Genomic DNA, 57,400 nt, shown 5'->3' with positions numbered 1-57,400 from the left:
GTTCGCCGCGGCCCAACGTGCCGAGATCGCTCAACTCGGCCTGCAATTGCGCATGCGCGGCGAGCACGTCCTGACCGCGCTGATAGACGATGCGCCCGGCATCGGTCAGCACCATCTGGCGGCCGTCGCGCAACAGCAGCGGCGAGCCGATTTCATCTTCCAGCGACTTCACCATCTTGCTGATGGTCGGCTGGGTCACGAACATCTGCTCGGCAGCCGCGGTGAAGCTCTGCTGGCGAACCACTTCGACGAAGTATCGCAGCGCACGCAGTTCCACGATGGGAGCTCCAGAATTCCAAATCGGAATGATTTCGATGATTGTAAGTCATTATATTTATGCGGGGTCAGTCCATATACTGGGTTGCTGTAAAAATCACCCAGGGAATGCCATGACGTCGCCTCGCTTTGCTTCACCTCTTCGCGGCAGCGGCGCGTGGCGCCTCCTGAGCATTGCCGTGCAGAGCGCCGCGATTGCCGGTGTCTGGCTTCTGGCCGATTTCATTGTGCGGCGGTTTCAGCTGCCGGTGCCCGGCGGCGTGGTCGGGTTGCTGGCCTTGCTCCTCCTCCTGTTCTGCGGCGGCATTGCGCCGCGCTGGATCAAGGCCGGCGCCGACTGGCTGTTGTCGGACATGCTTCTGTTCTTCATTCCGGCGGCGGTCGCCGCGGTGCAGTACGGCGGGCTGTTTCGCGAAGACGGCTGGCGGCTCGCGCTCGTCGTGGCGGCGGGAACACTCATGGTGATGGTGGCCGTGGCCTTTGCCGTCGAGCAGGCCGTGCGACTGGAGCGGCGTCTCGCGCTGCGCCGGGTGAGGATCGCGCGGCAGACCGCGCGCCTGTGATGTTGCCCGCTGATTCGATGAACACGCTCTCCACCTCGCTCTACACCGCGCTTTTCGCCGACGCCGCCGCCCGTCTGATCGCGGCCGGCTGCCTCCTGCTGACCGTGGTGCTGTATTTCGCGTCGAAAGCGCTATACGCGCGTTGCAAGTCGCTGTGGCTCACGCCGCTGGTGGCCGTGCCGGTGGTGTTGTGCGCGGTGATCCTGCTCGCGCATATTCCCTATCCGCTCTACTTTCGGGACACCCGCTGGCTGATGTGGTTGCTTGGGCCGGCGACGGTCGCGTTCGCGGTGCCGATCTACGAATACCGCGACTTGCTGAAGCGCCACTGGATTTCGCTGACCGTGGGCGTGGCGGTCGGCATTCTGGTCGGCGTGGGCGGCTCGTTGCTGCTGGCGCGGCTGCTGCATCTGTCGCCCGAGTTGCAGCGCAGTCTGATGACGCGTTCGGTATCGACGCCGTTCGCGCTCGCGGTTTCCGACAGAATTCATGCGCCGAAGGACCTGACCGCGCTGTTCGTCATCGCGACGGGCGTATGCGGCATGTTGTTCGGCGAACTGGTGCTGGGTCTCGTGCCGCTGCGCACGCGTCTCGCGCGCGGCGCGCTGTTCGGCGCGGCCGCGCATGGCATCGGCACCGCGAAGGCGCGCGAACTCGGCAGCGAGGAGGGCGTGGTCGCCAGCCTGACGATGATGATCGCCGGCGTCGTGATGGTGCTGCTCGCGCCGATGCTCGGCCTGCTGCCGATCTGATCCGACGCCGCTCGCGGACTGCGCCGCCGCTCGCTCTGTAATTCGAGATGGAGCTGTGCCGAGGCGGGATAAACTCGCCGCAATTTCTTATCGGCACGGCCCGCCCGGTTCACGTCATGACGCCCATCTCGATCATCATTCCCTGCTACAACAGCGCGGCGACCTTGGCGCGCGCCCTGCAAAGCTGCCGTTTGCAGCCGGAAGCCGCGCAGATCATCGTGGTGGACGACGGCTCCACCGACACGTCGGCCGAGATCGTCGGCTATTACGGCAGCCGCGATCCGCGCATCGGTTTGCTGACCATGCCGGTCAACGGCGGCGCGGCGCGGGCGCGCAACTGGGGCGCGCTGCATGCCACCCACGAGTTGCTGGCTTTTATCGATGCCGACGACGAATATCTGTCCGGCGCACTCGCCGCCGCCAGTTCGTTTCTCACTCGACATCCACGCGAAGTGTCCGTGCGGCTCGATGTCGACTACTGCGATTTTCCTGCCGAACTCACCGGCCACGCCGACTTCGCCGCGCATGCGGCCACGCTCAGCAATACCGTGCCGAGCAGTCTGATCATCCGCCGCGCCGCGTATAACGCGCTCGGCGGTTTTCCGATGGACGACGCGTTCCGGCGTATCGGCGGCGAAGACGGCGCGTTTTCCTGGGCGCTGCGCGCGATTTTCGGCAACCCGCGTCTGGACGATGCCAAACGCGTACGCATGCACTATCACGCCGGCATTCACGCCGAACGCTACTTCCGCATCGCGCTCGGTTTGCAGGCGCCCGACGCCGCCGACATGGCCGACGCGTTCCGCTACTCCCGGCAGTTTCTCGATTCCGCGCGCGCGGGCATCGAACAATTGCGCTCGGCCAACCTGTTCGCCGGCGCTGCCGCAGACGAGGCATCCGCCGCCTCATAAGCCTTCCACGCGCTTCCCCGCGGCCACGCCACGAAGCCATCTCGATTTGCTACAATCGCCGTTCGTCTTCGAGGAGCGTTGCGACGGGATCTGCGAATCGGCTTGTTTTCAAGCCCGATGCGCCCGCCAGGCTCGAAGGCTTCAATCGGTGGACCTGCATTGCCTGACCCGCAGAAGTCCGCCGCATCGAACCGCGCTCACGTCAAATTTCTAGTCAATTTCTTAGAAAGGAGGGCGTGATGAACGCCGCAGTTATCGATTCCCAGGCTTCCCAGGACTATCTCGTTGCCGACCTGTCGCTCGCCGACTGGGGCCGCAAGGAGCTCAACATCGCCGAGACCGAAATGCCCGGTCTCATGCAAACGCGCGAAGAGTACAAGACGTCGCAGCCGTTAAAGGGTGCACGTATCGCAGGTTCCCTGCACATGACCATCCAGACCGGCGTGTTGATCGAGACGCTCACCGCGCTCGGCGCCGACGTACGTTGGGCATCGTGCAACATCTTCTCGACGCAGGATCATGCCGCGGCGGCCATCGCCAAGGCCGGCACGCCGGTGTTCGCGTTCAAGGGCGAATCGCTCGACGAATACTGGGAGTTCTCGCACCGCATTTTCGAATGGCCGAACGGCGAATTCGCCAACATGATCCTCGACGACGGCGGCGACGCCACGTTGCTGCTGATCCTCGGCTCGAAGGCCGAAAAAGACCGCTCGGTGATCGCCAAGCCGACCAATGAAGAAGAAGTCGCGCTGTACAAGTCGATCGCCTCGCACCTCGATGCCGACCCGACGTGGTACTCCACGCGCCTGTCGCACATTCAGGGCGTGACGGAAGAAACCACCACTGGCGTGCACCGTCTGTATCAGATGGAAAAAGAAGGCCGCCTGCCGTTCCCGGCCATCAACGTCAACGACTCGGTGACCAAGTCGAAATTCGACAATCTGTATGGCTGCCGCGAGTCGCTGGTCGACGGTATCAAGCGCGCGACCGACGTGATGATCGCCGGCAAGATCGCAGTGGTCGCAGGCTACGGCGACGTGGGCAAGGGCTGCGCGCAATCGCTGCGCGGCCTGGGCGCTACGGTGTGGGTCACGGAAATCGATCCGATCTGCGCACTGCAGGCAGCGATGGAAGGCTACCGTGTCGTGACGATGGAATACGCAGCCGACAAGGCCGACATCTTCGTGACGGCAACCGGCAACTTCCACGTGATCGGCCACGATCACATGGCGGCGATGCGCAACAACGCGATTGTCTGCAACATCGGCCACTTCGATTCGGAAATCGACGTCGCGTCGACCCGTCAGTACACGTGGGAAAACATCAAGCCGCAAGTCGACCACATCATTTTCCCGGACGGCAAGCGCGTCATTCTGCTGGCCGAAGGGCGTCTGGTGAACCTCGGTTGCGCAACGGGTCACCCGTCGTTCGTCATGTCCGCATCGTTCACGAACCAGACGATCGCGCAGATCGAACTGTTCGTGCACGGCGACAAGTACGAAAACAAGGTCTACGTGCTGCCGAAGCACCTCGACGAAAAAGTGGCGCGTCTGCATCTGGGCCGCATCGGTGCCGAACTGACCGTGCTGTCCGACTATCAGGCAAGCTACATCAGCGTCGACAAGAACGGTCCGTTCAAGCCGAACCACTACCGCTACTAAGCCGCTACCAGGCAAGCAGGCGGTCCGACCCAATAACGAAGCGGCGCAACAGGCGCCGCTTTGTTCGCCGACCGCTTCCTTTCGTTCAATGAATATCCTGCCTGCAAGGAGCTCTACATGACCGTGCTGCTGACCTGGCTGATCAACGCACTCGCGCTGCTCATCATCACGTATCTCGTTCCGTCGATTCATCTACGCAGTTTCGGCACCGCCCTGATCGTCGCGGTGGTGCTCGGGTTGATCAACACCGTGTTGCGCCCGGTGCTGATCCTGCTGACGTTGCCCGTCACCATTCTCACGCTCGGGCTCTTCATTCTGGTGGTGAACGCGTTGTGTTTCTGGTTGTGCGCGTCGCTGCTGAAGGGATTCGAGGTATCGGGGTTCTGGTCGGCGTTCATCGGCTCGATCCTCTACAGCATCGTCTCGTGGATCCTGTCCGCGGTTATTTTCGGCAACCGCAGTTTAGGTTGACCCGGCTGACTACTGAATCATGAATCCGATCGAACTTTCATTCGAATTCTTCCCGCCGAAAACGCAGGAAGGCGTCGACAAGCTGCGCGCCACCCGTGCGCAACTCGCTCCGCTCAAACCCAAGTTCGTGTCCGTCACGTTCGGCGCGGGCGGCTCGACGCAACAGGGCACGCTCGACACCGTCGTCGATATGGCGAAGGAAGGCATCGAGGCTGCGCCGCACGTGTCGTGCATCGGCTCGTCCAGGGAGAGCCTGCGGGCGATTCTCAACGAGTACCGCTCGCATGGCATCCGCCATATCGTCGCGCTGCGCGGCGACCTGCCCTCGGGCATGGGCGAAGTTGGCGAATTGCGTTACGCGTCGGAACTGGTGAGCTTCATTCGCGCCGAGTTCGGCGACTGGTTCTGGATCGAGGTGGCGGGCTACCCCGAATACCATCCGCAATCGCGCTCGCCGCGTCAGGACCTGGAAAACTTTGCCCGCAAGGTGAAGGCCGGCGCCAATTCGGCGATCACGCAGTACTTCTTCAACGCCGACGCGTATTTCCGTTTCGTCGACGACGCGAAGGACCTGGGCGTGGACGTGCCGATCGTGCCGGGCATCATGCCGATCACGAACTTCTCGCAACTGATGCGCTTCTCGGAAATGTGCGGCGCGGAAGTGCCGCGTTGGGTCGCACGCCGTCTGGAAAGTTTTGGCGACGACCGCGAGTCGATTCGCGCATTCGGGCTGGATGTGGTCACCGACCTGTGCCAGCGGCTGATCGACGCGAAAGCGCCGGGCCTGCATTTCTACACGCTCAACGGCGCGGCTGCGACCAAGGCCATTTGCGAGCGTCTGGGCGCCTGAATTTGTAGCCACGAGTTCAGCGAGTCCCGAGCTCGCGAACGAATCACCGCACGGTCTTCACGGGCCATGCGGTTTTTTTTCGTCGCTGGGCCGCTATTTTGCTACCGGAAAGGCCTGTGAAAGAACGGTGCGATCAGACGTCGTTGCGCGCGCCGTGCGGGGCGCCATCCTGCGACGGTAAGACGCCCAGGATAGTTTCCGATCGGCAACACGGGTATTTTCCTCCGCTTGGTGGTGCGCCCCAAGCTCAAGTAAGATCGCGCTACACCGGCGGGAGCCGGTTCCGAACCTGGAGGAAACATGAAGCAAAACAATCTGTTGCGCGCCGTGCGTGTTACGACGCTCGTCGCCGCCGCAGCGGCATCGACGGTGGGCGCAGGCGTTGCGCGCGCCGAGATTCCGAACAAAACCCTGGTCTATTGCTCAGAAGGCAGCCCTGCGGGTTTTGATCCTGCCCAGTACACCACGGGCACCGACTTCACGGCCAACACGTTCACGGTCTACAACCGTCTGGTCGAATTCGAACGTGGCGGCACCAAGGTCGAACCAGGCCTCGCAGAAAAGTGGGAAGTCTCGCCGGACGGCAAGACCTACACGTTCCATCTGCGTCATGGCGTGAAGTTCCAGACCACCTCGTTCTTCAAGCCCACGCGCGAATTCAATGCGGACGACGTGATCTTCACGTTCGAGCGCATGCTCGACCCGGACCAGCCGTTCCATAAGGCCTACCCGGTGCAGTTCCCGTACTTCACCGACATGGGTCTCGACAAGCTCATCACCAAGGTCGAGAAGGTCGATCCGTACACCGTCAGGTTCACGCTGAAGGAAGTCAACGCGCCGTTCATCCAGAATCTGGCGATGGAGTATGCGTCGGTCCTGTCGAGCGAATACGGCGACCAGTTGCTGAAGGCCGGCAAAGCCGCCGACATCAACCAGTATCCGGTCGGCACGGGCCCGTTCATCTTCCGCAGCTACACGAAAGACGCGACCATCCGCTTCGACGGCAATCCGGATTACTGGAAGCCGAACGCCGTGAAAATCTCCAAGCTGATTTTCTCGATCACACCGGACGCCGGCGTGCGCGTGCAGAAGATCAAGCGCGACGAATGTCAGGTGATGAGCTATCCGCGTCCGGCCGACATCGCGCCGCTGAAGTCGGAAGCGAATCTCGCGATGCCGTCGCAACCGGGTTTCAACCTCGGCTACCTCGCTTACAACGTCACGCATAAACCGGTCGACAAGCTCGAAGTGCGTCAGGCGCTGGACATGGCGATCAACAAGAAGGCGATCATCGAGTCGGTGTATCAGGGCGCCGGTCAGGCCGCGACCAATCCGCTGCCTCCGACGCAATGGTCCTATGACAAGAACCTGAAGGGCGCGTCCTACGATCCGGAGAAGGCCAAGGCTCTGCTCGCCAAGGCGGGCTTCCCGAACGGCTTCGACCTCACGCTGTGGGCGATGCCGGTGCAACGCGCGTACAACCCGAACGCCCGTCTGATGGCGGAAATGATCCAGGCCGACTGGGCCAAGATCGGCGTGAAGGCGAAGATCGTCACCTACGAATGGGGTGAGTACATCAAGCGCGCGCACGCGGGCGAAGACGACGCCATGCTGATCGGCTGGACCGGCGATAACGGCGATCCGGACAACTGGCTCGGCACGCTGCTCGGCTGCGAAGCGGTGAACGGCAACAACTTCTCGAAGTGGTGCTACAAGCCGTTCGACGATCTGATCCAGAAGGGCCGGGTGACGTCCGATCAGGCCGCGCGCACGACGGCTTATATGCAGGCGCAACAGATCTTCGCGCAGCAACTGCCGTTCTCGCCGATCGCTCACTCGACCGTGTATCAGCCTGTCAGCAAGAAGGTGGTCGACATGCGTATCGAGCCGCTCGGCTATGCGCGCTTCGACGGCGTGAGCGTCAAGTAAGACGATGCACCCGCTATCGAGCGAGTCGTAAAATTTGCGCAGTACGCTTTTCGCACGGTTAGAAAACTGGTCGAAATGGTCCGGCGACCGGGGTCACGAGCCCTCGTCGCCGGTTGCGTTTTTTCTTCATCAAGACCACAGGACGAACCATGTTCCGCTTCGTTTTGCGTCGCATCGGCATGGTGATACCGACGTTCATCGGCATCACGATTCTCGCGTTCGCACTGATTCACCTGATACCGGGCGACCCCATCGAAGTGATGATGGGCGAGCGCGGCGTCGACCCGGCCATGCATGCGGCCGCGATGCACCGCCTCGGACTCGACGAGTCCCTGCCGATGCAATATATCCACTACATCGGACGCGCGCTGCACGGTAATCTCGGCACGTCGATCATCACCAACACCAGCGTGATGGGCGAGTTTCTCGCGCGCTTTCCCGCCACCATCGAACTGTCCATCTGCGCGATGCTGTTCGCGCTGATCGTCGGCTTGCCCGCGGGCGTGTTCGCCGCGTTGAAGCGCGGCACGGTAGTCGATCACGGTGTGATGGGCACGGCGCTGACGGGCTATTCGATGCCGATCTTCTGGTGGGGCTTGATCCTCATCATGGTGTTCTCCGTCAACCTGGGCTGGACGCCGGTGTCGGGCCGCATCGCGGTGGAATACGACATTCCGCACGTCACCGGCTTCATGCTGATCGACTCGCTGATGCCCGGCACCGACGAAGGCTCGTTCAAATCCGCGCTGAGTCACTTGATCCTGCCGGCCATCGTGCTCGGCACGATTCCGCTGGCGGTGATCGCGCGCATGACGCGCTCGTCGATGCTCGAAGTGCTGCGCGAGGACTACATTCGCACCGCGCGCGCGAAGGGTCTGTCGCCGGCGCGGGTGATCGTCGTGCACGCGTTGCGCAATGCGCTGATTCCGGTGGTGACCGTGATCGGCCTGCAGGTCGGCACGCTGCTCGCGGGCGCGGTGCTGACCGAGACGCTGTTTTCGTGGCCCGGCATCGGCAAGTGGCTGATCGACGCGATCAGCCGGCGCGACTATCCCGTCGTACAGGGCGGCATTCTGATGATCGCCACGTTGGTGATCGTCGTGAACCTCGTCGTCGATCTGTTGTACGGCGTGTTGAATCCGCGCATTCGCCATACGAGGTAAGGAGGTCAGAGACGCATATGGCAGACATACAAAATACAGTCCCCCAAGCCGTCACCCCGCCCAGCGGCCGCACCATCGCGGCCCGTGAATTCTGGGCGAATTTCTCGCGTAACCGTGGTGCGGTCGCGGCCGGCGTCGTCGTGCTGCTGCTGGTTTTCGTCGCGATCTTCGCGCCGCTGATCGCGCCGCACAGCCCGATCGAGCAGTACCGCGACTTCGTGAAAATTCCGCCCGCCTGGCTCGACGGCGGCAACTGGAAGTTCATTCTCGGCACCGACGAAGCCGGCCGCGACATTCTCTCGCGGCTCATGTACGGCGCGCGGCTGTCGTTCTGGATCGGCTTCGTGTCCGTGGTGCTTGCGCTGATTCCGGGCATCGTGCTCGGTCTGATCGCCGCGTTCTTCGACAAGTGGGCCGACACGCCGATCATGCGCATCATGGACGTGCTGCTCGCGTTGCCCTCGCTGCTGCTGGCGGTCGCGGTGGTGGCGATCATCGGTCCGGGTCTCGTCAACACGATGCTGGCCATCGCGATCGTCGCGCTGCCGGGTTACGTGCGCCTGACGCGCGCATCGGCGCAGGGCGAGTTGCAGAAGGAATACGTGACGGCCTCGCGCGTCGCCGGTGCGGGCACGCTGCGGCTCATGTTCTCGCAGGTGCTGCCGAACTGCACCGCGCCGCTGATCGTGCAAGCCACGCTCGGGTTTTCGTCGGCGATTCTCGATGCTGCCGCGCTCGGCTTTCTCGGCCTGGGTGTGCAGCCGCCGTCGGCGGAGTGGGGCGCGATGCTCGCATCGGCGCGCGACTATATCGACAGCGCCTGGTGGATCGTCACGATGCCGGGCCTTTCCATCCTGATCTCGGTGCTCGCCATCAATCTGCTCGGCGACGGGCTGCGCGACGCACTCGATCCCAAACTGAAAAGGATGGCGTGATATGAGTTCTTTATTGACCATCCGCAATCTGGCCGTGAACTTCAACGGCCTGCCGGCTGTCGACCGTATCAGCCTCGACGTGGCGCCGGGCGAAGTGGTCGGCGTCGTCGGCGAGTCGGGCTCCGGCAAGAGCGTCACGATGATGGCGCTGATGGGCCTGATCGACGCGCCCGGCAAGGTGAGCGCCGACGAAGTCACGTTCAACGGCACGAGCCTGCTGAAGGCATCGGCCAAAGCGCGCCGCAAGATTATCGGCAAGGACATCGCGATGGTGTTCCAGGACGCGCTGAGCAGTCTGAACCCGAGCTACACGGTCGGCTATCAGATCAAGGAAGTGCTGAAGCTGCACGAAGGCCTGCGCGGCGCGGCGCTCGACCGGCGCGCACTGGAACTGCTCGACCAGGTCGGCATTCCGGACGCGAAGAGCCGCATCGGCTCGTTTCCGCATCAGATGTCGGGCGGCATGAATCAGCGCGTGATGATCGCGATGGCGATTGCCTGCAACCCGAAACTGCTGATTGCCGACGAACCTACCACCGCGCTCGACGTGACGATCCAGGCGCAGATCATGGAGTTGCTGATCAAGCTGCAGAAGGAGCGCGGCATGGCGCTCGTGCTGATCTCGCACGATCTGGCGGTGGTCTCCGAGGTCGCGCAGCGCGTGGCCGTCATGTACGCTGGCGAAGTGATCGAGACCAACCGCGTGCCGGACATTTTCGCCGCGCCTCATCATCCGTACACGGAGGCGTTGCTGGCCGCAATTCCCGAGCACAATGTCGGCGCCGAGCGGCTTTCGGCGCTCGCCGGCATGGTGCCGGGCCGCGACGACCGGCCAAAAGGGTGTCTGTTCGCACCGCGCTGCAAGTACGTGGAAGAAGCGTGCACGAAGGCGCGGCCCGCGCTTGTACCGATGCAAGGTCACGCCGAAGTGGCGCGCGTACGCTGCATCAAACCCCTGAACCTGAGCGGCGACGCCAACGTTCACACCCATGGAGGCGCACGATGAACGCAGTACCCGAAACGCGGCGCCAGTCCGGCCCGGCGGGCGACCACGTGCTGGTCGCCGACAAGCTCGCGCGGCACTATGCGGTCAAACGCAGCATGTTCAGCCAGGGCACGGTGAAAGCGTTGAACGGCGTGTCGTTCGCACTCGAGCGCGGCAAGACGCTTGCGGTCGTGGGCGAATCGGGCTGTGGCAAGTCCACGCTCGCGCGCCAGCTGACGATGATCGAAGCGCCCACCGCGGGACGTCTGCTGATCGACGGCGAGGACGTCGCCGGTGCCGATCGCGCGAAGATCGCCGCGCTGCGGCGGCGCGTGCAGATGGTGTTCCAGAATCCGTTTGCGTCGCTCAATCCGCGCAAGACCGTCGAGCAGACGCTCGGCGAACCGCTCGCCATCAACACCCAGCTGAACGTCTTCGAGCGCGCCGAACGCATCGCGCAGATGATGCGCACGGTCGGCCTGCGCCCCGAACATGCGAAGCGGTATCCGCATATGTTCTCCGGCGGTCAGCGGCAACGCGTGGCGATTGCGCGCGCGATGATTCTCGATCCGCAAATCGTGGTGGCCGACGAACCCGTGTCCGCGCTCGACGTGTCGATTCAGGCGCAGATCCTGAATCTCTTCATGGACCTGCAGGCGCAGTTCAAGACCAGCTATGTGTTCATCTCGCACAATCTGTCGGTGGTCGAACATATCGCCGACGACGTGATGGTGATGTACTTCGGCGGCGTCGCGGAACTCGGCGACAAGGCGCGGATTTTTTCGAAGCCGCGCCATCCGTACACGCGCGCGTTGATGTCGGCTACGCCGTCCATCTTCGAAGCGGACCGGACCATCAAGATCAAGCTGCAGGGCGAAATGCCGTCGCCGCTGAATCCGCCGTCGGGTTGCACGTTCCACCAGCGCTGTCCGTATGTGATCGACCGCTGCCGCAGCGAAGAGCCGGCATTGCGTGAAGTGGATGGCCGCCAGGTGTCGTGTCATCGTGCCGAGGAGGTGGGGGACGTGGATGCCTGATGGAGTGACGGCGCGCTTTTTTGCGCGCCGTTTTGCGCGTCGTGGTGCCCCTCGTTCTGCGCACCGTTCACGTGACGGTTCGAGCCGTGCAGTGGCGGTGCGGCGTTGGCGGGCGCGGGCACTGACGAGTGCCGCGTTCGTCGGCGCATGTTCCCTGTTCGAACCGGGCGCGGCGTCGCTCGGCATCGCTCACGCGGAGCGCGCGCCCGCCCATGCCGCGGCTCAGGCAGGACACCCGGCGTTGCCGGTCCCCACGATGCCGGCGCCGCCGCGCGCGAGCTTGCCGGGCTTCAATCCGCCGCCGCCGGGCTCCGGCACGACGGCCAGCGGGCCGGTGCGGCGGCAACCGGCGCATATGCCGTTCTACGTCGCGACACGCGGCAATACCACGCTGTACCTGCTCGGCACCTTGCATGTCGGCGATCCGGCCGACTATCCGCCGCGCCATCCTTTCCGCGCGCCGATTCTGGGTGCGCTGGCCGCCTCGCCGACGCTGGCGCTCGAACTCTCGCCCGACGAACTGCTGGTCTCGCAGGACGACGTGTCGAAGTACGGGGTCTGTCGACGCGACTGTCTGCCCGGCCTGTTGCCCGATGCGCTGTGGCGCAAGCTGGCGTTCCGTCTGCGCGGCAATCCGGCCGCGCGCGACGAGATCAAGAAAATGCGGCCGTGGCTCGCCTCCTTACTGGTTGAAACCTACGACTCATTGAGCGCAGGTTTGCAGACCGAGTACGGCACCGAGGCGCAACTACAGAACGTTTATCTGAGGACACGCGGCAAGATAGTCGGGCTCGAAACGCTGTCGCAACAGATGCGCGCCTTCACCGGGCTCACGCTCGCCCAGCAGCGCGAAATGCTGGCGCAGGACCTCGTGCAGACTCCCGCGGAAAATGTCGCCGATGTGCGCGCGTTGCACCGGCTCTGGCGGGTCGGCGATGCCGATGCGATCGCCGCGTGGCAGGCCGCCAAATCCGAAACGCTCGCGCGCGACAAACGCGTGTCCAACTCGATCGACAACCGGATCGTCTACGAGCGCAACCGGCGCTTCGTCAACCGCATGTTGCTGATCGCCGCACCGAACAAGCCGGTGTTCGTGGCGATCGGCGCGCTGCATCTCGGCGGACGCAAAGGCGTGCTGCAGTTGCTGCGGCAGCATGGGTTCGTGGTCGAAGCCGGTTGAGTTTTTGTCCGCCTCACAGAGGGCGTCCGAAGCCCGATAGCCCGTTCGGCTAGTCCCGGAACGGGGCCAACAGCCCCTTGGTCTGACGTTCACTTTCGCCGCGTATTGCCTGGCTTTCCTGACGGACAGCGGAATCGATGCGTGTTATAGTGTATGTACAAACGTCAATACAGGTGCCGTGTGCGTTTTGAGTGGGATGAAAACAAGAATCAGATCAACATCCGCAAACATGGCATCGACTTTCAGGACGCCATCGACGTATTCAATCACCCCATTCTTATCGCGCTCGACCAGCGCGAAGACTACGGTGAGGACCGTTGGGTCGCATTGGGTTGCCTGGCGGCTACGGTGGGTGTGGTGGTGTATGTCGAGCGTGAGGAAGATGTCGTGCGCATCATCTCCGCTCGTCAGGCCACGAAGCACGAGGTCAAACGCTACAAGCAACGCGTCTGGCATTGACGTCAACGGTTAGTCAAACGAACACGGCGGAAATGATGAGCAAAAAGACAGGAACAGACTGGAAGCGCCTCGCCAAAGTCGACGACGCGAATATCGACACGAGCGAAGTGCCGGAACTCGGTGCGGACTTTTTCGCAAACGCGGAATTGCATTTGCCGCCTAAGCAGGCTGTCACGATGCGGCTCGACGCCGACGTGCTGGCGTGGTTCAAGGAGCAGGGTGCGGGTTATCAAACCCGCATCAACAAATTGCTGCGCGCCTATATGGTCGCGCAGCAACGGCGCGGGTCTCGATAAGCACAGTGTCGCGTCAGGCGTTGTTCTGCAACGCCGCGGCCACCTCGTGAGCGAGCGGCCCCCAGTGCCCTAGCGCTTTCTGCCTGAACAGTCGCATGCCCGGATACCACGGGGAGTCGTCGCGATGCTCGAGCCAGCGCCAGTCCGAATTCGCCGGCAATAACACCCAGACGGGCTTGCCGAGTGCGGCGGCCAGATGTGCGACGCCGGTGTCCACGGAGATCACCAGGTCGAGGTTCATGATCAGCGCGGCGGTGTCTTCGAAACTGTTTAGCGCCTCGGTGAAATCATGCTCGCGGAAAGCGGCTGGGGCGTGCGCCAACTGAGCGTGAGCCGGGCCTTTTTGCAGCGCGTACCACGCGATGTTTTTTAGCTCGCTTAGTGGGCTCAAATCCGCCAGTGCGATAGACCGGTAGCGGTCGTTGCCGAAGGTGGGGCTGCCCGCCCACACGAGCCCGACTTTGCGCTGGCTCTCTGGCGGGGCGCCCTCTGGCGGCGCGCCCTCTGGCGGCGCGCCCTTCGGCGAAGCGCCCGTTTTCCTGCGCCAGCTTTTCACCTTTTCCTCATCGGCAAACATATAAGGCAGGTCGGCTGGAATCGTGGACAACTCCATGCCGATGCACGACGGCACGCTCATCATCGGCACCCAGAAATCGTAGTGGCCGTCGGGCTGACCACTGAACGCGCGATGCACGCCCGGTATCCTGGTCACCAGCGGCAGAAGCGGCTCCCGCACCTGCAACTCGACCTGCGCACCGCGTGCGGCCAGCACGCTCGCGAAGCGAAGGAACTGGAAGTGATCGCCGAAACCCTGTTCGCCGACCAGCAACAGACGGCGCCCTGCGAGTGGCTCGCCGCGCCATTCGGGCACCCCTGGAATAGCGAGCGCCGCGTAGTCGTTCTTGCGCCAGCGTTGCGCGAACTCGGCCCAGCCATGCCGATAGTCGCCGCGTTTGAGCAGCAGCCACGCGAGGTTCTGATGCGCATCGGCATAGTGCGGGTCGAGCGCCAGCGCGCGCCGATAGAAGCCTTCCTCTTCGTCGAGCCGTCCTTGTGCGCCGAGCGAGCCGCCCAGGCACACGAGGTGAGTCGGATTCGGCTGCAACGCGACCGCGCGCCGATAGTGCGACTCGGCGCCCGCATAGTCGCCGAGCTTGCCGATCAGACTGCCCAGATTCACCTGCGCCTCGGCGTAATCCGGTCGCAGCGCCAGCGCCTGCTCGAAACTGGCGCGCGCCGCGACATGATCGCCGAGCGCGTTGAACGCATTGCCGGCGTTGAAGTGAGCCTGAGCGGAGTGCGGATCCAGCGTCAGCGCGTCGCGGTAACACACCAGCGCCTCGTCGTATCGACCGAGCTTGCCGAGCGCCGTGCCCAGATTCAGATGCGCATCCGCCAGCGTGGGATGGCTCGCAAGAGCGAGCCGGTATTGCGCCACTGCCGCTTCCAGCGAACCGCGTGCTTGCAGCGCCACGCCGAGGTTATTGCGGGCATCCGCGAAATCGGGCTGGCGTTGCAGCGCGTGGTCGTAGCAAAGAATGGCTTCGTCGAGATGACCGAGCGCCGCGGCGACCAGACCGCGGTGACTCCAGCACACGGCATCGGTTGCATCGATCTCGAGCGCCTCGCCGATCAACCCGGCCGCGATAGCATGATGACCGCGCTGATGCTGCAGCACGCCGAAGTAATGCAGCGCTTTCGGTTGACGAGGATCGAGCGAGAGGGCTTCGCGATACAGCGGCTCGGCGGCGTCGAACCGGCCGGCCTGATGCGCCTGGAGCGCGGCGTCGATCAACGAGGCGAGGTAGCGCGACGGCGCGGCGGGCTGGGGCGGATATTCCGGTTGTTCCATTTGGGATCGGCGGCAAGACGCCTTGGCAGGTGGAGAGGAGACAGCCGGCCAGCTTAGAGTCCGGGTCGGACTCCAACGATCGGATAGCTCCTAATTCCCACGCGCCGATTCCGCTTCCGGGGCATTGCAGAAAACGCCTGCGCTACCCCGGAATCGACCACGACTCAAATGCGACAAGCCCTACAGAAACATCAGAAAATTCAGCAGGACGATATTCACGACCAGCAAGGTCAGCGCGGTCGGCACCTGGACCTTGATCACCGCATTCTTGTCCGGCAACTCCAGCAGCGCGGCCGGCACCATGTTGAAGTTGGCGGCCATCGGCGTCATCAGCGTGCCGCAGTAGCCGCAGAACATGCCGATCGCGACCATCACGGCCGGGTTGCCGTGGAACACGCCCACCAGAATCGGCACGCCGACGCCGCCGGTCATCACCGGGAACGCGGCGAAGCCGTTGCCCATCACCATCGTGAACAGCGCCATGCCGATGCAGTACACGGCCACCGCGATGAACCGGTAGTCGAGGCTGATATACGCGGTCGTCACGTGCGCGACGGCCTTGCCGACACCGGCATCCGAAAACACGAGCCCGAGCATGCCGAGCATTTGCGGCAGGACGGCGGCCCACGAGAGCGCGTCGACCAGCCGGCGGGTTTCCTTCATCGACTGGCCCACCGTGTCGCGTGTCAGCACGCAGGCGATTGCCAGCGCGATCACGCAGCCGATGCCGAAGCCGATCAGCGTGACGTTGGCTTTTTCGATCAGCGGGATGCCGCCGAAGATCAGATGGCTGGCCGACAACGTGACGATTACCGTGACCACCGGGATGGTCAGCGCCGGCACGAACAGCTTGTTGCCGAGGCGTTTCGCGCTGGCCATGCGCGCTTCGAGCGACAGCACTTTCGGCTTGGCCGCCGTCACGCCGCCGAAACCGGCGATCAGCGCCATTACGATGACCAGCAGGCCGACCACGGCGGCCGGCAACTTGTCGCCGATCAGGAAGATCAGCGCGTACAGAATCCAGAAGCCGCCTGCGGTGACGCGGCGCGGATGCGTCCTGTCGGTGAGGATCATGCCGCCGACGACCAGCAGCACCACGCCCAGCAGCCAGAACAGATAGTTGATCGTGAGCGTCATGCCTTGTCTCCTGCAGCCTGTTTCGGTGCGACCGATGCATTGCCGGTCGCGGCGGCATTGCCGCTCAATTCGCGTTGCAAGCGGCGGTCGAGCAGCATCAGACGGAAGCCGTGCACGAGGAACGCGCAGATCGCGGTCGGGATGCCCCACACCGCCACGTGGATCGGATCGACGACGATGCCGGCTTCTTTCAGGAAGGTCGTCATCAGCACGATGGCGCCGAACGCGACGAACACGTCCTCGCCGAAGAACAGGCCGACGTTGTCGGTCGCGGCGGCGTACGCGCGCAGCTTGAAGCGCACGGCGTCGCTAATCTTGCCGAAGCGGGTTTCGGTGGCGCCTTCGGCCATCGGCGCGATCAGCGGTCGCACCATTTGCGGATGGCCGCCGAGTCCGGTCAGGCCGACTGCGGCGGTCAACTCGCGCACCAGTAGATAGACGATCAGCAGACGGCCGGCGGTGGCCGCCTTGATACCGGCGATCCACGCTTGCGCGCGCTCGCGCAGACCGTGCCGTTCGAGCAAACCGATCACGGCAAGCGGCAGCAGGATGATCAGCGGGATGTTGCGGGTCTTGATGAAGCCGGTGCCGATTTCGGCGAGGATTTTTTCAGGCGGGAAATGCGCGGCCAGCCCGGTGACGATCGCGGCGACGGCCACGATCAGCATCGGATTGAACCGCAATAAAAAGCCGACGATGATGACGGCCACGCCGATGAGCGGCCATAGACTGACGGTTGTCTGCATGTGGATCTCCAAACAGGGATTTTTAACCTCGCCGCTCGTGGCGGCTTGACATAGGCCGGCGCGGGCGAGCCCGCGCCGTTTTTCATTGCCGCGGCTCTCGTGGCCGCGTTGCTGCACCTTCATCTGCACCTTCACCTTCACCTGCACCTGCACCTGCGCCTGCACCGCGTTTGCTGCAAAGAACCGCTTGCTGCGCCAACGACGAATCAGCCGCCTTCGCCTCAAACACTGGCGGCGCCGGCCGCATGCACTTCGACACCCGCGCCTTCCAGCGCGCTGCGAATGCGCCGGGCGAACGCCAGCGCATGCGGACCGTCGCCATGCAGACAGATGGTCTGCGCATTCAGCGGCACCCATTGGCCATCGACCGCCTGCACGCGGCGCTCGCGCACCATTGCGAGCGTGCGCGCGAGCACGAGTTCTTCGTCGTCGAGCAACGCGCCGGGCTCCTTGCGCGGCACGAGCGAGCCGTCGGCGCGATAGCCGCGGTCGGCGAACACTTCTTCGATGGCGGTCAGCCCCGCCGCGCGCGCAGCCGTCACGAAGCCGCTGTTGGCCAGCGCGAACACGACGATGGAGGGATCGAAATCGTGCACTGCCGAGACGATCGCGTCGGCAACGCCCGGCTCGCGCGCGGCCTGGTTATAGAGCGCGCCGTGCGGCTTCACATGCGCGATGCGGCCGCCCTCGGCCTGCGCGATGGCCGACAGCGCGCCGAGTTGATACAGCACGCCGGCATAAATCTCGTCGGCCGGCAAATCCATTTCCTTGCGGCCGAAATTCTCCGGGTCGTTGAAACTCGGATGCGCGCCGATCGCCACGCCCTTCTGCACCGCCCAACGCACGCAATCGCGCATCGCATTGGCGCCGCCGGCGTGCCAGCCGCAGGCGATGTTCGCCGAGCTGACCAGATCGAGCAACGCTTCGTCGGACCCGCAGCCTTCGCCGAGATCGGCGTTCAAATCGATTTCCATGGTGTTCTCCTACTCCACAACCCGGTTCACAGCGCTGCTCACGCCAGCTGGCGCGCGCAGTGTTCTTCATGCATGGCGATCGCGGCATCGATCTGTCGCAAATACGTGCGTTCTTCCCGCAGCGCCTCGCGCGCTTCGGCGGGCGTAGTCGGAATGAAGCGGACCGACGCGTTCAGGCGCACCTGCGCGAGCTTCCACAGGTCGGCCTGAATCACCGCGCCGATCTTCGGATAGCCGCCGGTGGTTTGCGCATCGCTCATCAGTACGATGGGCTGGCCGTTCGGCGGAACCTGGATGGTGCCGGGCAGCACCGCGTGCGACAGCAGGTCGGTTTTCTGCTTGCGGTCGAGCGCGGTGCCGGCGAGGCGATAGCCCATGCGGTTGCTGTTCGGCGTGACGAGCCACTCGTCGGACCAGAACGACTCGTGCGCCGCCTCGGTGAAGTTGTCGTATTCCGGGCCGCGCAGCACGCGGATCGGCACCGCCCACGGCACGCCGGACGGATGCCGGCCGCGCCGCAGCGGCTCGTGGACCAGCACGAACTTGCACCAGGCGGGCGCCTTCACGCCGAACTCCGGCGCGTCGGGCGTGAAGCCGAGGTGGCCGCGCTGCGGCGGCGCGCCGACCGGCAGCCGGTCGCCGTCGCGCAACGCCCGGCCGCCGAGTCCGCCGAAGCCGCCGGCCAGATCGGTGCTGCGCGACCCGAGCATCGGTAACACGTCGATGCCGCCGGCGATGCACACGTAGCCGCGCATGCCGCGCTTTGCCGCGTTCAGCACCAGTTCCTGGCCCGCCTGCACCGGCAGACTCCACCACGAGTAGACCGGCTTGCCGTCGAGCGTCGCGCCGAAATCGGTACCGGCGATAGCGACCCGCGTCGCGCGCAGAAAACGCAGCACGGTCGGGCCGAACGTGATTTCCAGACCGGCCGCATCGGGCCGGTTGCCGACCAGCCGGTTGCCGACTTCGAGCGACAGCCGGTCGAGTGCGCCGCCCATCGCGACGCCCAGATGGCGGTAGCCGTGCCGGCCGAGGTCCTGAATCGTGGTCAGCAGACCCGCGCGAATCACGTCGATCATGCGTGGATCCCCGCGACGGTGAAGCGCACCCGGTCACCCGGTTGCAGCAGGGTGGGCGGGCGGCGCGTCGCATCGAAGAGCGCGGTGTCGGTCCGTCCAATCAGTTGCCAGCCGCCGGGCGAGGTGGCCGGATAGATGCCGGTCTGTTCGCCGCCGATGCCGACCGAGCCGGCCGGCACTTCGAGCCGGGGCGATGCGCGGCGGGGCGTGTGCAGCGTCGCGTCGAGTCCGCCCATGTAGGCGAAGCCCGGCTGGAAACCCAGGAAGAAAACGATGTATTCACCGGCCGCGTGGCGCTCGACGACTTCGCGCACGCTCAAACCGGTGTGCTCGGCGACGGCGCGCAGATCGGGGCCGAACTCGCCGCCGTACTCCACCGGCACGTCGACCTGACGGCCCGGCGCCGGCGCGTCGCCGGTTGCGTCCCACGCGGCGCGTAGCTGGCTCGCGAGCGAGTCGACGTCGGCTTCGAGCGGATCGAAGACGAGCGTCAGGTTGTTCATGCCCGGCACGACTTCCAGCACGTGCGGCCAGTCGCGCGCGACGTCGGCCGCTGCCCAGACGCGTCGCTGGCAATCCAGCGTCGCGGGTGGCGGCGCCGCGCAGACGAGCGCGGCATCGCCGAGCGGGAAAATAGTTGGTTGGGTCATTGCTTTACAGCCCAGTCGGGTCAATGGTTCGGGCACATCGCGGTGACGTCGCGGCAGAGTTCGCCGTGACATCGGGCTATCGTTGCGCACTGACGGCAACCGGCCTGCGATGTTTGAAGAGTACATTGTCAATAAAATATCAACAAATTATCAATAAGCGTTAATGCCAGGCTCGCCGGAATGGCAGCGCTCGTCGTACACTCGCGTCACCTTTCCACCCCGTTTGCTGAGAATTTTCGCCATGTCGCGTCATCCCACCAAGATCGTCTCGTCGGAGCACCTCGTGTCTGAAACCAGCGCGGAGCTGTCCGAGCTCGAGTACGCACTCATCATGGCGGGCAATGCGTTCAACCGGTGGATGGTGCGCTGCATGTCGGCGGCGGGCGACAAGGATATGACCGCCATCGAGGTGTCGCTGCTGCATCACGTCAGCCATCGCGAGCGGCGCAAGAAACTGGCCGACATCTGCTTCGTGCTGAACATCGAGGACACCCATGTCGCGACCTACGCGTTGAAGAAGCTCGTAGCCAGAGGGTATGTAAAAAGCGAAAAGACCGGCAAGGAAGTGTTTTTTTCGGCAACCGATGCGGGTCGCGCGTTGTGCCTGAAATACCGTGAGGTGCGCGAGAGCTGCCTGATCTCGACGTTGAAGGAAAGCGGACTGACCAACGAGCAGATCGGCGACGCCGCGCAGTTGATGCGCAACGCGTCCGGTCTTTACGACACCGCCGCGCGGGCGGCGGCGTCGTTGTGATGCGCCGCTTGCCGGGTGATCAACGCGTCCTGGCCGGGTAAAGTCCCGCTTCGGTGACGATCAGATCGAGCGGGATATCGTGCGCTTCGTGCTGTAGCGCTTGCGTGCGGCAGGCTTCGTAAGCGATGCCCACCGTGATTGGCCGGCGCTGGTCCGGCCATGCAGCCAGCGTGCGGTCGTAGTAGCCGCCTCCGTAGCCGAGCCGGTAGCCGTCGGCGTCGAAACCCACACAGGGAATGAGCAGCAGGGCGGGCTCGATGCGCCGTCGCGAAGCCGGCTCCATGATCTTGTGGTGACCGGTCTTCATCGGCATATCGGGCGTCCATGCATGGAATTCGAGCGGCGTGCCCGGTGCCACCACGATCGGCAGACTCGCCTCGCGCGAGGCGCTGCCTGCCAGCCATAAAGCAATGACCGTACGTGCGTCGAATTCGCCCGCGAGCGGCCAGTAAAACCCCACGCTGGCCACGTCGAAATGCTTCAACGCGTCGAGCACGCGACGCTTCAGCGCATCTTGACGAGCAGGCTCGGAAGCCGCTTGTAGCCTTGTTTCCAATAGCATTCGACGCAGCTGCTTTTTCGCTGCCGCGGCGGGGTTGCATGCTATGCTTGGGTCCAATTCGTGCTCCAGAAACAACGATGTCAAAACGCCTTTATCGAGTATATCGCGCGGCCGGTCTGGCGCTCGCCGCAGCGGCACTCGTCGCGTGCAGCACAGCCTCCGCCGTCAAGCCCATCCCTCTTGCACAACTCACAAACGACGACCAGGTCTTCGTTCAGCTTCGCGAAGCCGCGCGTAATAACGACGCGGCACGTGCGGCGCAACTGGCCAGCATGATCCCGAACTATCCCGCGCCTTCATATCTGGAGTACTTCCAGATCAAGCCGCAACTGTTCGACTCCGGCGGTCATGCGCGCATCGACGCACCGGATGCACCAGTACTTGCGTTCCTGCAGAAGTACGACGGTCAGGCGATTGCCGACCGCATGCGTAACGATTACCTCACGGTGCTCGGCGCGCGTCACGACTGGCGCAACTTCGACCCGCAATACGCACGCTTCGTGCTGAACGACGACACGCAGGTGAAGTGCTATGCGCTCGAGTCACGCGCGGCGCACGGCGAGAACGTGGCCGACGCGGCGCGTGCGTTGCTGGTCGATCCGAAATGGTATGGCGACGGCTGCGTCGATCTGGTCAACGCGCTCGCGGTCAGCCAGCAATTCAGTTCCGCCGACGTGTGGCAGCAAATCCGTCTCGCGTACGAGCAGAACTACACGGCCACCGGCAGCAAGCTCGTCGACGCGCTGAGCAATCAGCCGCCCGATCCGGTGCTGTTCGGTCAGGCCACGAGTTCGCCGCCCTTGCTGCTTGCGCGCGGCGTCGGTCCGGATACGCAGTCGCATCAACTGGCGTTGCTGGCTATCACCCGCATGGCGCGCAACGATCCGGCCATGGCGGCCGCCACGTTCGCATCGGTGGCGCCGTCGCTGAGTTCGCCCGAGCGCGCGATCGGCTGGGGCACGATTGCCTATCAGGCCGCTGCCAAACAAATGCCCGGCGCGGTCGACTGGTACCGGCTTTCGGTGAATGCGCCGCTGTCGAATCCGGCTTACGAATGGCGCACCCGCACCGCCCTGCTCGCGGGCGACTGGACGATGGTGCGCTGGTCGATCGAACAGATGCCGGCGGCGCTGCGCAATCAGCCGTCGTGGATCTACTGGCATGCGCGTGCGCTCAAGCAGGCCGGCGAAACGACCACGGCGAATCAGGAATTCGAGTCGATCTCGCAGGGCTTCAACTTCTACGGTCAACTGGCTGCCGAAGAGTTGGGCCAGAAAATCAGCGTGCCGCCCAAAACCCTGGTGAGCGATGCCGAGATCCAGCAGGCCGGCAATACGCCGGGCTTCGATCTGGCGCAGCGCTTTTATGCGCTGAATCTGCGGCTCGAGGGCAATCGCGAATGGAACTGGCCGCTGCGCACCATGAGCGACCGGCAACTGATTGCCGCCGCCGAATACGCGCGCCGTATCCAGTTGTATGACCGCACAGTCAACACCGCCGACCGCACGAAGAGCGAGCACGATTTCTCGCTACGCTATCTGTCGCCGTTCAAGGACATCGTCGAGCGCGACTCGCAATCGAACGGGCTCGACGTGGAATGGGCTTATGGACTGATCCGTCAGGAGTCGCGTTTCATCATGAATGCGCGCTCGGAAGTCGGCGCCAGCGGTCTGATGCAACTGATGCCCGGCACCGCACAACTGGTGGCGAAGAAAATCGGTTTGGGGACGATTTCGCGCGAGCAGATGAACGACATCGACACCAACATTCTGCTGGGCACGAACTACCTGTCGATGATTTACAATCAGTTCGACGGTTCCGCCGTGCTGGCTACGGCCGGTTACAACGCGGGTCCGGGCCGTCCGCGCAACTGGCGACAATCATTGCAGCATCCCGTGGAAGGCGCGATCTTCGCCGAAGCCATTCCTTTCCAGGAAACGCGCGACTATGTGAAGAATGTGTTGTCCAACACGGTCTACTACGCGGCACTGTTCGAAGGCCGTCCGCAATCGCTGAAGGCGCGTCTGGGTTACATCGCACCGTAAGCGCCGTGCCGTCGCCGCCGCGTCATGCATGACTTCATGCGGACAAGGCGGCGCGCCACGCCAGCCCTTGCCGCGGCTTCCACCTGGGAGTCGAAAAATGCGACATCAAACCATTGCGATTATCGGCGGGTCCGGGTTTCTCGGCAGCCATCTCGTCAACGCCCTCGTCGAAGCGGGCAAGACCGTGCGCATCGCCACCCGGCGGCGTTACAACGCCCGCCATCTCACCTTGCTGCCCATCGACGTGATCGAAACCGATGTGTTCGATCCCGTGCAACTCGCGCACTTCATCGAAGGCGCGGATGCGGTCATCAATCTCATCGGGACATTGCACGGCAAACGCGGCAAGCCCTATGGCCCCGAGTTCATGAAGGCACACGTCGAATTGCCGACGCGGATCGTAACCGCCTGCGAAAGCAAAGGCGTGCCGCGGCTGATTCACGTAAGTGCGCTCGGCGCGGATTCGAACGGTCCCAGCATGTACTCGCGCTCGAAGGGCGACGGCGAAAAGGCCGTGGAGGCGGCCAGGCTCGCGTGGACGATCTTTCGCCCGTCCGTCGTATTCGGTCCCGAGGATGAGTTCCTCAACAAGTTTGCGATGCTGCAGCGCTTCTTCCCGGCCATCCCGCTTGCCATGCCGGACGCGAAATTCCAGCCGGTGTACGTGGGCGACGTGACGAAGGCGATCGTCAACGTGCTCGATCTCGATGCGGCCAACGGCAAGATCTACGAACTCGGCGGCCCGAGCGTGTATACGCTCGAAGACCTCGTCGCGTATTGCGGCACGGTGCTCGGCAAATCGGCGCGCATTATCCGTTTGCCTCAGGCATTCGGACGCCTGCAAGCGTTCAGTTTCGAATTCGCGCCCGGCGAGCCGGTCATTTCGCGTGACAATCTCGACTCGATGAAAGTCGACAACGTGATGAGCGGACCGCTTGCGCCCGAACTCGGCATCGAGCCGACCGCCATCGAAACCGTGGCTCCGTTGTATCTGACCGGCACGTCCACGCGCTCGCGCTTCGACACCTTCCGGGCCAGCGCGGGTCGCTAGAACATTTCTTTTGATACGAAGTATGAAGCTGCTTATCGGTGACAAGAACTACTCGTCGTGGTCGATGCGTCCATGGTTGTTATTCGAGCATTTCGGCATTCCGTTCGTCGAAGTGTTGCTGCATCTGCGCGAGCCCGGCCTCAAGGCCGCGCTGCAGGCGCAGGCGCCGGCGAGTCCCGGCAAGGTGCCGTGTCTGATCGACGAGGACGGTTCGGCGACGTGGGATTCGCTGGCGATTGCCGAGACGCTGGCCGAGCGGTTTCCTGAGCATGCGCTGTGGCCACGCGATCCGGCGGCGCGGCGGCATGCGCGCAGCGTGAGCGCCGAGATGCACTCGGGCTTCGGCGAATTGCGCTCGACCATGTGGATGAACATTCGCGCGTCGTTCCCTGGCCGGAACGCGACGCCCGGCGCGCTGGCCGACATCGCGCGTATCGAGGCGATCTGGCGCGGGTGTCTCCAGACTTACGGCGGGCCTTTTCTGTTCGGCGAGTTCGGGATTGCCGATGCGATGTATGCACCGGTCGCGATGCGTTTCCTCACGTGGGAGCCGGCGCTGTCGAGCGTTTCTCAAGGCTATGTCGAGCGCCTCACGAAGTTGCCGGCGGTGGCCGCGTGGATCGATGCCGCGCGCCGCGAAACGCATGCGTTGCCGGATCAGGATGTGTGTTCATGAACGTCTATGCGGTGGGCGGCGCGATCCGCGATGAGTTGCTGGGTGTGCCCGTGCAGGACCGCGATTACGTCGTCGTGGGCGCGACGCCGGAGCAGATGGTGGCGCAGGGATATCGACCGGTGGGCAAGGATTTTCCGGTGTTCCTGCATCCTCGTACGCACGAGGAATATGCGTTGGCGCGCACCGAGCGCAAGACCGCCGCGGGGTATCACGGCTTCCAGTTTTTCTATGCGCCGGACGTGACGCTGGAAGAGGATCTGGCGCGGCGCGACCTGACCATCAATGCGATGGCTCGCGAGGTGCGGCCGGACGGCGAATTGACCGGGCCGGTGATCGATCCGTTCGACGGGCAGGGCGATTTGCGCGCGCGTCTGTTCCGGCATGTCAGCGACGCGTTCCTGGAAGACCCCGTGCGAATTTTGCGGATTGCGCGATTTGCTGCGCGCTTTGTCGATTTCACGGTTGCGCCGCAGACGATGACCTTGATGCGCAAGATGGTGGCCGACGGCGAGGTGGATGCGCTGGTGGCCGAGCGGGTGTGGCAGGAGGTGTCACGCGGCTTGATGGAGAAGAAGCCGTCGCGGATGTTCGACGTGCTGCGGGATTGCGGCGCGTTAGCGCGGATTTTGCCGGAGGTCGACGCGTTGTTCGGCGTGCCGCAGCGGGCCGATTATCACCCCGAGGTGGATACGGGGGTGCATGTGATGATGGTGGTCGATCACGCCGCGCAGCAGGGGTATGCGTTGCCGGTGCGGTTTGCCGCGTTGACGCACGATCTGGGCAAGGCGACGACACCGGAGGATGTGCTGCCGCGGCATATTGGGCACGAGGGCCGGTCGGTCGATCTGTTGAAGCCGTTTTGCGAGCGCTTGCGGGTGCCGAACGATTGTCGGGATCTGGCGGTGCTGGTTGCGCGGGAGCATGGGAATATTCATCGGGTGATGGAGATGGGCGCTGCCGCGCTTGTGCGGTTGCTCGAGCGGTGTGATGCGATTCGGAAACCTGGGCGGTTTGCCGAGGCTTTGCAGGCTTGTGAGGCGGATGCTCGGGGGAGATTGGGGTTTGAGTTGCGGGAGTATCCGCAGGCTGGGAGGCTGAGGGTTTGTTTGGTTGCTGCGCGGGGGGTCGATGCTGGGGGTGTTGCGGCTACGGCCGCGGTTCGTGACCCTTCGGGGATTAAGGAGGCGGTTTTTCAGGAGCGGGTTCGGGCTGTTGCTCGGGTTTTGGCGTTTCCTTGCTGACTTGGTGGTCTTCTTGCTGACTTAGTGGTCTATTAGCGTTCCCCCTGTGCGGGGGGGCACCTACTTTTCTTTGCCGCCGCAAAGAAAAGTAGGCAAAAGAAAGCGGGCTCAAACCGCTAACCATTAAGCGGGCCCCGCGCGGGTTTTCTGGTAGTGGTGCATCTGGAATCCGTGCTCACGCACATTCCACGTTCGTGACACAGCAGTCATTCTTCCGGCGGCGCTTCGCGCGCCCCCGGGTCGTTCTACCCCCTCGGTTTTTCGCTTTCCGTGGTGTTCCCATCCGCGACGCACGTAGTGCGGAGTGGGAGCTGATGAGTGCTTTGTCACGGGCGCGTAATGCGCGGGGGACCGGATTCCAGATGCACCACTACCAAAGAAATGCTGCGGTTCCCGCTTAAGAATTAGCGGTGTGAGCCGCTTTCTTTTGCCTACTTTTCTTTGCGGCGGCAAAGAAAAGTAGGTGCCCCCCCGCACAGGGGGAACGCTAATAGACCGAGAGCAAATCAAGGAAAGGCCCAAAAAACCCCACCCCAACACCACCCCCCCGCCGACCCAGGCGGTTTACTTTGCCGTCGCCAAAACCCCCGATCTCCGCCGTAAATCAAAAAACCCCGCCAACCTGCCAAAAACCTCGCCGAACCCCACCGCCGAAGGCAAAAACCAAACCTCCCACCCCCGTGCACATCACAAAATAAAAAGCTAACCTCGACCCCAGAACCCTCATCGCCCGCCCGCAGCGGCGAAAAATCAGAGCCTCTGGAGCACCGTTTTGGAACACCCCGCCTCACCCGACGACTGGATCGCCCGCAGCCTTCGCGCCGTCTGGCACCCCTGCACGCAAATGAAACACCACGAGCAACTCCCGCTCGTCCCCGTTTCCCGCGGCCAGGGCGCCTGGCTCTACGACCGGGCCAATCACCGCTATCTCGATGCCATCAGCTCCTGGTGGGTCAACCTGTTCGGACACGCGAACCCCCGCATCAACGCGGCGCTGAAAGACCAGCTCGATACCCTCGAACACGCCATGCTCGCCGGCTGCACACACGAGCCCGCCGTCGAACTCGCCGAGCGTCTCAGTACCCTGACCAGCAATACGCTAGGCCACGCATTCTTCGCGTCCGACGGCGCATCCGCCGTCGAAATCGCGCTGAAAATGAGCTTCCACTTCTGGCGTAATCAAGGTTTCGCCGACAAGCAGGAATTCGTCTGCGTCGCCAACAGCTATCACGGCGAAACCATCGGCGCACTCGGCGTCACCGACGTCGCCCTGTTCAAGGACGCCTACGATCCGCTCATTCGCCATGCCCACGTCGTCGCTTCACCCGACGCGCGGCAAGCCGGCGCGAACGAAACCTCCGCGGATGTCGCGCGCCGTGCGCTCGATCACGTTCGCTCGCTGTTCGAAGCGCGCGCCGGCCGCATCGCCGCACTCATCGTCGAACCGCTCGTGCAGTGCGCCGCCGGCATGGCCATGCACGATCCGTCGTATATCGCGGGACTGCGCGCGCTCTGCGATCAGTACGGCATCCACCTGATCGCCGATGAAATCGCCGTCGGCTGCGGCCGCACCGGCACTTTCTTCGCCTGCGAACAAGCCGGCATCTGGCCGGATTTCCTGTGCCTGTCGAAAGGCATCAGCGGCGGCTATCTGCCTCTCTCCATCGTGCTGTCGCGCGACGAAATCTTCGCAGCCTTCTATCACGACGACACCACGCGCGGCTTCCTGCACTCGCATTCGTACACCGGCAATCCGCTGGCCTGTCGTGCCGCACTCGCCACGCTCGACCTGTTCGAGAGCGATAACGTGCTGGCTGTCAACGCACAGAAATCGGCAAAACTGAAAGCAGCGCTCACGCCTCTTGCCGATCATCCGCACGTTCGCAACCTGCGTCAGTGCGGCACCATCTTCGCGTTCGACGCGCTCATCGACGATCCGCACATGGCGCGGACCTTCTCACGCCGCTTCTTCGAGCACGGCTTGCAACGCGAACTGCTGCTGCGGCCCATCGGCACGACCGTGTATCTGATGCCGCCGTACATTCTCGACGACGCGGAAATCGCGCTGCTCGCCACACGCACGCGCGAGACCTTCGAGGTGACGCTAGGGGAGGCCCGCTGATGCAACTTCTCGACACACTCGCGCAAGGCCTGCAGGAAATCGACGAGCGCGGTCTGCGCCGGCGTCGCCGCACCGCCGACACACCCTGCGCCGCGCACATGACCGTGGACGGCCGCGAGATCATCGGCTTCGCCAGCAACGACTATCTCGGCCTCGCCGCGCATCCGCAACTGATCGCGGCCATCGCCGAAGGCGCACGGCGCTACGGCGCGGGCAGCGGCGGCTCGCATCTGCTCGGCGGTCACTCGCGCGCACACGCGCAACTCGAAGACGACCTCGCCGGCTTCGTCGGCGGTTTTGTCGACGCGCCGCGTGCGCTCTATTTCAGCACCGGCTATATGGCCAACCTCGCGACGCTCACCGCGCTCGCGGGCCGCGGCACGACGCTGTTCTCCGATGCGCTGAACCACGCATCGCTGATCGACGGCGCGCGTCTGTCGCGTGCCGACGTGCAGGTCTACCCGCACTGCGATACGGACGCCTTGAGCGCGATGCTCGACGCGTCGGATGCCAGCGTCAAGATGATCGTCTCCGACACGGTGTTCAGCATGGACGGCGATGTCGCGCCGTTGCCGCGTCTGCTGGAACTGGCCGAACGTCACGGCGCCTGGCTGATCGTCGACGATGCGCACGGCTTCGGCGTGCTCGGCCCGCAAGGACGCGGCGCCATCGCGCAAGCCGCGTTGCGTTCGCCGAATCTGATCTCGATCGGCACGCTCGGCAAAGCCGCGGGCGTCTCGGGCGCTTTCGTGGCGGCGCACGAAACGGTGATCGAATGGCTCGTGCAGCGCGCGCGGCCGTACATCTTCACCACGGCATCGGTGCCGGCGGCCGCGCATGCGGTGTCGGCGAGCCTGCGCATCATCGGCGGCGACGAGGGTGACGCGCGCCGCGCGCATCTGCAGCAGTTGATCGAACGCACGCGCGCGATGCTGAAGGCCACGCCCTGGCTGCCGGTCGATTCGCACACCGCCGTGCAGCCGCTCGTGATCGGCGCGAACGACGCGACGCTGAACATCGCGGCCACGCTCGAGCAGGCCGGTTTGTGGGTGCCGGCCATCCGTCCGCCGACCGTACCGGTGGGCACCTCGCGGTTGCGAATTTCGCTATCGGCCGCGCATTCGCAGGCCGATCTGGATCGGCTCGAAACGGGTCTGCAACAGGTAGGAGGCAAGCTCCGATGAGTACCGCGCTGTCTCTCTTCGTCACCGGGACCGATACCGAAATCGGCAAGACGCTGGTCTCTTCCGCGCTGTTGCGCGGCTTCGTCCGCGAAGGCCTGCAAGCCGCCGCGATGAAGCCGATCGCGGCCGGCGCCTTCGAACTCGACGGCGTCCTGCACAACGAAGACGCCGATCAACTCGATGCGGCGTCCAGCGTGTTGCTGCCGCCCGACATGCGCACGCCTTATCTGCTGAAAGAACCGGCCGCACCGCACATCGCGGCCGCGCTGGAAAACGTCGTGCTCGATCTCGAGCGCATCGTCGCCTGTCATGCCGAGGCCGTGACACGCGCGGACATCGTGGTCGTCGAAGGCGTCGGCGGCTTTCGCGTGCCGCTCACCGCGACGCAGGACACCGCCGATCTCGCCGTCGCGCTGAATCTGCCGGTGGTGCTGGTGGTAGGCATGCGACTCGGCTGCATCAGTCACGCGTTGCTGAGCGCGGAAGCGATCGCCGCGCGAGGGTTGACGCTGGCCGGCTGGGTCGCGAATCGCGTCGATCCGGACATGACGTTTCCCGACGAAAACATCGCCTCGATTCGCGAGCATCTTGCGCGCGCGTACGACGCGCCGCTGCTCGGCATCGTGCCGCATCTGAATCCGATCTCGGCCGAACGCGCGGCCGACCGGCTCGACATCCCCCGACTTTTGCAAACGCTGCGCCACGCGCAGCGCTGAACCTTATCCATCCATTCATGAGGATCGACGACATGACGCAACTGAACATCGCCCCGACGGCGGCTACTGACAACAACGCTGCGCACGCCGCTACGCAAGCCCAAGGCGCCCAGCAACTGGCGCGCTGGCGCGTGGCCGACATCGTCGCGCTGTACGAACTGCCGTTCAACGACCTGCTGTTTCGCGCGCAGCAAACTCACCGCGAGCATTTCGATGCGAACACGGTGCAACTGTCGACGCTGCTGTCGATCAAGACCGGCGGCTGCGAGGAAGACTGCGCGTACTGTCCGCAGTCGGTGCATCACGACACCGGGCTGCAGGCCGACAAGCTGATGCCGGTCGACGAAGTGCTGGCGGCCGCGGCCGTCGCGAAGCAGAACGGCGCGACGCGTTTCTGCATGGGCGCGGCTTGGCGCAATCCAAAAGACCGTCACCTCGAACCGATCAAGGACATGATCCGCGGCGTGAAGGCGATGGGACTGGAAACCTGCGTCACGCTCGGCATGCTCGAGACGCACCAGGCGCAAGGTCTGCGCGATGCGGGCCTCGACTACTACAACCACAACCTCGATACATCGCCGGAGTTCTACGGCCAGATCATTTCGACACGCACGTATCAGGACCGTCTCGACACGCTCGAACGGGTGCGCGATGCGGGCATCAACGTGTGCTGCGGCGGGATCGTCGGACTGGGCGAATCGCGCCGCGAACGCGCCGGATTGATTACGCAACTCGCGAACATGGAGCCGTATCCGGAATCGGTGCCGATCAACAATCTGGTGCAGGTCGAAGGCACGCCGCTGACCGGCACCGAAGCCATCGACCCGTTCGAGTTCGTGCGCACGATCGCGGTGGCGCGCATCACGATGCCGCGCGCGATGGTGCGGCTGTCGGCAGGCCGCGAACAGATGGACGAGGCGCTGCAGGCGCTGTGCTTCCTCGCCGGCGCGAACTCGATTTTCTACGGCGACCAGTTGCTGACGACCAGCAATCCGCAAGCGGAAGCCGATCGCAAACTGCTCGACCGTCTGGGCATCCGCGCAGAATCGGCGCAGCAGATGCCGCTGGATCAAAGCGGCTGCGAGCACGCGTGCGACAAGCACGCGGCGGCGAATTAACACGCGCTAGTAGCGGGAGGCGGGACGCGTGCCTCGTCGGGCTCGCATCACTCGCATCACTCGCACAACCCACCAAACAAAAAGGCCGCCTCGGTTACGAGGCGGCCTTTTTCCATTTCAGACAACGCTGCGCTTTATTTCTTGTCCACGATGATCTGATCGAACGTCCCGCCATCGGAGAAATGCGTTTGCTGCGCTTTCTGCCAGCCGCCGAACATCTCTTCGACCGTGAAGGTCCTGATCGCCTTGAACTCCGACGCATGCTTGGCGAGCACGGCCTTGTCGCTCGGACGCAGATGATGTTGCGCGATGATTTCCTGCGCGGCCGGCGACCACAGATAGTCGAGATACGCCTGCGCTTCCTTGCGGGTGCCGCGCTTGTCGACCACCTTGTCGACCAGCGCGACCGGCGGTGCCGCCAGCAGGCTCACCGACGGATAGACCGCTTCGAAGTTACCCGCACCCACGCCGCCGTCGATCAGCGCGACTTCGTTTTCGAACGTCACCAGCACGTCGCCGATGCCGCGTTGCGTGAACGTGGTGGTCGCGCCGCGACCGCCCGTGTCGAGCACCGGCACATTCTTGAAGATTGCTTTTTCGAAGTCGAGCGCCTGAGCGTCGGTGCCGCCATGCTGCTTGCTATAACCCCACGCGGCCAGATACGCGTAACGGCCATTACCCGAAGTCTTCGGATTCGCGATCACGACCTGCACGCCCGGTTTGGCCAGATCGCTCCAGTCGACGATGTGTTTCGGATTGCCCTTGCGCACCAGAAACACCATGGTCGTGGTGTACGGCACACTCTCGTTCGGCAGACGCGTGCGCCAGTTGACCGGCAGCAACTGGCCCTTGTCCGCGAGCAGATCGATGTCGTTCGGCTGATTCATCGTCACGACGTCGGCCTGCAAACCCTGCAGCACGGAGAGCGCCTGCGCGCTCGACGCACCGTGCGACTGCCGCACCGAAACGGTCTCGCCGCTCTTCTGCTTGTACTCGGCGATGAAGCCGGCGTCGATGTCCTTGTACAACTCGCGCGTCACGTCGTATGACACGTTCAGCAGCGATACGTCGGCATGCGCCGTCGCCATGCCGCCCAGCGTGAGTGCGATCGTCGTCATGCCGGCTGCCAGCCAGCGCGTGGTCCCCGTCTTGCCTGCCATCTTTTCCCCGCCTGATCGTTGATAGAAATCGGTGGCCGCACGGACGCGCGGCGTGAAGCGGGATTCTAACGGATTGCTTACTCGTCGAGCGCTCGTGTGGCGCTGGTTTGGCGCTGGTTTGGCGCTCGTCTGGCGCCGGTGCGGCGCCCGTGGGAGCTGAGATGCGCAAACCGGATCGTGCGATCAACCGAACGCGTATTGCACGGGCTCGACGTTTTCCTCGCGAAACCGCAGGGGCGCCGCGCAATGCACGAGCGTATCGACGAAATACTTGGCGCGCGGCCAGGGTCCGAAACCCGCCGCGGTGTTGATGTGCCCCACGTCGCCGAGATTCACGAACGCGCTGCCCAGACGCTGCGCGAGTTCGCGCGAGCCGGCGAGCGACATCCACGGGTCGGTTTCACTGGCGATCAGAATGGACGGCACGCCGAGACGCCGCGCCTCGAACGGGCCGGCGAAAGTGAATTTCTGCGGACTGGCGGGCGCGACGAACAGCACGCCGACCACGTCGTTGGCGAACGAGGTCTGCTGCAACGCATGCGCGGCGACGAGGCAGCCGAAGCTATGCGCCGCCAGCACGAACGGGCCGCGTTCGCGGGCGAGCAGATCGCGCAGCGACTGCGCCCAGATCGCCAGATCGGGCGCGTCCCAGTCGTTCTGTTCGACGCGCAGCGAGCGCGCGAACTGCCGCTCGAGCCAGGTCTGCCAGTGGGCGCCCTCGCTGCCGTGCAGGCCGGGGACGGTGACGAGCCTGGGTGGCCACGTCGATTTCGTGCATGGAAGCATGTCTATCCCTCTCGAAGGGCATCCGGACACCAATTGTCCCGCCACCCGCCGCGCGGGCGAACCAAGTTTTTGTGCTTTGTTTATCCGGCAAGGCGAGGACCAACGCGAATACCAGGATGCGAACCTGGCGCGGACCAAAGCCGCATGGCGAGCCGCCAATACCCGCGATACGCGTCGAAAAAGTAGAATGAAGCCTGTTCATAAAACGAGGAGCCCCATGCCAGCCGAGTCGTTCCAGCCGCTTGTCGCGCTGCCGTGGCCCGTTCGCGCTGGGTTCGCCACCCGCGCCTGTCTGCTCCCGATCGTATGAAAATCCTCTTTTATCTGCCCACCGCCGACTCCGCCGCGTGGCAACGCGACTTCGTCCGCGCGCTGCCGGAAGCCGAATTGCGCGAGTGGCGTGCGGGCGACACCGCGCCGGCGGACTTCGCGGTGGTCTGGCGGCCGCCGCGCGAGTTGCTCGCGGGCCGCGACGATCTGCGTGCCATCTTCAATCTCGGCGCGGGCGTCGATGCAATTCTCGCGCTCGAACACGACCAGCCCGGCACGCTGCCGCGCAACGTGCCGCTAATCCGGCTCGAAGACACCGGTATGGCGCCGCAAATGGCCGAGTACGTCACGCATGCGGTGCTGCGCTACCTGCGCCGTTTCGACGAGTACCAGACGCTGCAACGCGAACGCCGCTGGGAAGTGCTGGAGCCGCATCCGCGGGGAACGTTCACGGTGGGCGTGCTGGGACTCGGCGTGCTCGGCGCCCATGTCGCGCAGACGCTGGCCTCGTTCGGCGTGCCGGTACGCGGCTATAGCCGCAGCGCGCGGCAAGTCGACAACGTGACGACCTTCGCCGGCGAAGCGCAGTTCGACGCGTTTCTGGACGGCGTGCAGGTGCTGGTGAATCTGCTGCCGCACACGCCCGACACGCGCGACATCCTGAACGCACGCACTTTCGCGAAGCTCGCGCGTGGCGCGCGTCTGATCAACGTGGCGCGCGGTGCGCATCTGGTCGAGCAGGATCTGCTCGACGCGCTCGCGAGCGGGCAACTTGCCGCCGCCACGCTCGACGTGTTCCGCGACGAACCCTTGCCGCACGATCATCCGTTCTGGCAGAACCCGCGCGTGACGATCACCCCGCATGTATCGGCGCTCACGCTGCGCGAAGACAGCGTCGCGCAGATCGCGCGAAAAATCGAGGCGTTGCGGCGCGGCGAAGCGGTCGGCGGCATCGTCGACATAAACCGCGGATACTGACACCCACACCACTAGCCAATCCCATTCAAGGAGCGCCGCCTGAAGCGGCAGGAGACACATCATGGCCATACCCAAGCAAGTCAAGATCGTCGAAGTCGGTCCGCGCGACGGGCTGCAGAACGAAAAAGAATTCGTCCCCACCGCGATCAAGATCGATCTGATCAATCGCCTCTCGGCGGCGGGCATTCGCAATGTCGAAGCGGCGTCGTTCGTGTCTCCCAAATGGGTGCCGCAGATGGCCGACGGTGCCGACGTGATGGCCGGCATCGAGCGCCGCGCCGGCACGATCTACTCGGTGTTGACCCCGAATCTGCGTGGCTTCGAAGGCGCGCTCGCCGCGCGAGCCGATGAAATCGTGATCTTCGGCGCGGCCAGCGAAGCGTTCTCGCAGAAGAACATCAACTGCAGCATCGCGGAAAGCATCGACCGCTTCGCACCGGTCGCACAGGCGGCCAAAGAGCACGGCGTGCGGATTCGCGGCAGCGTGTCGTGCGCGCTCGGTTGTCCGTATCAGGGCGAAGTGGCGGTGGCCTCGGTGGTGGACGTGGTCGAACGCTTCGCCGCGCTCGGCTGCGACGAGATCGATATTGCCGATACGATCGGCGTGGGTACGCCCAAACGCACGCGTGAAATCTTCGAAGCAGTGACCCGGGTGTTTCCGCGCGAACGTCTGTCGGGCCACTTCCACGACACCTATGGTCAGGCGCTGGCGAACATTTACGCCGCGTTGCAGGAAGGTATCGAGATCTATCACGCGTCGGTGGCCGGGCTCGGCGGTTGTCCGTATGCGAAAGGCGCCACCGGCAACGTCGCGACCGAAGACGTGCTGTACCTGCTGAACGGCCTCGGCATCGAAACCGGTATCGACCTCGCGCAAGTCGTGGCAATCGGGGACTTCATCTCGACCTCGATCGGCCGTCCGAACGTGTCGCGCGCGGGTAAGGCGCTGCTCGCCAAAGCGCGCAGCGAAGCGGCTGTCAATTGCGTGTGATGCCCGGCTAGCGGTCGCAATTGCGGCCGCCACTCAACCAGGAATGAAAACGATGACGCAACACGCTTCTCCCGAATCCGACGATCTCGCTGCGTTGCCCGAGTCGGCGCGCCGCGTCGCGCTTTTATTGCGCGAACGCGGTCACGCCGGCCGCGTCGTGATGCTGCCGGAAACCGGCAAGACCTCCGCCGAAGCCGCTGCCGGACTCGGCTGCTCGGTCGCGCAGATCGCCAAGTCGATTCTGTTCCGCCGTCGTGAAGACGATGCGCCGGTGCTGGTGGTGGCGAGCGGCGCGAATCGCGTCGACGAGAAAAAAGTTGCCGCGCAGGTCGGCGAGATCGGCCGGGCCGATGCGAAATTCGTCCGCGAGAAAACCGGTTATGCGATCGGCGGCGTGTGTCCCATCGGCCATGCGACCGAACCCGTCACGCTGATCGACGCCGATCTGCTGGCGCTGGACAGTTTGTGGGCGGCGGCCGGGCATCCGCATGCCGTGTTCAATCTGACCGCGCAGGAATTGATTGCGCTGACCGGCGCGCCCGTGCTCGACGTCGCGTTGCGCGAGACGGCCTGAGTCCATGAGCGACGGCTTCGGTCACTCGAGCGGCAAGGACAAGGGCAAGGGTAACGACGACGTCGTCGGCGTGCCGTCGCCGTGCATCAGCGTGTGCAGGATGGACGCGTCGAGCGGCTGGTGCGAAGGCTGCCTGCGCACCATCGAGGAAATCGCCGGCTGGGCGTTGTTCGACGACGCAGCAAAGCGCGCGGTGTGGGACGCAATCGAAGTCCGTCACGTGGAATTCATGGCCAGGCAGGCCAAAGGTCGAACATGAACGCCGCACCACGCGTCGTGACGATTGGCGAGACGTTCAGCGATACGCTGGCGTTATCGGTGGAATCGGTGAAGTCCTTCGCTGCGCTCGTCAACGACCGTAACCCGCTGCATCACGACGAGGCCTACGCGGCGCAAAGCCGCTTCGGCGGACTGATCGCATCCGGCACGCAACCCACCGCCTATTTCATGGCGCTGCTGGCCACGCATTTCTCGCGCTATGCGCAGCCGCTCGGACTCGAGTTCGACATCAAGCTGAAAAAAGCGGTGCAGGCGAGCGACACGCTCACGCTCAGTTGGCGTGTACGCGACGCGTACTGGAAGAGCAGCCTGAACGGCGACCTGACGCATCTCGACGGCACGGTGGTGAATCAGCGCGGCGAAGTTCTGCTGATTGGCACGTCGACAATTCTCGTGATGCCGAAGGGCGACGCCACGTCGAAGCAGAACGCCCAGGCCCCGGCACCATGATCTCGCTCCCGGAATCGATCCGCGTGTTCGAACGCGGCTGGCTGTCGTCGAACAACGTGCTGCTGATCGACGCGGAGCGTGTTGCGCTGGTCGATACCGGCTACGCGACTCACGCGCCGCAAACGCTCGCGCTACTTCAGCAAACGTTAGGGGCGCGGCCGCTGGATCTGATCGTCAACACGCATCTGCATTCGGATCATTGCGGCGGCAATGCGCTGCTGCAGGCGACGTGGCCGTGCCGGACCGCGATCCCCGTGGCCGAAGCCGACGCGGTGAGCGCTTGGGATGAAGCGCGGCTGACGTTTCGTCCCACCGGACAGCATTGCGATCGTTTCGGCTTCACCGGGACTATCGCTCCCGGTATGCATCTGACGCTCGGCGCGCTCGACTGGGAAGTGCTCGGCGCGCCCGGTCACGATCCGCATTCGCTGATGCTGTATTGCGCGGAACACGGCATTCTGATCAGCGCGGACGCGTTGTGGGAAAACGGCTTCGGCGTCATCTTCCCCGAACTGGAAGGCGAGAGCGGTTTCGCGGAACAGCAAGCGGTGCTCGAAGCCATCGCGAGGCTGGACGTGCGGCTCGTGATTCCCGGCCATGGCGCGCCCTTCACGAATGTCGCCGCGGCGCTCGAACGGGCGTTTTCCCGCATCGCGTGGCTGCGTGCCGATCCGCTGCGCAATGCGAAGAACGCGCTGAAGGTGCTGATCGTCTTCAAACTGCTCGACGTGCGCGAGATGCGATTCGACACGCTGCTGCAACTGGTCGACGATGCCTCGGTGATGCGTGCCGCTGCGTCGATGCTCGCGCCGCGCGGCGAATGGCCGGCATTGCTGCGGGCGATGGTGTCGGAATTGGCGGCGAAGAACGGGCCGCTGGAAGTGGACGGCGAGCGCGTGCTCGCGCGGCTGTAAATACAAAGCCAGAAAACAAATCGCAAAAAGAAAGCCGCTCGACCATCAAGGCGAGCGGCGCAAATTCTGTCGGACGTGATCAGCGTCGTTATGCATAATACGCGCGCCGATTTTTGGCTGCATTGGTGATTTCCCTACAGAATCTTGACACTGGCTGTTAATCCGCCTACGCCTTCGGCCGCGTGCGACTGACTACTGCTCGAGCGCTTCGAAGAACGACAATATTTCCGCGAGCAGTTCATCGGGGGCCTCTTCCGGGATGTAGTGGCCGCACGGCAGCGAGCGGCCGCTCACGTCACGCGCGACATGACGCCATTCCGTCAACGCGTCGAAGCACTTTTCGATCACGCCTTTTTCGCCCCACAGCACGCGCAACGGACAGCCGATCTTGTGTCCTCGCTCGATGTCCGCACGATCGTGCTCCAGATCGATGCTCGCCGACGCGCGATAGTCTTCGCACATCGCGTGCACGGCGCCCGGTTGCGCGAGCGCCGCGCGATATGCGTCGAGCGCCGACGGTTCGAACGGCGCCAGTCCCGCATGCCGGCCACCCATCACCGCGTTCACGTAGGCGGCCGGATCGGCGCCGATCAGCGTCTCGGGCAAGGGCTCCGGCTGGATCAGGAAAAACCAGTGGAAGTACAGCGTGGCGAACGTGCGATCGGTCGCTTCGTACATCGCGAGCGTCGGCGCGATATCGAGCAGCATCAGGCGCTCGACTGCGTCGGCATGATCCAGCGCCATACGATGCGCGACGCGCGCGCCACGATCGTGTGCGCACACCATGAAGCGCTCGAAGCCGAAGTGACGCATGACGGCGACCTGATCGGCGGCCATCGTGCGTTTGGAATAGGGGAGATGCTGGGCGTCGCTCAGCGGTTTGTCCGACGCGCCGTAGCCGCGCAGATCGGTCGCGATGACGGTGAAGTGTTCGGCAAGCCGGGCGGCGCACCGGGCCCAGATGAGATGAGATTGCGGATGACCGTGCAACAGCAGGAGCGGCGGCCCCGCTCCGCCCTTCACTCCAAAGATATCGACCTCGCCGACGGCGACGCGAAAGGGCGTGAAATTCTCGAAGGCCATGTCGTCTCTCTTGTCGTTTGGATGTCCGGGCATTGTAGGAGGCCAGTATGTCGGTACGGGGTGGGTTAGCCCACGCAAACATAGAACCTGAACACTCCTTCGAACTGTTCTAAACGCGGGAGTCCGCACGGGCCGGAGGCTTCCCCTATAATCGCACGACCGTTCTGAAATTCTCGCGACGAGGCTCATGCGCAGAACCGGCACCTGCCCGCCAGCCCGATGTCATAGGCCTCGTGCAGCTAAACTCGATTATCGCGGGCGCGCCACGCTGCGCCGTCCGCTCAACCAGGAGACTCGCACTATGGCATTGCCCGCCGTTCTGCAAAAACTAGCGCTGCCCGTCGTTGCTTCGCCGATGTTCATCGTCAGCTATCCCGAACTCGTGCTGGCTCAATGCAAGGCCGGTATCGTCGGCTCGTTCCCCGCGCTGAACGCTCGCCCGGCAGAAGCGCTCGACGAATGGCTCACGCAGATCCAGTCCCAACTGGCCGACCACCAGGCCGCGAATCCCGACGCGATCATCGGACCGATTGCCGTCAATCAGATCGTTCATCAATCGAATACCCGTCTCGAACACGACGTGCGCGTGTGCGTCGAGCACAAGGTGCCCATTTTCATCACGAGCTTGCGGGCGCCTGCGCGCGAGATCGTCGATGCGGTGCATAGCTATGGCGGCATCGTGTTGCACGACGTGATCAATCTGCGGCACGCGCAGAAGGCGCTCGAAGCGGGCGTCGACGGTCTGATTCTGGTGGCGTCCGGCGCCGGCGGCCATGCCGGCACGATGTCGCCGTTCGCGCTGGTGGGCGAAGTGCGACGCATGTTCGACGGTCCGATCGTGTTGTCCGGCTCGATTGCGAACGGCGGCTCGATTCTCGCGGCGCAGGCGATGGGCGCCGACCTCGCGTACATGGGCACGCGCTTCATCGCGACCAAGGAGGCGCACGCGGTGGACAGCTACAAGCAGGCGATCGTCAGCGCGGCGGCTTCGGACATCATCTACACCAATTTGTTTACCGGCGTGCACGGCAACTACATCCGCGAAAGTATCGTGAATGCGGGCCTCGATCCGGAAGCGCTGCCGCAATCGGACAAGACCGCGATGAACTTCGGCAGCGACAAGGCGAAGGCGTGGAAAGACATCTGGGGCGCAGGCCAGGGTGTCGGTCTGATGGACGACGTGCCGGGCGTCGGCGAACTGGTGCAGCGTCTGACGAAGGAGTACAACGACGCGAAGGCGCGGCTGGGCATCGCGCGATAAGGTCCGCGCGGCGCACGCGCCTGTTCAAGGCGCGCGTTGTATTCAGCGCGCGGCCAGCGCGATGATCTGCTCGAGCGAGGGCCACAGCGATTCGTTCGCGAATCGCTCGGCGAGAAAGTCGACGAACGAGCGGACCTTCGCGGACAAGTGCCGGCGGCTCGCGTAGACCACGTGAATGGGCAACTCGCGCGGCGGAATCTCGTCGACGAGCAGCGGCACGAGCCGGCCCTCCGCCAGGTCGTCGCCGATCACCTCGGTGCCGAGCATCGCGATGCCCGCTCCTTGCAGCACGATGACGCGCTGCGCTTCCAGGTGATTGACGATCAGGTTGCCTGACAGACGCACGCGCGGCGTCGCCTCGCCCGCCGTGGTGGCGATTTCGAGCGGCGAGACGCCCGCATATTGCAGATAGTTGTGCCGCGCCAGATCCGCGACCGATTTCGGCGTGCCGTGCCGGCGCAGATAGGCGGGGGACGCGCAGAGCACGAGATGCGCGGTGGCCAATTGCCGCGCAATCAGCGAAGACGACTTCATGCCGCCGGGCGACGCGCGAATGGCGACGTCGAAACCTTCGTCGATCAGTTCGACCACGCGGTCCGACAAGGTCATATCCACGGTGACTTGCGGATACTGCGCCGCGTAATCGGCTACCGCGGCCATCACGTAACTCAAGCCGAATGCCGTTAGCGACGATACCCGCAGACGACCTTGCGGCACCACGCTCGCCGCGCCGACCACCTGCTCGGCCTCTTCCAGCTCGGTGAGCACTTGCGCGAGACGCTCGTAGTACTCGCGGCCCGCTTCGGTGGGCGCGACCCGCCGCGTGGTGCGGTTCAGCAGGCGCGCGCCAAGTTGCTGCTCGAGGTGCATCACGTGCTTGCTCGCCATGGCCGCCGACATCTCCATGCGCTCGGCCGCGCCGACGAAGCTGCCGACTTCCACCACCTGGCGGAACACCTTCATGCTGACAAGGGTATCCATCTCAATCGCTCGCCTCAGGAATCAATCGACGTCATTTTGCCGGGTTTATCAAAAATGGGGCGGCAAACTCGCCGGCATCGAGACCTGAAACGACGAAGCCCGCCTTCCGGGGAAGGCGGGCTTCGTGTGAACGAGCGAGTGTCGGGCGGTCAGGCGAGATCTACGCCGACGCCGACGCCGACGCGCCTAGAACTTCGCGCGCAGACCCACACCGTAGGTGTTGCCGCTCGACATGTTGCTGATGTGGTCGTACATGTAGGCCGCGTACACGTCCGTGCGCTTCGAGAGCGGGTAGTCATAACCGAGTGCCGCGGTCTGACGCGTCTGGTCGTAACCGCCGCCGTCACGCGAGTACGCATACGACGCCATCACCGTGCCCGGACCGACCGGGATCGACGCGCCGCCTTGCGCCGTGTTCACGTGCCAGCTCGAAATGGTCTGCTGGTCGTACGTGTACATGTACTGGCCGAAGAACTTCACGTACTTCAGGTCGTACGACACGCCCGCTTGCGCGACGCTCTGGCTCTTCAAACCCGGAATGCCCGATGCGGCGAGGCTGCCCAGGTCGCTCGGCGAATTGTTGAAGTTCACGTACTGGTAGACGGCGGTCGCCGCGAACGGGCCGTGGAAGTACAACACCTGGCCGCTCCACTTCTTCGCGCCGTTCTGCGTCGTATTGCCGAGCGCGTACATCGCGGTCGCCGTCAGGCCGTTGAAGTTCGGCGACGCGTATTCCACCGCGTTGCTCCAGCCGGAGTCGCCGGTCACGCCCTGGTCGGTCGAGTAGGTCGGGAAGGTGCCGAGGCCGAGGTAGGTGTGCCACACCATCGGCGAAAATTCGTAGGAGTCGATGAACGGGTTGAACAGGATGGTCGACACGAACAGCGGCGTGGTCAGACGGCCGGCGGTCACGGTGCCGTACGGCGATTCGACGCCGACGTACGCGTTACGCGAGAACATCGTGTCGCCGGTGAAGCGGCCGTACTGGCCGTTCTGGGCGAGGAAGAAGCCTTCCAGCGCGAAGATCGCCTTGTAGCCGTTGCCCAGATCTTCGGAACCCTTCAACCCCCAGTACGACGTCGACATGCCGCCGCCGGACACCTGCACGGAGGTTTTGCTGCCGGGGAATTTCTGCGCGCCGACCCATTCGTCGACCTGACCGTAGAGTTGCACGCTCGATTGCGCAAAAGCAGACGATGCACTGGCCAGCAAAGCGGCACACGCGGTTGCCTTGAGGGTGGTCTTCAGTGCACTGCTGATGCCTGTTTTCATGGGTTCTCCTGTCTTTGTCAAAAGGGGGTTGCCTGGGCGAAAGGGCTCATTCGTCCGGGCCATTGTTTGTTGTCCGTGAGATCGTCGAGCCAAACTGGGCGGGACCATCTTTGCGGACCATTTTTATGAACAAAAATATCGCTGGTTATTGCGGGTATATCGGTCTGATTAGTTTTGTCGCTTAAAGGCCTGATAAAGAGACGCGCTCGTCAGACCTTGGGCATATCGGAACGGCTCGCCCCAGACCGCGCAATACCGCGCAAAGCGGTGGCTGCACGGCGCCCGAGCCGTTAATCACGCTTCTAATGACATGCGTATTACGCATTCAGGAAGAAGCGAACCGATTTGACGACGGGACACGGTCCGCTGCCGAGCGATTTCAAAAAAGTGTGGCGTCGAAACGTCAGATTGAAGGCCGCAACTGCCGGGAGAAGCGGCGCGGCAAGCCATGAGGCGAGGGCGTGACGATTCTCCGACGGTGTGAGATCGCAGAGAACGGGCGGATTCACCTAAAGAAACTGGAAATTTCCGATGACGCAGCACTGGAGCGAGACGGCTCTACGGCTTTGTCGGACGCGCACATGAGAAAGCCGCGCGGACGCGGCTTGGTTGTGGCTGTTCGTGGCTAATTACGGTAGGGGAAGTCTTCGGCGGGGCGCGAGTCGCCTGCCTGACGCTGCATCATGCGCGGGGCACCGCGCTCTTCGTTGTAGCGCGCGACGTCGGCCCGGATGGAGCCGGTGCGTACCGGCGCATTGGGCGGCGGCCGTGGCACCGACCGCGATTCCGTGCTGACCGGCGTAATGGCGCCGGCGAACTGCATGCCGTCGCGGCCGGCATTTCGGTAAGCGGGCGGCCCGGCTCGATGAGCGCCGGTGTTGTAGGCGCCGAAGCCATCGGCGAACTGATCGCCGGCGTAGTTCTCGGGTCGGGCGACGGGAGCCCGGCGCGATTCGCCGTAAGAGCGGGAAAGCGGCTGGCTGGCCGACTGGGCGTGACGGTCGTTGCGCGCATACGAACCTGTCGGAGCCGCCTCGCGGTGGAGAGTCCCACCCGGCGTGCGATACGCGCCATACGTGCCATACGTGCCATACGTGCGATATGCCGATGCGGCCGCATGGCCGTGGCCACCTGCCGGACCGCCGCTGTGCGGCATGCCAGGCGCCCTGGCGTAGGCGAACGAGCACAGCACGGCGATGACCGCGCCAAACGCCCACCGCTTGGTTCTCGACAACCCGTCCACCCTGTCAACTCACATGCCCGAAGAGCTGCCTGAAATTCACCGTTCGAGCTGCGGTGAACCTATTCCGGGACCGATACGAGCGCTGCGAAGGACTCGCAAAGCGGATATCCCGACGGCTTGGTCACGTAATTTATGGGTGTCGGCAAAGGGTGTCGAGCCAAAAAGTGTTAGGCCCAGCCCCTTGATGTAACACCTTGTTACCACGACGTTTTTACGCGACATACCTCTTGCGCGATTCTGCGGAAACCGTTTGTACGCGGGGCTCGGCGAGAACGATGCTGTGCGCTGCGTATGAAGAATGGACCGCCAACGTCGACCGCTGGATTAGCAGACCCGAACCGCCAGTAATGTGGGGGCATCATCAATCGATTCAGTAAATGAATTTGCATTTTCAATTGAGAATCAACAACAATGGCCGCTTTTCCGTGGCGGCATGCTCCGCCCTATCGATTCGAGATTCTTAAATGGCTCGCCCCAAACTTCTCCCCGACAACTTCACCTTGACCCTCGTGGGCACGGTGATTCTTGCCAGCCTTCTGCCCGTGCACGGGCAGGCTGCCGTCGGCTTCAACTGGTTGACGAACGTGGCGGTCGGGCTGCTGTTTTTCCTGCACGGCGCCAAGCTCTCACGCGAAGCGATTGTGGCGGGGGCGACGCATTGGCGCCTGCATCTGCTGGTGATGCTGAGCACCTTCGTACTGTTTCCGCTGCTCGGCCTCGCGCTTAAGCCGATCCTTTCGCCACTTGTTACGCCGGCGCTCTATGCGGGGGTCCTCTTCCTCTGCACGTTGCCGTCGACGGTTCAGTCGTCTATCGCGTTCACCTCCATTGCCAAAGGCAACGTGCCGGCCGCCGTCTGCAGCGCGTCGGCCTCGAGCCTGCTCGGCATCTTCCTCACCCCCGCTCTTGTCAGTCTCATGGTCACCAACCAGGCGGCCGGCGGCTCGTCGGCCTGGCATACGGTCGGCGACATCGTGCTGCAACTGCTGGTGCCCTTCGTGGCCGGCCAGCTGCTGCGCCCGCTGATCGGCAAGTGGATCGAGCGCAACCGCGGCGTGCTGAAGTTCGTCGACCAGGGTTCCATCCTGCTGGTGGTCTACGGCGCGTTCAGCGAAGCCGTGAACGAAGGCCTGTGGCATCAGATTCCGCTGTCCGCGCTCGGCGGCCTCGTGGTGATCAGTGGCGTGCTGCTGGCGCTCGCGCTGGCCGTGACGATATTCGTCAGCAAGCGGCTCGGCTTCAATCGCGCGGACCAGATCACGATTATTTTCTGCGGCTCCAAGAAGAGCCTCGCGTCCGGCGTGCCGATGGCCAAGGTCATCTTCGCGGCGCATGCCGTAGGGGCGGTGGTCTTGCCGCTGATGCTGTTCCACCAGATCCAGTTGATGGTGTGCGCCGCGCTCGCGCAGCGCTGGGGCGCCCGCGACACCACCGGCGAAACCGGGACCGCCGCGCCCGACCCGGACGCGGGCGTCGTGCGGCGGTGAATACGCGCGCAGTGCAAACAGAACATTCATAAGCGCCCTCCCTGAGCGTTATCTGAGAAAGCCGCCTCGTGCGGCTTTTCGTTATTTCACGCCCAAACGCCGCCGCTGTCGCCTCGGCCAGAAGGCATAGGACAATTCCAAACATTTCTTAACTACGGCATGTTTAGTCGATTTTACTAAACAGAATATCTGGCTGAAAAAGCCTTATGTACGGGTATTTACTGGTGTCCAGCCTGTCGCAGGTTGGCTTTTTCAAGCGGGTTTTACTATACAATCGCCCGGACTTGAAACCCTCGCGGCCGCCTGCGCTGCCGCGCCTACCCGATGGCCACCACCATCCGCGACGTTGCCCGCGCCGCCAGCGTGTCGATCGGCACCGTCTCCCGCGCACTGAAGAACCAGCCCGGCCTGTCCGAGGCCACCCGCCTGCGAGTCGTCGAAGCCGCGCGCCAGCTTGGCTACGACGCCGCTCAACTGCGTCCGCGAATCCGCCGGCTCACGTTCCTGCTGCATCGCCAGCACAACAATTTCGCGGTCAGCCCGTTTTTTTCGCACGTGCTGCATGGCGTGGAAGACGTGTGCCGCGAACGCGGCATCGTGCCGTCGGTGCTCACCGCCGGCGCCACCGAAGACGTCGTTACGCAGATGCGCCTGCATGCACCCGACGCCGTCGCGGTCGCCGGCTTCGTCGAGCCGGAAACGCTGACCATGCTCGCGGCCATGCAACGTCCGCTCGTGCTGATCGACCTGTGGGCGCCCGGCCTGCGCTCGGTGAATCTGGACAACGCCGCGGGCGCCGCGCTAGCCATGCGGCATCTGTTCGCGCAGCAGCGCAAGCGGATCGCGTTCATCGGTGGCTCGCTCGCGCACTTCAGCATTGCGCAGCGCGCGCTCGGCTACCGGCGCGCTTTCTTCGAAGCGGGGCTGCTGTTCGATCCGTCGCTGGAAGTGACCATCGACGCCGGCCTCGATCCCGACAGCGGCGCCGCGCGCGCGATGCATCAGTTGCTCGACGCGCCCGGTCCGCAACCGGATGCGGTGTTCGCCTATAACGACGCCGCCGCGCTCGCGGCGCTGCGCGCCTGCCGCTCACGCGGTCTGCGCGTGCCGGAAGACATCGCCATCATCGGCTTCGACGACATTCCCGCCGCCGCCCACGCCACGCCGCCCCTGTCGACCATTTCGGTCGACAAGGAAGCGCTCGGCCGGCGCGGCGTGGAACTCCTGCTCGAAGACGCACCCGCCGAACTGGAAGTCCGCCTCCCCGTTCGTCTCATCGCTCGTGCCAGTACTTTGGTGAAAACGCCATGACCCAATCCGACTCGCTTCTCTCCGCCCGAGGCGCCGCCGCCGGCAGCCCGGTGCCGCCCGTCGCCGACTTCCGCAGCCGCGACTTCCTGCTCTCCCACGTCGAGGACACATTGCGCTTCTACGCGCCGAACGTGCTCGACCCGAGCGGCGGCTTCTTCCATTTCTTCCGCGACGACGGCTCTGTCTACGACGCGACCACGCGTCATCTGGTGAGCAGTTGCCGCTATGTCTTCAACTATGCGATGGCGTATCGCCAGTTCGGCGACCCGCAGCATCTGGAGTACGCGCGCCATGGTTTGCGCTTTTTGCGCGACGCCCATTGGGACGCGCAGCACGAAGGCTACGACTGGGAAATCGAATGGCAAGACGGCCGCAAGCGCCGCACGCTCGACGCCACCCGTCATTGCTACGGCCTCGCGTTCGTGCTGCTCGCGTATTCGCATGCGGCGATGGCTGGCATCGAAGAAGCCCGGCCGATGATCGCCGCGACCTTCGAACTGATGGAACACCGTTTCTGGGATGCCGCCGCGGGCCTGTACGCCGACGAAGCCAGCCCCGAATGGCGCGTCAGCTCGTACCGCGGGCAGAACGCCAACATGCACACCACCGAGGCGCTGCTGGCCGCGCACGAAGCGACCGGTCATCTGGTCTACCTGGATCGCGCGGAACGGGTCGCGTCGAACATCACGCTGCGCCAGGCGAAGCTCTCGCAAGGTCTGGTGTGGGAGCACTTTCACGCCGACTGGTCGGTGGACTGGCATTACAACGAGGAAGACAGCTCCAACATCTTCCGGCCGTGGGGTTTTCAGCCCGGCCATCAGACGGAATGGGCCAAGTTGCTGCTCATTCTGGAGCGCTTCCGCCCGTTGCCCTGGCTGCTGCCGCGCGCGATCGAACTGTTCGACGCCGCGATGACGCATGCCTGGGACGAAGATCACGGCGGCCTGTATTACGGCTTCGGCCCGGACGGTACCGTCTGCGATCACGACAAGTACTTCTGGGTGCAGGCCGAAACCTTCGCGACCGCCGCGCTGCTCGGCAAGCGCACCGGCAACGAACGTTTCTGGGACTGGTACGACGAGATCTGGCGCTATAGCTGGTCGAACTTCGTCGATCACCAGTACGGCGCGTGGTATCGCATTCTCACCTGCGACAACCGTAAATACAGCGACGAGAAAAGTCCCGCCGGCAAGACCGACTATCACACCATGGGCGCCTGCTACGAGGTTCTCGCGCATGCCTTGGCCGAGGGCGCGTCCAGCGAATCCGCCGCCACGGAGCACTCGAAATGACCCAATCCAGTCCATCGACCGAATTTCCCTTCTTCGTTTCCGCCGGCGACATCCTCACCGACCTCGTCAGCACCGGCCATTCGCAGTGGCTGTCGCGGCCAGGCGGCGCCGGCTGGAACGTCGCGCGGTGCGTCGCGCGGCTGGGCTTGCCGACGGCGTGCGCCGGCTCGCTCGGCGTCGACAACTTCTCCGACGAGTTGTGGGACGCGAGCGTCGCGGCCGGGCTCGACATGCGCTTCATGCAACGCGTCGAGCGGCCGCCGTTGCTGGCCATCGTGCATCGCACGCATCCGCCCGCGTACTTCTTCATGGGCGAAAACGGCGCCGATCTGGCCTTCGATCCGGCGCGTCTGCCGGCCGGCTGGATCGAGCAGGTGAAGTGGGCGCACTTCGGCTGCATCAGTCTCGTGCGGCAGCCGCTCGGCGATACGCTCGCCGGCCTCGCCGCCGAATTGCGCGCGCGCGGCGTGAAGATCAGTTTCGATCCGAACTACCGCAATCTGATGGAGCACGGCTACGAGCCGACGCTGCGGAAAATGGCCGCGCTCGCCGATCTGATCAAGGTGTCGGACGAAGATCTGCGCATGCTGTTCAAGGACGACGACGAAGCCGGCGCGCTCGCCAAAGTGCGCTCGCTCAACCCGGGCGCCACCATCCTGGTGACGCGCGGACCGGAAGCGGCCACGCTGATCGACGGCGACCAGGTGGTGGAAGCGCGGCCGCCGCGTGTCGAGGTGACCGACACCGTCGGTGCCGGCGATGCGTCGATCGGCGGCCTGCTGTTCAGCCTGATGACGGCTTCGCAACGCGCGTGGCCGGAGCATCTGGCGTTCGCGCTGGCGGCTGGCGCGGCGGCCTGCCGGCACGCTGGCGCGCACGCGCCTTCGCTGGATGAAGTGGTCGCGTTGCTGTAGTCGGATGCGCAGAGCGGTCAGCCGGACCGCGGTCGCATGCTAGGATGAAAATCCGACTCACGCTGGAACAAGGAGCGACGCGATGGACGACATCACCTATACCAAGGGCACCTACACCGCTACGGCTTCGATCAAGGAAGTGAAGGCCGACACGTGGCAGGGTCTGGTTACGCTGTCCCGCAACGACGAAGATGGCGACGACAGCGGCAGCGGGGAAAGCACCGACTACCACGTCGAGGCCACCACCTCCACGCCGGAAGAAGCACTCGAGGAAGCCAAGGCTCTGGCGCACAGGATCCTCGGCGACATCAACGTATAACAACCGCCTCAAGACCCCGCCGGGCTTACCAGGGCTTACCCGAATCTCCGCCCGGCGGGAGAGATTCCCCCTCAAAACTTCATTAAAACGTACGAGTCTTCTCGCTCATTCGCGTCCCGCCGGGCAAACTAGAAAAAATTCACTCCAATCGGCGCTAAAAAATAGAGTCTCTTTCGCTGCGTCACCTTTGTGGTCCCCACCACCGCGCGCGGATGCAATACAACGGAGACTCACCCATGACCGCTCGCCTGCCCATCGACGGCACGCCCGCCCTCGCCGACTACAAGCTGTCCGATAACCTCACCGCCACGCGCGGCCGCATCTTCCTGACCGGCACGCAGGCGCTGGTGCGCCTCGCGCTGATGCAGAGTGCGCTCGACAAGGCGCGCGGCTGGAATACCGCCGGCTTTATCAGCGGTTATCGCGGCTCGCCGCTCGGCATGGTCGACCAGCAGTTGTGGAAAGCCAAAAAACTGCTCGCCGCGAGTGATATTCGCTTCTTGCCGGCCATCAACGAAGAACTCGGCGGCACGGCCGTGCTCGGCACGCAGCGTGTGGAGTCGGACCCGGAGCGCACCGTCGAAGGCGTGTTCGCGATGTGGTACGGCAAAGGCCCGGGCGTGGATCGCGCGGGTGACGCGCTCAAGCACGGCAACGCGTACGGCTCGTCGCCGCACGGCGGCGCGCTGGTGGTGGCGGGCGACGACCACGGCTGCGTGTCGTCGTCCATGCCGCATCAGAGCGACTTCGCATTGATGGCCTGGCATATGCCGGTCGTGAATCCGTCGAACATCGCCGACATGCTGGAATTCGGTCTGTACGGCTGGGCCCTGTCGCGCTTCTCGGGCGCATGGGTCGGCTACAAGGCGATTTCGGAAACGGTCGAATCCGGCTCGACGGTCGACCTCGACGCGTTGCAAACCGAATGGGCCGCGCCGCAGGACTACGACACGCCGGCCGGCGGTCTGCACAATCGCTGGCCCGATCTGCCGAGCCTGACCATCGAAGCGCGCATGCACGCGAAGCTCGACGCCGTGCGTCACTTCGCGCGCGTGAACAGCATCGACAAATGGATCGCGCCGAGCCCGCATGCGAACGTGGGGATCGTCACGTGCGGCAAGGCGCATCTGGACCTGATGGAAACGCTGCGCCGGCTCGATCTGACGGTGGCCGATCTGGAAGCGGCCGGCGTGCGCATCTACAAGGTCGGTCTGTCGTTCCCGCTGGAAATGACGCGGATCGACGCGTTCGTGTCGGGTCTCTCCGAAGTGCTGGTGATCGAGGAGAAAGGCCCGGTCATCGAGCAGCAGATCAAGGATTATCTGTACAACCGCACGCAGGGCGCGCGTCCCATCGTGGTCGGCAAGAACGCCGAAGACGGCACGCTGCTGCTCTCCGCCATGGGCGAACTGCGGCCGTCGCGCATTCTGCCGGTGTTCGCGAGCTGGCTCGCGAAGCACAAGCCGCTGCTCGACCGCCGCGATCGCGTGAGCGATCTGGTCGCGCCGCAAATCCTCTCGAACGCAGCGGACAGCGTGAAGCGCACGCCGTACTTCTGCTCGGGTTGCCCGCACAACACGTCGACCAAGGTGCCGGAAGGTTCGATCGCGCACGCCGGTATCGGCTGCCACTTCATGGCCTCGTGGATGGAGCGCGACACCACCGGTCTGATCCAGATGGGCGGCGAAGGCGTGGACTGGGCATCGCACTCGATGTTCACGAAAACGCCGCATGTGTTCCAGAATCTCGGCGACGGCACGTACTTTCACTCCGGCATTCTGGCGATCCGCCAGGCCGTGGCCGCGAAGGCGACCATCACGTACAAGATTCTCTATAACGACGCGGTCGCGATGACCGGCGGCCAGCCGGTCGACGGCAGCATCTCGGTGCCGCAGATCGCGCGTCAGGTGGAAGCCGAAGGCGTGTCGCGCTTCGTCGTGGTAAGCGACGAGCCGGAGAAATACGACGGCCACCACGACCTGTTCCCGAAGGGCACCACGTTCCACCATCGCAGCGAAATGGACGCCGTGCAGCGCGACCTGCGCGAGACCAAGGGCGTGACCGTGCTGATCTACGACCAGACCTGCGCGGCGGAGAAACGGCGTCGCCGGAAAAAAGGCGAGTTCCCCGATCCGGACAAGCGTCTGTTCATCAACGAGGAAGTGTGCGAAGGCTGCGGCGATTGCGGCGTGCAGTCGAACTGTCTGTCGGTCGAACCGGTTGAAACGGCATTGGGCCGCAAGCGTCGTATCGACCAGTCGTCGTGCAACAAAGATTATTCATGTGTGAACGGCTTCTGCCCGAGCTTCGTCACGGTGGAAGGCGGCAAGCTGAAGAAAGGCGCCGGCGCCGCGTTCGATCCGGCTGCATTGGCCGCACGCGTCGACGCACTGCCGATTCCGGCCACGCATCTCGATGCCGCGCCGTACGACATTCTGGTGACGGGCGTTGGCGGGACGGGCGTCGTGACGGTCGGCGCGTTGATCAGCATGGCCGCGCATCTGGAAGGCAAGAGCGCGTCCGTGCTCGACTTCATGGGCTTTGCGCAGAAGGGTGGCTCGGTCCTGTCGTTCGTGCGCTTTGCGGCACGCGACGAATGGCTCAACCAGGTGCGTATCGACACGCAGCAAGCCGACGTGCTGCTCGCCTGCGACATGGTGGTGGGCGCGAGTGCCGATGCGCTGCAAACGGTGCGTCATGGCCGGACGCGGATCGTCGTCAACACGCATGCGATTCCGAACGCGACCTTCGTGACGAATCCGGACGCGACGCTGCACGCCGATGCGCTGGTCGACAAGATGCGTCACGCCGCGGGTGAAGACCGTATGTCGACGTGCGATGCGCAGGCGCTTGCTACGCGCTTTCTCGGCGACACCATTGGCGCGAATATCCTGATGCTCGGTTACGCATGGCAACTCGGTCTGGTGCCGGTGTCGTTCGCGGCGATGATGCGCGCGATCGAACTGAACAACGTCGCGGTGCCGATGAACCAGCTGGCGTTCTCGATCGGCCGTCTGGCCGCGCAAGACCCGGCCGCGCTCGAATCGCTGTGGACGGCGCGGCATCTGGCGAAGCCAACCGTGCGCGTCGATACGCTCGATGAACTGATCGCGCATCGTGAAGGCCGTCTGCAAACGTATGGCGGCGCGAGCTACGTGAAGCGCTATCGTGCGCTGGTCGACGCGGCACGCCGCGCGGAAGCCACCGTGGATGCGAAGAGCGAGCGCGTGACGCGTGCCGTGGCGACGACGTTCTACCGGCTGCTCGCCGTGAAGGACGAGTACGAAGTGGCGCGCCTGCATAGCGACGGCGCATTGCGTCAGGCACTCGAAGCGCAGTTCGAAGGCGTGGCGGGCAAGGACTTCGGCATCAAGTTCAACCTCGCACCGCCGACGTTGACGCGTCCGCAACCGGGCGTCAATCCGACCAAGAAGACCTTCGGTCAGTGGATGTGGCCGGTGCTCGGTGTGATGGCGAAATTCAGCGCACTGCGCGGCACGGTGATCGATCCGTTCGGCCGCACGCTCGAACGCAAGATGGAACGCGAACTGGCGGACGACTATGAAACCACGTTGTCGCGCGCGCTGGCGAAGCTCGACGCCGGCAATCTGGAAGACGTAGCTAAACTCGCGGACCTGCATGCTCGCGTGCGTGGTTACGGTCATGTGAAGCTGGCGAATCTGGCCGGCGTGAAGCGCGGCGAGCGGGATCTGGCAGCACGCTTGCAGATTGAAGCGGCGACCGGTGCGTCGGTGAAGAAATCGCTGGAAGAAGTCAAGGGCGCCGGGCAGTTGCGCGGCATTCCGGTAGTGGTCGCGAAGTAGTTTTCTTTGCTGCAGCGAGGGCTTCTTGACGTAATGCAAAAGCCGCTTCGGGACGTGGGTCCCGAAGCGGCTTTTTTGTGGGCGTCTCTTTCGACCGATCGCGAATAAAGCCGTGTTAGCGCACGCGATCCACTATTTCCCGGACACGGGCGACGCGAGCCGGATCGACTGGCGCCAGCGGATTGCCGTCGACTCTCACGCCAGAACCGAAATGCACGGCCTGGACCTGGGTCGTGCGCACGAAATCTTCCACCGAATCGACGCTCAATCCCGCACCCGCCAGCACCGTGCAATGCGAGCCCGACGCTTGCCGCACCAGTGCGCCGATCTGGTCCTTGGCCTGCAAGACCGACGGCTGGCCGCCGGAAGTCAGGACATTCGAAATGGACTCGAAGCCGAGCAGAACATCGAGCGCCTTGCCTTGGTCGCCCACTTCGTCGAATGCGCGGTGGAAGGTGATGGCCAGACCGTCGGCCGCCTCGACCGCGCGGGCGAGTGCGTCGCGATCGATTGCACCGTCGGCGTCCAGCATGCCGATCACGATGCCGTTCGCGCCCGCGGATCTGATCGCACGGATGTCGCGCATCATCACCGCCTGATCGTCCGCGTCGTACACGAACGAGCGGCTGTGCGGTCGCACGATGACATTCACGGGAATCGCAACCGCGCTCACCACCGCTTCGATCAGACCGACGCTCGGCGTCAACCCGCCTTCGCCCATCGCGGTGACGAGTTCGAGCCGGTCGGCGCCGGCCTGTCCGGCGATGCGCGCGTCCGCGACGGTGGTGGCAATGACTTCGAGGAGAACGGACATGAGTGCGATGTAGCGTCGTTGAAAACGACATCATCGCAGAACCGCTACTCGTCGACCCAGTCGATATCGCCGCACAGCACGCAGGTCTGACCGTCGACGCGCGTCGCCACCGACAGCGTCACGCACGGCAACGCCTCGTTGATCGACAGATACGGCCGCGTCACATGCACACGATCCGGCGCGTTGATTGCGTCGCGGAAATACGGGCGACGCAGCCAGTTCGCGCCTTGCGCATCGGCGAGCGGCAGGAAGCGCGTCTCGTGCGCCGCGCGGTCGGCGCGCAGCACGACGTTGCGGCCCGCCTGCTTGCCCTTCGCGTCCAGCAGGAAGCAACGTGCGGCGTGATCGAGCGCGAGGAAATTCCAGCAGACTTCTTCGAGCGGTTCGCCGGCGGCAAGGCGCTCGGCGGCGCGCTCGAACGCCCGCAAATACGGCGTGAGCCGGCTCGCGCTGCGACGCTCGCGGGCCTCGGTCTGATCGCGATAACGCTCGGTGAGTTCGCTGATGCAAGTCGTTGCATGCAGCGCGTCCGCGGCGCCGGGACTCGGGCGACCGAAGAAAAAGCCCTGCACGAAGTCGGCGTTGCAGGCGAGCGCCATCTGCGCTTCGTGCTCGGTTTCCACGCCTTCGATCAGCACCAGCTTGCCCGCTTCGTGCAGCAAAGCGACCAGCCCCGGCAGAATCGTCGCCATATCGGCGCGATGTGCCGCATGCGACAGCATGATGCGGTCGAGCTTCACGATATCGGGATTCAATTGCCAGATCCGCTCGACATTCGAATGGCCTGCGCCGAAGTCGTCGAGCGCGATCAGGAAGCCGCGCTCGCGGAACTGGCGCACGGCTTCGGCGAGACGTTCGAGGTCGTCGGCGCGCTGTTCGAGTATCTCGAGCACGATGCGCCGCGGCGGCAGATCGAGCCGCTTGAGACTCGCCAGCAACGCGGCCGATAGATACGGATCGGAGAGCGCGGCGGGGTGCACGTTCAGGAACAGCCACTCGCGCTCCGCGCCCAGCACCTTGAAGTTTTCCAGATGCAGCGTCTGCGCGAGCCGGTCGACGTGCAACACATCGCCGAGGCGCGCGGCCTCGCCGAACACGTCGACGGACGACACCGGCCGGTCGAGCGAGTCGTGCGCGCGCAGCAGGCCTTCATAGCCGACTGCCCGCATGTGCGACAGACTGAAGATGGGTTGAAACACGCTGCTCAGCGTCAGCTCGCCATGCTGAACCGAAAAACGCTCGAGCCCCGACGTCACTTCGACATCGAAGCCATGCGGCACGGAGGCCGTTCTTTCCTGTTGCGCAATCGTCATGCAATCCTCTCACGCGAGAGCCGGGCCGGTCCGATCGCGGAAGCGAACAACCTCGGCGCCGTATCTCCAAATGTGCGTTACCTATATTGCTAAAGCAAGCTCCGTGCGCACGCTGGCGCATATCCACTTGAAATTTGCATGAAAGATTGCACCGACGAAAGGGGCAATGCGCCGCGTGGGGGCTTGTGCGCACCGTCGCGGTGCGTGCGGACGTGTTGCGGTGTTGTGGCGCTCGCGGTCGCCTCGACGAGGCTCGGGCTACACTGCCGCCTTGCGCCTCGGGATCGGTACGCGGCGACACCGCCGACGATCAGCGAGGAAATAGCGTGATAGCCCCGTTGTATTCGACCAGATAAGGCCGATGGAAATAGTCTTCACCGTATTGATTCTTTTGCTTGCCGTGGCTGCATCGGGCGCAGCGATTCGCGTCTTGCCGTTTGCACTGCCTTTGCCGCTGATGCAGATTGCCATTGGCGCCGTGCTGGCCTGGCCGAGGCTTGGACTGCATGTCACGTTCGATCCGGAAATTTTCATGATGCTGTTCATTCCGCCGCTGCTGTTCGCGGATGGATGGCGCATTCCCAAGCGCGAATTCTTCATGGCGCGCCGATCGATTCTGATGCTGGCGCTGGGACTCGTGTTCATGACGGTGCTGGCCGTCGGTTATTTCGTGCATGCGCTGGTGCCGGTCATTTCGTTGCCGGTGGCGTTCGCGCTGGCCGCGGTGCTGTCGCCGACCGACGCGGTCGCATTGAGCGGCATTGCCGGGCGCGGCAAGATTCCGGGGCGGCTGATGCACATTCTCGAAGGCGAGGCGTTGATGAACGATGCGTCCGGTCTGGTCGCGTTGAAGTTCGCGATTGCCGCGGCGTTGACGGGGGTGTTTTCGTTACGGGAAGCGTCGATCAGTTTCGTGATCATTGCCGTGGGTGGTCTGGCGGTTGGGGCGGCGGTGAGTTGGGTGTTCAGTTTTCTGTCGACGCGTTTTCTCGATCTGAGCGAGGAGGGCGATCCGGCGCCGGGCGTCGTGATGACGTTGCTGATTCCGTTCGCGGCTTATCTGATTGCCGAGCATTTCGAGTGGTCGGGCATTCTCGCCGCGGTCGCGGCCGGCATGATGATGAACTACGCGACGATTGCGAATGCCGCGCCGGTGGCGACGCGGATTCGCGCGAGCAACACGTGGATGATGATCGAGTTCGTCTTCAACGGGATGGTGTTCATTCTGTTGGGTTTGCAGTTTCCGCACATTCTTGGACGCGCGTTACTGGATGCGCACGAGACCAGCGATGCGCAGGTCTGGCGGTTGATCGGCTATATCGCTGCGGTGGCGGTGGCGTTGTATGCGATGCGGTTCGTCTGGGTATGGCTGCTGCGCTGGTTTGCGAGCCGGGGCGCGGCGAAGCACGGTGTGACGAACGCGGTGCCGGGTTTGCGGACGGTGACGGTGACGACGGTTGCGGGCGTGCGTGGCGCGGTGACTTTGGCGGGCGTGTTGTCGTTACCCGAGGCGTTGCCGGGCGGCGCGCCGTTACCCGGACGCGATCTGGCGATTTTCATTGCGTCGGGCGTGATACTGGTTTCGCTGCTGGTGGCGGTGGTGGGATTGCCGCTGTTGTTGCGTGGCTGGCGCAGGGGCAAGGATCCGCATGCGGCGGAGGAGGTTCATGCGAGGACGATGGCGGCGCAGGCGGCGATACGTGCGGTCGACGACGTGCATGAGACCGAGTGTGCGGATCTGGACGAGTCCGAGGCGGCGTATGCGGTGGACGTGACCGCGCGGGTCATGGATGGGTATCGGCGACGGATCGTCGCGTTGGGGGAGGAGCCCGAGCCGAGGGAGATGGCGCGCCGCGCGGATGCGCTGGAGTTCAGGATGAGGTTGGCCGCTATGCGGGCTGAGAGGGGGGCCTTGCTGGCGCTTAGGCATTCGCAGGAAATTAATGATGAGACTTTGAACAGGTTGATGAGGGAGGTGGATCTTGCGGAGACTGCGCTTACTGCGCGGAGGAAATGAGGGTTTTGGTTTTATCGTTGCACTGGCTTTTTGGCCTTTGGCCTTTCCTTGCATTGTTAGTGGTCTATTAGCGTTCCCCCTGTGCGGGGGGGCACTTACTTCTCTTTGCCGCCGCAAAGAGAAGTAAGCAAGAGAAAGCGGCTCAAACCGCTAACTCTCAAGCGGGAACCGCAGCATTTCTTTGGTAGTGGTGCATCTGGAATCCGTGCTCCCGCACATTCCGCTCTTGTGACAAGGCAGTCATTCTTCCGGCGGCGCTTCGCGCACCCCCGGGCCGTTCTTAGAACCATCGGTGTTTCGCCTTCCGTGGTGTACCCATCCGCGACGCACGTAGTGCGGAGTGGGAGCTGATGAGTGCTTTTTCACTGGCGCGTAATGCGCGGGGGACCGGATTCCAGATGCACCACTACCAAAGAAATGCTGCGGTTCCCGCTTAAGAATTAGCGGTGTGAGCCGCTTTCTTTTGCCTACTTTTCTTTGCGGCGGCAAAGA

Annotated in this window: 53 protein-coding genes and 1 riboswitch (1 of these 54 cut by a window edge); of the genes, 37 read left to right on the top strand and 16 right to left on the bottom strand. The window is 64.0% G+C overall.

The window, feature by feature from the left end:
- On the bottom strand, nt 1-277 hold the 5' end (the start) of the coding sequence (locus FQ746_RS18015; RefSeq protein WP_144110872.1) for a LysR family transcriptional regulator. Its footprint begins 695 nt before the window's first position; the window shows 277 of its 972 coding nt (coding positions 1-277); the start codon lies at nt 275-277; its stop codon lies off the left edge, out of view.
- Nucleotides 278-389: 112 nt separating this feature from the next.
- On the opposite strand from FQ746_RS18015, the gene FQ746_RS18010 reads away from it, so the two are divergent.
- From FQ746_RS18010 to FQ746_RS17945, 14 genes are all read left to right on the top strand, one after another.
- On the top strand, nt 390-839 hold the full coding sequence (locus tag FQ746_RS18010; protein ID WP_144110870.1) for a CidA/LrgA family protein: 450 nt from the start codon (nt 390-392) through the stop codon (nt 837-839).
- A 17-nt stretch (nt 840-856) separates the two neighbouring features.
- Complete coding sequence (locus FQ746_RS18005; protein WP_144110868.1) at nt 857-1,591, top strand: LrgB family protein; 735 nt, start codon at nt 857-859, stop codon at nt 1,589-1,591.
- A 116-nt stretch (nt 1,592-1,707) separates the two neighbouring features.
- Entirely contained in the window at nt 1,708-2,502 is a 795-nt protein-coding gene (locus tag FQ746_RS18000) for a glycosyltransferase family 2 protein (RefSeq protein ID WP_144110867.1), read from the top strand.
- 64 nt (nt 2,503-2,566) lie between these two features.
- Nucleotides 2,567-2,708: riboswitch (S-adenosyl-L-homocysteine riboswitch) on the top strand.
- Nucleotides 2,709-2,741: 33 nt separating this feature from the next.
- Nucleotides 2,742-4,163 carry an adenosylhomocysteinase gene (gene ahcY / locus FQ746_RS17995; protein WP_144110865.1) on the top strand — a complete coding sequence of 474 codons (1,422 nt, stop codon included), beginning with the start codon at nt 2,742-2,744 and terminating at the stop codon, nt 4,161-4,163.
- Nucleotides 4,164-4,280: 117 nt separating this feature from the next.
- Nucleotides 4,281-4,634, top strand: coding sequence for a phage holin family protein (locus FQ746_RS17990; protein ID WP_144110863.1), 354 nt, complete (start codon nt 4,281-4,283; stop codon nt 4,632-4,634).
- Nucleotides 4,635-4,653: 19 nt separating this feature from the next.
- Nucleotides 4,654-5,484, top strand: coding sequence for a methylenetetrahydrofolate reductase [NAD(P)H] (gene metF / locus FQ746_RS17985; protein WP_144110861.1), 831 nt, complete (start codon nt 4,654-4,656; stop codon nt 5,482-5,484).
- A gap of 300 nt (nt 5,485-5,784) precedes the next feature.
- Nucleotides 5,785-7,413, top strand: a complete 1,629-nt coding sequence (locus FQ746_RS17980) for an ABC transporter substrate-binding protein (protein WP_144110859.1) — start codon at nt 5,785-5,787, stop codon at nt 7,411-7,413.
- Nucleotides 7,414-7,562: 149 nt separating this feature from the next.
- Entirely contained in the window at nt 7,563-8,576 is a 1,014-nt protein-coding gene (locus FQ746_RS17975; RefSeq protein ID WP_144110857.1) for an ABC transporter permease subunit, read from the top strand.
- A gap of 17 nt (nt 8,577-8,593) precedes the next feature.
- A complete protein-coding gene (locus tag FQ746_RS17970; RefSeq protein ID WP_144110855.1) occupies nt 8,594-9,511 on the top strand; it encodes an ABC transporter permease subunit in 918 nt (305 codons plus the stop codon).
- A gap of 1 nt (nt 9,512) precedes the next feature.
- Nucleotides 9,513-10,517, top strand: a complete 1,005-nt coding sequence (locus tag FQ746_RS17965; RefSeq protein WP_144110853.1) for an ABC transporter ATP-binding protein — start codon at nt 9,513-9,515, stop codon at nt 10,515-10,517.
- Nucleotides 10,514-11,533: a peptide ABC transporter ATP-binding protein gene (locus FQ746_RS17960; RefSeq protein ID WP_144110851.1), complete on the top strand. Its 1,020-nt coding sequence runs from the start codon at nt 10,514-10,516 to the stop codon at nt 11,531-11,533. The genes FQ746_RS17965 and FQ746_RS17960 overlap by 4 nt, the downstream gene beginning before the upstream one ends.
- Entirely contained in the window at nt 11,526-12,713 is a 1,188-nt protein-coding gene (locus tag FQ746_RS17955; RefSeq protein ID WP_144110849.1) for a TraB/GumN family protein, read from the top strand. The genes FQ746_RS17960 and FQ746_RS17955 overlap by 8 nt, the downstream gene beginning before the upstream one ends.
- 180 nt (nt 12,714-12,893) lie before the next feature.
- A complete protein-coding gene (locus FQ746_RS17950; RefSeq protein WP_144110846.1) occupies nt 12,894-13,172 on the top strand; it encodes a BrnT family toxin in 279 nt (92 codons plus the stop codon).
- A gap of 35 nt (nt 13,173-13,207) precedes the next feature.
- Entirely contained in the window at nt 13,208-13,468 is a 261-nt protein-coding gene (locus tag FQ746_RS17945) for a BrnA antitoxin family protein (RefSeq protein WP_144110844.1), read from the top strand.
- A gap of 13 nt (nt 13,469-13,481) precedes the next feature.
- Here the strand turns inward: FQ746_RS17945 and FQ746_RS17940 are convergent, their stop codons facing one another.
- From FQ746_RS17940 to pxpB, 6 genes are all read right to left on the bottom strand, one after another.
- Nucleotides 13,482-15,320 (bottom strand): tetratricopeptide repeat protein, encoded by a 1,839-nt coding sequence (locus FQ746_RS17940; protein ID WP_144110842.1) that lies wholly within the window; start codon nt 15,318-15,320, stop codon nt 13,482-13,484.
- A gap of 180 nt (nt 15,321-15,500) precedes the next feature.
- Nucleotides 15,501-16,457: a DUF979 domain-containing protein gene (locus FQ746_RS17935; RefSeq protein WP_144110840.1), complete on the bottom strand. Its 957-nt coding sequence runs from the start codon at nt 16,455-16,457 to the stop codon at nt 15,501-15,503.
- Nucleotides 16,454-17,203: a DUF969 domain-containing protein gene (locus FQ746_RS17930; protein WP_144110838.1), complete on the bottom strand. Its 750-nt coding sequence runs from the start codon at nt 17,201-17,203 to the stop codon at nt 16,454-16,456. Before FQ746_RS17930 ends, FQ746_RS17935 begins: the two co-directional genes overlap by 4 nt.
- Nucleotides 17,204-17,424: 221 nt before the next feature.
- Nucleotides 17,425-18,177 carry a 5-oxoprolinase subunit PxpA gene (pxpA, locus tag FQ746_RS17925; protein WP_144110836.1) on the bottom strand — a complete coding sequence of 251 codons (753 nt, stop codon included), beginning with the start codon at nt 18,175-18,177 and terminating at the stop codon, nt 17,425-17,427.
- Nucleotides 18,178-18,215: 38 nt separating this feature from the next.
- Nucleotides 18,216-19,256 (bottom strand): biotin-dependent carboxyltransferase family protein, encoded by a 1,041-nt coding sequence (locus FQ746_RS17920; protein ID WP_144110834.1) that lies wholly within the window; start codon nt 19,254-19,256, stop codon nt 18,216-18,218.
- Nucleotides 19,253-19,906: a 5-oxoprolinase subunit PxpB gene (gene pxpB / locus FQ746_RS17915; protein WP_144110832.1), complete on the bottom strand. Its 654-nt coding sequence runs from the start codon at nt 19,904-19,906 to the stop codon at nt 19,253-19,255. The genes FQ746_RS17920 and pxpB overlap by 4 nt, the downstream gene beginning before the upstream one ends.
- Before the next feature lie 241 nt (nt 19,907-20,147).
- On the opposite strand from pxpB, the gene FQ746_RS17910 reads away from it, so the two are divergent.
- On the top strand, nt 20,148-20,660 hold the full coding sequence (locus FQ746_RS17910) for a winged helix DNA-binding protein (protein WP_144110830.1): 513 nt from the start codon (nt 20,148-20,150) through the stop codon (nt 20,658-20,660).
- A gap of 19 nt (nt 20,661-20,679) precedes the next feature.
- Here FQ746_RS17910 and FQ746_RS17905 read toward each other — a convergent pair whose 3' ends face one another.
- Nucleotides 20,680-21,222, bottom strand: a complete 543-nt coding sequence (locus FQ746_RS17905) for a 5-formyltetrahydrofolate cyclo-ligase (protein ID WP_260854092.1) — start codon at nt 21,220-21,222, stop codon at nt 20,680-20,682.
- Nucleotides 21,223-21,299: 77 nt separating this feature from the next.
- On the opposite strand from FQ746_RS17905, the gene FQ746_RS17900 reads away from it, so the two are divergent.
- The 8 genes from FQ746_RS17900 (at nt 21,300) to bioB (ending at nt 31,375) form a co-directional block, all read left to right on the top strand.
- A complete protein-coding gene (locus FQ746_RS17900; protein WP_144110829.1) occupies nt 21,300-23,267 on the top strand; it encodes a lytic transglycosylase domain-containing protein in 1,968 nt (655 codons plus the stop codon).
- A gap of 97 nt (nt 23,268-23,364) precedes the next feature.
- Entirely contained in the window at nt 23,365-24,318 is a 954-nt protein-coding gene (locus FQ746_RS17895; RefSeq protein ID WP_144110827.1) for a complex I NDUFA9 subunit family protein, read from the top strand.
- 22 nt (nt 24,319-24,340) lie between these two features.
- The gene (locus tag FQ746_RS17890; protein WP_144110825.1) at nt 24,341-24,994 is read left to right on the top strand and encodes a glutathione S-transferase family protein; all 654 of its coding nucleotides are present in this window, start codon (nt 24,341-24,343) and stop codon (nt 24,992-24,994) included.
- Nucleotides 24,991-26,235, top strand: a complete 1,245-nt coding sequence (locus FQ746_RS17885) for a multifunctional CCA addition/repair protein (RefSeq protein ID WP_144110823.1) — start codon at nt 24,991-24,993, stop codon at nt 26,233-26,235. The genes FQ746_RS17890 and FQ746_RS17885 overlap by 4 nt, the downstream gene beginning before the upstream one ends.
- Before the next feature lie 772 nt (nt 26,236-27,007).
- Entirely contained in the window at nt 27,008-28,357 is a 1,350-nt protein-coding gene (gene bioA, locus FQ746_RS17880; RefSeq protein ID WP_144110821.1) for an adenosylmethionine--8-amino-7-oxononanoate transaminase, read from the top strand.
- The gene (bioF, locus tag FQ746_RS17875; protein ID WP_144110819.1) at nt 28,357-29,541 is read left to right on the top strand and encodes an 8-amino-7-oxononanoate synthase; all 1,185 of its coding nucleotides are present in this window, start codon (nt 28,357-28,359) and stop codon (nt 29,539-29,541) included. Before bioA ends, bioF begins: the two co-directional genes overlap by 1 nt.
- The gene (gene bioD, locus FQ746_RS17870; RefSeq protein WP_144110817.1) at nt 29,538-30,257 is read left to right on the top strand and encodes a dethiobiotin synthase; all 720 of its coding nucleotides are present in this window, start codon (nt 29,538-29,540) and stop codon (nt 30,255-30,257) included. Before bioF ends, bioD begins: the two co-directional genes overlap by 4 nt.
- A gap of 32 nt (nt 30,258-30,289) precedes the next feature.
- Entirely contained in the window at nt 30,290-31,375 is a 1,086-nt protein-coding gene (gene bioB, locus FQ746_RS17865; protein WP_144110815.1) for a biotin synthase BioB, read from the top strand.
- 134 nt (nt 31,376-31,509) lie between these two features.
- Here the strand turns inward: bioB and FQ746_RS17860 are convergent, their stop codons facing one another.
- Together FQ746_RS17860 and FQ746_RS17855 are read right to left on the bottom strand one after the other, a co-directional pair.
- A complete protein-coding gene (locus FQ746_RS17860) occupies nt 31,510-32,535 on the bottom strand; it encodes a sulfate ABC transporter substrate-binding protein (protein ID WP_144110813.1) in 1,026 nt (341 codons plus the stop codon).
- Nucleotides 32,536-32,718: 183 nt separating this feature from the next.
- On the bottom strand, nt 32,719-33,321 hold the full coding sequence (locus tag FQ746_RS17855) for an RBBP9/YdeN family alpha/beta hydrolase (protein ID WP_144110811.1): 603 nt from the start codon (nt 33,319-33,321) through the stop codon (nt 32,719-32,721).
- 306 nt (nt 33,322-33,627) lie between these two features.
- Here FQ746_RS17855 and FQ746_RS17850 point away from each other — a divergent pair, with 306 nt between their 5' ends.
- From FQ746_RS17850 to FQ746_RS17825, 6 genes are all read left to right on the top strand, one after another.
- Nucleotides 33,628-34,569: a 2-hydroxyacid dehydrogenase gene (locus FQ746_RS17850; RefSeq protein WP_144110809.1), complete on the top strand. Its 942-nt coding sequence runs from the start codon at nt 33,628-33,630 to the stop codon at nt 34,567-34,569.
- A gap of 61 nt (nt 34,570-34,630) precedes the next feature.
- Entirely contained in the window at nt 34,631-35,560 is a 930-nt protein-coding gene (locus FQ746_RS17845; protein WP_144110807.1) for a hydroxymethylglutaryl-CoA lyase, read from the top strand.
- 52 nt (nt 35,561-35,612) lie between these two features.
- Nucleotides 35,613-36,134: a YbaK/EbsC family protein gene (locus FQ746_RS17840; protein WP_144110805.1), complete on the top strand. Its 522-nt coding sequence runs from the start codon at nt 35,613-35,615 to the stop codon at nt 36,132-36,134.
- A 4-nt stretch (nt 36,135-36,138) separates the two neighbouring features.
- Nucleotides 36,139-36,393, top strand: coding sequence for a DUF1289 domain-containing protein (locus FQ746_RS17835; protein WP_144110803.1), 255 nt, complete (start codon nt 36,139-36,141; stop codon nt 36,391-36,393).
- Nucleotides 36,390-36,863 carry a MaoC family dehydratase gene (locus FQ746_RS17830; protein WP_144110800.1) on the top strand — a complete coding sequence of 158 codons (474 nt, stop codon included), beginning with the start codon at nt 36,390-36,392 and terminating at the stop codon, nt 36,861-36,863. The genes FQ746_RS17835 and FQ746_RS17830 overlap by 4 nt, the downstream gene beginning before the upstream one ends.
- On the top strand, nt 36,860-37,777 hold the full coding sequence (locus tag FQ746_RS17825) for an MBL fold metallo-hydrolase (RefSeq protein ID WP_144110798.1): 918 nt from the start codon (nt 36,860-36,862) through the stop codon (nt 37,775-37,777). Before FQ746_RS17830 ends, FQ746_RS17825 begins: the two co-directional genes overlap by 4 nt.
- 192 nt (nt 37,778-37,969) lie before the next feature.
- Here FQ746_RS17825 and FQ746_RS17820 read toward each other — a convergent pair whose 3' ends face one another.
- Nucleotides 37,970-38,860 (bottom strand): alpha/beta fold hydrolase, encoded by an 891-nt coding sequence (locus tag FQ746_RS17820; RefSeq protein WP_144110796.1) that lies wholly within the window; start codon nt 38,858-38,860, stop codon nt 37,970-37,972.
- Nucleotides 38,861-39,161: 301 nt separating this feature from the next.
- Between FQ746_RS17820 and FQ746_RS17815 the strand changes: the two genes are divergently transcribed.
- The gene (locus tag FQ746_RS17815; RefSeq protein WP_144110794.1) at nt 39,162-40,121 is read left to right on the top strand and encodes an NAD(P)H-dependent flavin oxidoreductase; all 960 of its coding nucleotides are present in this window, start codon (nt 39,162-39,164) and stop codon (nt 40,119-40,121) included.
- A gap of 42 nt (nt 40,122-40,163) precedes the next feature.
- Here the strand turns inward: FQ746_RS17815 and FQ746_RS17810 are convergent, their stop codons facing one another.
- From FQ746_RS17810 to FQ746_RS17800, 3 genes are all read right to left on the bottom strand, one after another.
- The gene (locus FQ746_RS17810; protein ID WP_144110792.1) at nt 40,164-41,102 is read right to left on the bottom strand and encodes a LysR family transcriptional regulator; all 939 of its coding nucleotides are present in this window, start codon (nt 41,100-41,102) and stop codon (nt 40,164-40,166) included.
- 186 nt (nt 41,103-41,288) lie between these two features.
- Nucleotides 41,289-42,374, bottom strand: a complete 1,086-nt coding sequence (locus FQ746_RS17805; RefSeq protein WP_144110790.1) for a porin — start codon at nt 42,372-42,374, stop codon at nt 41,289-41,291.
- 625 nt (nt 42,375-42,999) lie between these two features.
- On the bottom strand, nt 43,000-43,608 hold the full coding sequence (locus tag FQ746_RS17800; RefSeq protein WP_313955576.1) for a hypothetical protein: 609 nt from the start codon (nt 43,606-43,608) through the stop codon (nt 43,000-43,002).
- 473 nt (nt 43,609-44,081) lie between these two features.
- Between FQ746_RS17800 and FQ746_RS17795 the strand changes: the two genes are divergently transcribed.
- The 6 genes from FQ746_RS17795 (at nt 44,082) to FQ746_RS17770 (ending at nt 52,764) form a co-directional block, all read left to right on the top strand.
- Nucleotides 44,082-45,104: a bile acid:sodium symporter family protein gene (locus FQ746_RS17795; RefSeq protein WP_144110788.1), complete on the top strand. Its 1,023-nt coding sequence runs from the start codon at nt 44,082-44,084 to the stop codon at nt 45,102-45,104.
- Nucleotides 45,105-45,428: 324 nt separating this feature from the next.
- Nucleotides 45,429-46,415 carry a LacI family DNA-binding transcriptional regulator gene (locus FQ746_RS17790; protein ID WP_144110787.1) on the top strand — a complete coding sequence of 329 codons (987 nt, stop codon included), beginning with the start codon at nt 45,429-45,431 and terminating at the stop codon, nt 46,413-46,415.
- Nucleotides 46,412-47,707, top strand: coding sequence for an AGE family epimerase/isomerase (locus tag FQ746_RS17785; protein WP_144110785.1), 1,296 nt, complete (start codon nt 46,412-46,414; stop codon nt 47,705-47,707). Before FQ746_RS17790 ends, FQ746_RS17785 begins: the two co-directional genes overlap by 4 nt.
- Nucleotides 47,704-48,621 (top strand): carbohydrate kinase family protein, encoded by a 918-nt coding sequence (locus FQ746_RS17780; RefSeq protein WP_144110783.1) that lies wholly within the window; start codon nt 47,704-47,706, stop codon nt 48,619-48,621. The genes FQ746_RS17785 and FQ746_RS17780 overlap by 4 nt, the downstream gene beginning before the upstream one ends.
- Before the next feature lie 82 nt (nt 48,622-48,703).
- A complete protein-coding gene (locus FQ746_RS17775) occupies nt 48,704-48,940 on the top strand; it encodes a hypothetical protein (protein ID WP_144110781.1) in 237 nt (78 codons plus the stop codon).
- A gap of 236 nt (nt 48,941-49,176) precedes the next feature.
- Nucleotides 49,177-52,764 (top strand): indolepyruvate ferredoxin oxidoreductase family protein, encoded by a 3,588-nt coding sequence (locus tag FQ746_RS17770; RefSeq protein WP_144110779.1) that lies wholly within the window; start codon nt 49,177-49,179, stop codon nt 52,762-52,764.
- Nucleotides 52,765-52,879: 115 nt separating this feature from the next.
- On the opposite strand, the gene FQ746_RS17765 is transcribed toward FQ746_RS17770, so the two are convergent.
- On the bottom strand, nt 52,880-53,578 hold the full coding sequence (locus FQ746_RS17765; protein WP_144110777.1) for a copper homeostasis protein CutC: 699 nt from the start codon (nt 53,576-53,578) through the stop codon (nt 52,880-52,882).
- A gap of 44 nt (nt 53,579-53,622) precedes the next feature.
- Nucleotides 53,623-54,891, bottom strand: coding sequence for an EAL domain-containing protein (locus FQ746_RS17760; RefSeq protein ID WP_144110775.1), 1,269 nt, complete (start codon nt 54,889-54,891; stop codon nt 53,623-53,625).
- A 361-nt stretch (nt 54,892-55,252) separates the two neighbouring features.
- Between FQ746_RS17760 and FQ746_RS17755 the strand changes: the two genes are divergently transcribed.
- Nucleotides 55,253-56,908: a Na+/H+ antiporter gene (locus FQ746_RS17755; RefSeq protein ID WP_144110773.1), complete on the top strand. Its 1,656-nt coding sequence runs from the start codon at nt 55,253-55,255 to the stop codon at nt 56,906-56,908.
- Nucleotides 56,909-57,400: the final 492 nt, after the last annotated feature.

The organism is Paraburkholderia sp. BCC1886 (assembly GCF_900996245.1).
GTDB lineage: Bacteria > Pseudomonadota > Gammaproteobacteria > Burkholderiales > Burkholderiaceae > Paraburkholderia.
The sequence above is the reverse complement of the archived record's forward strand: the minus strand, read 5'-3'. Positions and strand labels throughout refer to the sequence as shown.

Coding starts and splice junctions, on each gene's coding strand:
- FQ746_RS18010 (WP_144110870.1), top strand. CDS start 390: ATGACGTCGCCTCGCTTTGCTTCACCTCTTCGCGGCAGCGGCGCGTGG.
- FQ746_RS18005 (WP_144110868.1), top strand. CDS start 857: ATGAACACGCTCTCCACCTCGCTCTACACCGCGCTTTTCGCCGACGCC.
- FQ746_RS18000 (WP_144110867.1), top strand. CDS start 1,708: ATGACGCCCATCTCGATCATCATTCCCTGCTACAACAGCGCGGCGACC.
- ahcY (WP_144110865.1), top strand. CDS start 2,742: ATGAACGCCGCAGTTATCGATTCCCAGGCTTCCCAGGACTATCTCGTT.
- FQ746_RS17990 (WP_144110863.1), top strand. CDS start 4,281: ATGACCGTGCTGCTGACCTGGCTGATCAACGCACTCGCGCTGCTCATC.
- metF (WP_144110861.1), top strand. CDS start 4,654: ATGAATCCGATCGAACTTTCATTCGAATTCTTCCCGCCGAAAACGCAG.
- FQ746_RS17980 (WP_144110859.1), top strand. CDS start 5,785: ATGAAGCAAAACAATCTGTTGCGCGCCGTGCGTGTTACGACGCTCGTC.
- FQ746_RS17975 (WP_144110857.1), top strand. CDS start 7,563: ATGTTCCGCTTCGTTTTGCGTCGCATCGGCATGGTGATACCGACGTTC.
- FQ746_RS17970 (WP_144110855.1), top strand. CDS start 8,594: ATGGCAGACATACAAAATACAGTCCCCCAAGCCGTCACCCCGCCCAGC.
- FQ746_RS17965 (WP_144110853.1), top strand. CDS start 9,513: ATGAGTTCTTTATTGACCATCCGCAATCTGGCCGTGAACTTCAACGGC.
- FQ746_RS17960 (WP_144110851.1), top strand. CDS start 10,514: ATGAACGCAGTACCCGAAACGCGGCGCCAGTCCGGCCCGGCGGGCGAC.
- FQ746_RS17955 (WP_144110849.1), top strand. CDS start 11,526: ATGCCTGATGGAGTGACGGCGCGCTTTTTTGCGCGCCGTTTTGCGCGT.
- FQ746_RS17945 (WP_144110844.1), top strand. CDS start 13,208: ATGAGCAAAAAGACAGGAACAGACTGGAAGCGCCTCGCCAAAGTCGAC.
- FQ746_RS17940 (WP_144110842.1), bottom strand. CDS start 15,320: ATGGAACAACCGGAATATCCGCCCCAGCCCGCCGCGCCGTCGCGCTAC.
- FQ746_RS17935 (WP_144110840.1), bottom strand. CDS start 16,457: ATGACGCTCACGATCAACTATCTGTTCTGGCTGCTGGGCGTGGTGCTG.
- FQ746_RS17930 (WP_144110838.1), bottom strand. CDS start 17,203: ATGCAGACAACCGTCAGTCTATGGCCGCTCATCGGCGTGGCCGTCATC.
- pxpA (WP_144110836.1), bottom strand. CDS start 18,177: ATGGAAATCGATTTGAACGCCGATCTCGGCGAAGGCTGCGGGTCCGAC.
- FQ746_RS17920 (WP_144110834.1), bottom strand. CDS start 19,256: ATGATCGACGTGATTCGCGCGGGTCTGCTGACCACGATTCAGGACCTC.
- pxpB (WP_144110832.1), bottom strand. CDS start 19,906: ATGACCCAACCAACTATTTTCCCGCTCGGCGATGCCGCGCTCGTCTGC.
- FQ746_RS17910 (WP_144110830.1), top strand. CDS start 20,148: ATGTCGCGTCATCCCACCAAGATCGTCTCGTCGGAGCACCTCGTGTCT.
- FQ746_RS17905 (WP_260854092.1), bottom strand. CDS start 21,222: ATGCTATTGGAAACAAGGCTACAAGCGGCTTCCGAGCCTGCTCGTCAA.
- FQ746_RS17900 (WP_144110829.1), top strand. CDS start 21,300: ATGTCAAAACGCCTTTATCGAGTATATCGCGCGGCCGGTCTGGCGCTC.
- FQ746_RS17895 (WP_144110827.1), top strand. CDS start 23,365: ATGCGACATCAAACCATTGCGATTATCGGCGGGTCCGGGTTTCTCGGC.
- FQ746_RS17890 (WP_144110825.1), top strand. CDS start 24,341: ATGAAGCTGCTTATCGGTGACAAGAACTACTCGTCGTGGTCGATGCGT.
- FQ746_RS17885 (WP_144110823.1), top strand. CDS start 24,991: ATGAACGTCTATGCGGTGGGCGGCGCGATCCGCGATGAGTTGCTGGGT.
- bioF (WP_144110819.1), top strand. CDS start 28,357: ATGCAACTTCTCGACACACTCGCGCAAGGCCTGCAGGAAATCGACGAG.
- bioD (WP_144110817.1), top strand. CDS start 29,538: ATGAGTACCGCGCTGTCTCTCTTCGTCACCGGGACCGATACCGAAATC.
- bioB (WP_144110815.1), top strand. CDS start 30,290: ATGACGCAACTGAACATCGCCCCGACGGCGGCTACTGACAACAACGCT.
- FQ746_RS17860 (WP_144110813.1), bottom strand. CDS start 32,535: ATGGCAGGCAAGACGGGGACCACGCGCTGGCTGGCAGCCGGCATGACG.
- FQ746_RS17855 (WP_144110811.1), bottom strand. CDS start 33,321: ATGCTTCCATGCACGAAATCGACGTGGCCACCCAGGCTCGTCACCGTC.
- FQ746_RS17850 (WP_144110809.1), top strand. CDS start 33,628: ATGAAAATCCTCTTTTATCTGCCCACCGCCGACTCCGCCGCGTGGCAA.
- FQ746_RS17845 (WP_144110807.1), top strand. CDS start 34,631: ATGGCCATACCCAAGCAAGTCAAGATCGTCGAAGTCGGTCCGCGCGAC.
- FQ746_RS17840 (WP_144110805.1), top strand. CDS start 35,613: ATGACGCAACACGCTTCTCCCGAATCCGACGATCTCGCTGCGTTGCCC.
- FQ746_RS17835 (WP_144110803.1), top strand. CDS start 36,139: ATGAGCGACGGCTTCGGTCACTCGAGCGGCAAGGACAAGGGCAAGGGT.
- FQ746_RS17830 (WP_144110800.1), top strand. CDS start 36,390: ATGAACGCCGCACCACGCGTCGTGACGATTGGCGAGACGTTCAGCGAT.
- FQ746_RS17825 (WP_144110798.1), top strand. CDS start 36,860: ATGATCTCGCTCCCGGAATCGATCCGCGTGTTCGAACGCGGCTGGCTG.
- FQ746_RS17820 (WP_144110796.1), bottom strand. CDS start 38,860: ATGGCCTTCGAGAATTTCACGCCCTTTCGCGTCGCCGTCGGCGAGGTC.
- FQ746_RS17815 (WP_144110794.1), top strand. CDS start 39,162: ATGGCATTGCCCGCCGTTCTGCAAAAACTAGCGCTGCCCGTCGTTGCT.
- FQ746_RS17810 (WP_144110792.1), bottom strand. CDS start 41,102: ATGGATACCCTTGTCAGCATGAAGGTGTTCCGCCAGGTGGTGGAAGTC.
- FQ746_RS17805 (WP_144110790.1), bottom strand. CDS start 42,374: ATGAAAACAGGCATCAGCAGTGCACTGAAGACCACCCTCAAGGCAACC.
- FQ746_RS17795 (WP_144110788.1), top strand. CDS start 44,082: ATGGCTCGCCCCAAACTTCTCCCCGACAACTTCACCTTGACCCTCGTG.
- FQ746_RS17790 (WP_144110787.1), top strand. CDS start 45,429: ATGGCCACCACCATCCGCGACGTTGCCCGCGCCGCCAGCGTGTCGATC.
- FQ746_RS17785 (WP_144110785.1), top strand. CDS start 46,412: ATGACCCAATCCGACTCGCTTCTCTCCGCCCGAGGCGCCGCCGCCGGC.
- FQ746_RS17780 (WP_144110783.1), top strand. CDS start 47,704: ATGACCCAATCCAGTCCATCGACCGAATTTCCCTTCTTCGTTTCCGCC.
- FQ746_RS17775 (WP_144110781.1), top strand. CDS start 48,704: ATGGACGACATCACCTATACCAAGGGCACCTACACCGCTACGGCTTCG.
- FQ746_RS17770 (WP_144110779.1), top strand. CDS start 49,177: ATGACCGCTCGCCTGCCCATCGACGGCACGCCCGCCCTCGCCGACTAC.
- FQ746_RS17765 (WP_144110777.1), bottom strand. CDS start 53,578: ATGTCCGTTCTCCTCGAAGTCATTGCCACCACCGTCGCGGACGCGCGC.
- FQ746_RS17760 (WP_144110775.1), bottom strand. CDS start 54,891: ATGACGATTGCGCAACAGGAAAGAACGGCCTCCGTGCCGCATGGCTTC.
- FQ746_RS17755 (WP_144110773.1), top strand. CDS start 55,253: ATGGAAATAGTCTTCACCGTATTGATTCTTTTGCTTGCCGTGGCTGCA.